A 54463-nucleotide genomic window follows, 5' to 3' on the forward strand; every position below is an offset into this window, starting at 1 on the left:
GGCTTCATCCCCTACGGCGGCACTTTCCTCACCTTCAGCGACTATTCGCGCAACGCCATCCGCATGGCCGCGCTGATGAAGCTGCGCGTGGTGCATGTGTTCACCCACGACTCGATTGGCCTGGGCGAAGACGGCCCGACGCACCAGTCGATCGAGCACGCCGCCAGCCTGCGCCTGATTCCCAACCTCGACGTCTGGCGTCCGGGCGACACCGCTGAAACGGCCGTGGCCTGGGCCGTGGCGCTGCAAAACAAGCACAAGCCAACGGCCTTGCTGCTGAGCCGCCAGAACCTGCCATATGCGCCCAAGGACGACCTGGGCCAGATCAGCAAAGGCGCTTACGTGCTGGCAGAACCGGTGGAGGTCGGTCTCAACAAAAAGATGCAGGCCGTCATCATTGCCACCGGCTCCGAGGTGCAGCTGGCGCTGAAGGCGCAAGAGCTGCTGGCGACCTACAAGATCGCGGTGCGCGTGGTTTCCATGCCCAGCACCACCACGTTTGACCAGCAAAAACCCGCTTACAAATCCGAAGTCCTGCCCGAAGGCATTCCGCGCATTGCCGTGGAAATGGGCGTGACCGATGGCTGGTGGAAATACGGCTGCGCTGCCGTGGTGGGCATCGATACCTTTGGCGAATCGGCACCGGCCGCCGTTTTGTTCAAGCACTTTGGCTTCACGCCCGAGAACGTGGCCGACACCGTGCGCAAGGTGCTGAGGAAATAGAGTTTCACGCGGCATCAATAGCGCCATGGCTTCTTCTTTGTTGTTAAATACCGCTACGCCAACATTTGGCGAGCTGTTCACCAATGGGCGAACCTTTGCTGTTCCACGATTCCAGCGGAGCTACAAATGGGATGAAGATCAATGGGAAGAACTCTGGCAGGACTTGATTGCTGCCGCTGAAAACGACAAAGAGCACTACATGGGCTCTATTGTTCTCAAGACGCATGAAACGCGAAAGCACTTTGAGGTAATCGATGGCCAGCAGCGTCTGGTTACTCTCACGCTGTTTGTGTTGGCCGCCGTGAAGTGTTTTGAGTTATGGGCAGAAGAAGGCCATGACGCCAACGCCAACAAAGAGCGGGCACAACTCTTTCGTGGTCGATTTTTACGTGCCAAAGATGCTGCTTCGCTTGTGGAAACCAGTCGGCTTGAGTTGAACCGCAACGACGGCGCTTTTTTCAGAAGCACGCTTTTGCAACTTCGCAAGCCGGTTTCCGTCAACCGGCTGCGTGAGTCAGAAAAGCTGATGTGGCGCGCTTTCAGTTATTTCTTGAATCAATTACAAGCCCGATTTGGGGCTGAACATGACGCAGCGGGCCTGAGTCATCTGCTTGATGCGGCGTCCGATAAATTGCTCTTCATCCAAATTCTGGTGAGCGATGAGATGGATGCTTACACGGTGTTTGAGACGCTCAATGCGCGAGGCACCCAGCTCACCGTGACTGATCTGCTGAAGAACTATTTGTTTTCCCGGTTTGGACATGACGAACACGCGATTGATGTGGCTGAAGATCAATGGATTCGGATCACCACCAACCGGGAAAAAGAATTTCCCAAGCTGTTACGGCATTACTGGAATTCCTACCATGGGGTGACGCGGCCCCCTCGGCTATTCAAAGAGATTCGCGAGTCGATCAAGAAGCATGACGATGCGCTGGTGCTTCTTGATGAGTTGGAAACCGTTTCCGTTCTCTATTCAGCGCTTCGTAATCCGGACGACGAGCTATGGCTCGAAGTCCCTGCTGCGCGAAAATTTGTTGGAGAGATCGACCTGTTTGGCGTAACGCAATGCTACCCCCTGCTTTTTGCCGCCTGGCAGCACATGCGGGATGAGTTTGTGGCGGTGCTCCGGATGTGCGCTGTGATTTCTTTTCGGTACATCGTGATTGGCAAGCTCAATACACAGCCCATGGAGCGCGAGTACGTTGAGGCGGCCCGCAAAGTGCGGAGCGGCACGATTACAACTCCAGCGCAACTGTTTGCAAGTCTGCGGTCTCTCTATGTTTCTGATGAACAGTTCGAGGCCGATTTTGCTTTGGCGAAAATCCCCACCCCCAACAATCGTGAACTGGTCCGCTACGTGTTATTTGCGATTGAAAACCAGCTGAGCGGAAATAGCCGCTCTTACCGCAGCGATGGTGCAACTGTTGAGCATATCCTTCCAGAAAATCCTGACGAAGCATGGCTGGCGGTTTTTCCGGAGCCAGGAGCCGATATTTACAGGCTGGGGAACTACACCCTGCTTGAGGCTGCGACTAATCGAAAAATTGAGCGCAAACAGATCATCGATAAGAAATCCGAATACTTGAAAAGTGGATACAAGCTCTCCAGCAATTTTGGCTGGCGAGAATGGACACGTACTCAGCTCAATGATCGGCAACGATGGATGGCGAAAACAGCAACTGCTGTTTGGCGATTGAATTATTAACTACTGGAGCAAAAGCAGATGACTATCAAACTAGGTATTAACGGCTTCGGCCGCATCGGACGCAACGTGTTGCGCGCCGCCGTGCAAAACTTCAGCGACATCGAGATCGTCGGCATCAACGACCTGCTCGAACCCGACTACCTCGCCTACATGCTGCAATACGACAGCGTGCACGGCCGCTTCAAGGGCGAAGTTTCGGTCGAGGGCAACACCCTGATCGTCAACGGCAAAAAAATCCGCCTGACGCAGGAGCGCGACCCCGCCAATCTCAAGTGGAGCGAGATCGGCGCCGACATCGTGCTGGAGGCCACCGGCCTGTTTCTCGACAAAGCCTCCGGCGAAAAGCACCTGGCAGCGGGCGCCAAAAAAGTCATCTTCTCGGCCCCCTCCAAAGACGACACCCCCATGTTCGTCTTTGGCGTGAACGACAAAACCTACGCCGGCCAGGCCATCATCAGCAACGCCAGCTGCACCACCAACTGCCTGGCACCCGTCGCCAAGGTGCTCAATGACAAATGGGGCATCAAGCGCGGCCTCATGACCACCGTGCACGCCGCCACCGCCACCCAGAAAACCGTCGACGGCCCCAGCAACAAGGACTGGCGCGGCGGCCGCGGCATTCTGGAAAACATCATTCCTTCCAGCACCGGCGCGGCCAAGGCGGTGGGCGTGGTGATTCCCGCGCTCAACAAAAAGCTCACCGGCATGTCGTTTCGCGTCCCCACGTCTGACGTGTCGGTGGTCGATTTGACGGTCGAGCTCAACAGCGAAGCCACCATGGCCGAGATCTGCGCCGAGATGAAGGCCCAGAGCGAAGGCGCACTCAAAGGCGTGCTCGGTTACACCGAAGACAAGGTGGTGGCCACCGACTTCCGCGGCGATGCCCGCACCTCGATCTTTGACGCCGAGGCCAGCATTGCGCTGGACAGCACCTTCGTGAAGATCGTGGCCTGGTACGACAACGAATGGGGTTATTCGAACAAGTGCCTGGAGATGGCGCGCGTGGTCGCGAAGTAATCGCTGCCGGTTCCGCTAAAAAACGCGCCTTCGGGCGCGTTTTGTTTTGGGGTCAGTACAAGCGCTTCGCGATGAAGTCCAGAAACGCGGTGATGCGCGAGGCTTGTGCAGCCGGGGCAGGTCGTCGGGCAGAGACGACAAAGCGTTGCCCGACAGATCCAGAATTTCCAGCGTATCGGCCAACTCAAAAATCTCGGGTGGAAAGGTCTGAAGGCCACACGACAAACGCAGCCGCTGGCATTCCGCCAGCTTGCCGGCGCGCAGTTGCTCAAGGGTGTTCATGGCGAACGGGCGGCGGCTCAGTTTCAGTAATGCGGCGGCAGGTCGTCGCCGGGCTGGCTCAAGGCGCGGGCGCCGCCTTCCGGCTGCTGCTGCCTGAGCGCGCCGACCTCGCGCACCAGCAGGTCGATTTGCCGCTGCTGGCGCACGATGATTTCGTTGAGCTGGTCCACCAGGTCTTCTGTAAAGCTGGCCTTGATTTCCAGATCGGTCAGGCGCTGGTCAGTGTTCGGGTGTTCCATGGCCCTATTGGACACGAATTCAGCGCCTGCCCGGATGCGGTCAGGACGCTGCGCCGTCCGCCGGCCGCTCTTCGCGCCCGCCGGGGTGCCGCGCAAAGCGCGCCGGGTCGCGCCCGTGCACCGGCGCGCTGTCGGGCCAGGGCCAGCCGCCAAACTGGGTACGCCGGTAGTCGTCCACGGCTTGCGCAATTTCGGCCCGGGTGTTCATCACGAACGGGCCGTGCTGCGCCACCGGCTCGCCAATCGGCCGGCCCTGCAGCAGCAGGAATTCGGCGGCTTCTTCACCGTTGAGCAGTGCCACATCAGCGCCTGCACGCAGCGTGATGGCGCTGCCCGCAGGCACCGCCTGGCCCGCCACCGTGATCGACGCGCCCTTGAAAAAATACAGCTGGCGCTGCGTGTCCGCGCCGGTGGCGGCGGGCAGCGTCCAGCGCGCGCCGGGCGCCATGCGAAGGGTCCAGATCGCCACATCGGCGTCTGTCTGCGCGGCCCAGGAATCGGGCGGCGGGGGCAGCGGCGCAGCCACGTCGGCGCGGTCCAGCCGGCCGGCAATCACGGCCACCTCGGTGCTGCGGCCCTGGTCGTCGGTCGCGCTCAGCCGCGGAATGTCGGGCGACCACAGCATGGTGAAGTGCGGCGCCGCCATCTTGTTGCGCGCGGGCAGGTTCAGCCAGATCTGGAACAGTTCCAGCGGATTCGGCCCGGCCGGGTCCAGCAGCGGAAACATCTCTGAATGCACCACGCCCTGGCCCGCCGTGAGCCACTGCACGTCGCCCCGGCCAAAGCGCGCCGTGGCGCCCAGTGAATCCGAATGGTCAATTAGGCCCTTGCGCACAATCGTCACGGTCTCAAAGCCCCGGTGCGGGTGGGCAGGAAAGCCCGGCACTTCTGCGCCGTGGTACATGCTCCAGCCGTCCTTGCGGCTGAAGTCCTGGCCGATGTCGCGGCCCGCCAGCGAAGCGTTCGGCCCCATCTGCGCGTTGCCCTGCGGGTAGGCGTCGTCGTGGTACACGCAAAACAAAAAGGGGTCCACGGTTTCCCACGGAAAGCCTAAAGGTTTGATCTGGACGATGGGGTGGGTGGGCATGGCGGCGCTTTCAAAAAATGCACCTGAGGCTGGCCAACGCCGCTTTCAAGTGTTCGCCACTCTACCCGCTTATCCGTACAGGCAGGCGTGGGGCCGTCCTACAGCGCGCCCGGCGCGCCCTTGGTATCTTTGTGCATCGTTCTGTTGAGCTTACCGAGAAATAATTTTCAGGCAGTTCATGACCGAGGCAGAGAAACTGCCTGCGCACAATTTCCGCGCACATGTCTTTCAATACCTCCAAGGATCATCATGAAATATTCAATACTCTTAGCCGCACTGATTGCTACCCTGGGCCTGACCGCCTGCGAACGAACCGTGGTCACGCCGGCCCCTGCTGTCGTCACGGTTCCCGGCCCTGCCGGTCCTGCAGGCGCCACCGGAGCCACCGGCTACGACGGCGCCAAGGGTGACACCGGTTCCAGCACGGGCGTTCCCGGCGCAACCGGTGCCACAGGCGCAACCGGCGCCACGGGTTACACCGGCGCTACCGGCGCAACGGGTTACACCGGCGCAACCGGTGACACGGGCACCAAAGGCGACACCGGTAAAACCGGCGATACCCTGGTGATCGTTCCCGCGAAGTAATGGACGCCCAGGCAAGGGCTGTGAAACATCACAGGCCGTTGCCGGTGGCCAGCCTTCATGCGCCTTTCCCTTTTTGAAGGAAAGGCGCATTTTTTATGGGCCAAATTGGCTTGTGGCCCAGGCACCCTGCGCCCAAACAGCTATTGATTCCGTAGCGCCCATTGGCCCGCACAAACCGGCGCCTTCCGGCCCCGGGCGCAGCGCTCCGGCAGCGCGCAAAGCCACTGCGCTACAGTGTCCCCACACCGACTCCCGAGCCCCCCATGCGCCGACTTGCCCTGCCTTCTTTGCTGGCCTTCACGCTGCTGTTGCCGGCCTGCTCCGTGTTGCCCAACGCGCCCTTGCCCCAGGTCATGGAAAACGCGCTGGGCATGAAGTTCGTGCTGATTCCCGGCGGCGAATTCCTGATGGGCAGCGACGAATCGCCTGACGCCCTGGCCAAGGATTACCCGCGCTACGAGCGCCAGCGCCTGGCGGAACTCGTTGACGAAGCGCCAGTGCACCGCGTGCGCATCACGCGGCCCTTTTTTCTGGGCCAGCATGAAGTCACCGTGGGCCAGTTCCGCAAGTTCCTCGAAGCCTCGGGCTACACGCCTGAATCGGTGGCCGATGGCACCGGCGGCTACGGCTATAACGCCGACTACGATCCGTCAAAAACACAAGGCGGCGATGCCTTTGAAGGCCGTGACCCCCGGTATTCATGGCGCAACCCCGGCTTTGCGCAGGACGACACGCACCCCGTGCTCAACGTGACCTGGAACGACGCCGTGGCCCTGACCCGCTGGCTGAGCCAGCACGAAGGAAAAACCTATCGCCTGCCGACCGAGGCCGAATGGGAATACGCCTGCCGCGCCGGCTCGCCCTCGCGCTATTCCAGTGGAAACGATCCCCAATCATTGCTGCAAACCGCCAACACCTTCGATGCCGACGCCGCCCAAAACTGGCCGGCCTGGCAGCCCTATGCGCTTGAAGGCCACGACGGCTACGCCTTCACCGCGCCGGTCGGCAGTTTCAAGGCCAACGCGTTCGGGCTGCACGACATGCTGGGCAACGCCTGGGAATGGGTGGCCGACTGGCACGACGAAGCCTATTACGCCCGCTCGCCCGTCAACGATCCGCCCGAGCCTGATGCCGGCAACGTGCGCGTGCGCCGTGGCGGCTCCTGGCACACCTGGTCGCTCTATGCGCGCTGCAGCTACCGCAACTGGAACTCCGCCCAGACCCGTTACACCCTGGTCGGCATGCGGCTGCTGCGCGAGGTGGACGGCGCGGCGCCCTGAGCCGTCATCAGCCGCAGCCGGCCGCTTTTACGCCCGCTGGGTTACGCCCGGGCTGGTCGGCCCATTCAAGGGCGAGCCCGTTTCGGGCAGGTGGTGAGGCGGGCTGGCGCCCTCAGCGCAGCGGCTTGGCCACAAAGCCGATCAGCAGCCCCTGGGGCGTGACCGTGATGCTGTCGGGCTGCAGCCCCAGGCCATCGGGCAGCGCCAGATCCTGCGGGCGCAGCCGGTGCAGCACGACTTCGTGCAAGGTCTGTTCGGCGAGCGCTGGCCCGTAGGCATCAAGCAGCGCCGACGGGCCCGGTGGCAGGTCGGCAAAGCGCAGGGAATTGACCCGCAGCTGGTGGGCGCGTATGGAGCGGTCGCTGGCTTCATAGCGCAGGCCAAAATCCAGATCAAACGCGCCGGTGTAGCTGCGCCCGAGCGCCGGGCCGGTGGCCTGCACCAGCATCTCGGTTCCCAGGCGGTTCAGCGCCGGCAGCAGGCGCAGGCGTGGCGCCTGCACATCGAGGGCAAGCAGCCCACCCAGCGGATACCGCAGCGGGAAACGCTCCGCCACCGCCCGCTGCAATTGATCGGCCGACACGGTGTAGCCGCCGGGCTGGCCGCGCGCGTCCGGCGAGGCTCGGGCGGCCCCGCCAAGCACCAGTGTGCCGGCCAGTGTCAACAACAGTCTGCGTTTCATCCATGTCCTCCATTGGCACTGCCATTGTGCGCCCCGTGTGGTGCCAGTGCGTCTGGCGTGCGCACAGCTGGTAACGTGCCGACACACCTCTTCCGCAGTGCGACACACCCGCGATACCTGCACCCTGTTTAATAATCAAGCCCGACAGTTGTATGGACGGGTGTCAGGAATGCTTTATGAAAACAATTTTTGTGCTGTTGGCCGTTGCCGGTTTGTCTGGCTGCGCGGTGTACCCGGTGCCCGTTTATGAGCCCTATGGCATGGGCCCGGTTTATGGGGCGCCGCCGCCAGTGGTCTTTTATGGCAGTGGTGTGTACCGGCAAGGCGGCTATCAAGGCGGCTATCCCGATGTCCATCCACCAGGCTACATCAGGCCCCGCCCCGGCGTCCTGGTGCAACCTGCGCCATGGCCCCTCGTCCAGGCGCCGCATCCCGGCCATCGCGCGCGCGACCGCGATGGGGACGGCATCCCCGACCGTCTGGACCGCCGGCCCAACGATCCGCGCTTCCGGTAGGCCGCCGGTGTTGGTGGTCAGGCGCTAAATAAGTGCCAAACAGGTCTCTGGTCGGCGTGTTTGCTGCGCCAGCGCTCAGCGCCTGATCCATCAACCACCCGCAGCAACAACTCAGCCCCGCTTGCCGGCGACCATGCGGTACAGAAACAGCAGAATGATCGCGCCCAGCACGGCGGCGATAAAGCCCGCTGATTCTCCGACCTGGTAGAAGCCCAGGGTTCTGCCCAGAAAAGTGGCAATGACAGAGCCCGCGATGCCAATGATGACCGTGATGATGAAGCCCGCAGGATCGCGCCCCGGCATCAAAAACTTGGCAACAATGCCGACGATGAGGCCAATAAGGATGGTCCAGAGAATGCCCATGGGTTGTGTCTTTCGTGAAGCGTAAAAAATGCTGAGTATGGCCGTAGGGTCAGGGTGACGACTGGTTTCGCCGCCATGGCGTTGCGGCCAGGCACCCCGAAAGGTTACCAAGCCGCCCGGCCGCGCCTATCGGATAAGCCATTGCCGCGCTGTAGGACCAGGTGGATATTGAACCTGGACGGGTAACGGCCAATTGCTTCGCGACACATTTTTGAATTCAAAGCAAAATCAGGCGCTAGCCAGCGTCCTGCCTGCCTGAGCAGCTATCAAATCAGGACCGCGCCGGAATTCCCAGCCCGCGCACCACCGCCGGCCGCGCCACAAACGCCGCCAGCGCCCGCGTCACATGCGGGAAGTCCTGCATGCCCACCAGTTCACCCGCCGCGTAAAACTCCACCAGGCCGCGCACCCACGGAAAAATGGCGATGTCGGCAATGCTGTAGGCCTCGCCCATGACCCAGTCGCGGCTGGCCAGGCGCTGGTTCAGCACGCCCAGCAGGCGCTTGGCTTCCGCCACATAGCGGTCGCGCGGCCGCTTGTCTTCATAGTCCTTGCCCGCGAACTTGTAGAAAAAGCCCAGCTGGCCAAACATCGGGCCCATGCCGCTTGAATGCCACATCAGCCACTGGATCGTCTCGTAGCGCTGCGCCGCATCCTGCGCAATGAACTGCCCGGTCTTGTCGGCCAGGTAAAGCAAAATCGCGCCCGACTCAAACAGCGCCAGCGGCTTGTTGCCCGGCCCGTGCGGGTCGAGGATGGCCGGAATCTTGTTGTTGGGGTTGAGCGACAGGAACGCCGGCGACAGCTGGTCCTGGGTTTCAAAGCTGACCAGATGCGCTTCATACGGCAGGCCGGTCTCTTCCAGCATGATCGGCACCTTCACGCCGTTGGGCGTGGGCCCCGAGTAAAGCTGCAGCAACTCGGGGTGCTGGGCCGGCCATTTATGGGTGACGGGAAAGGCAGAGAGATCGGTCATCGGGTTCCTTGAAATGGCGTCGGGCGGCCAGCGCCCTGATGCGGCCATTTTGACCCAAGGCCATTTGGCTGCACCGTACACCGGGATGACCGAGATCAAGCGCCCTCCGGGCCGGTTGAACGCGCCGCTGACGGTTGACTCAGGGCGCCAGGGGCTGACCGGCGTGCAGCGCGCCGGCCCTAAACGTCTTCGGGGCCTATGCTGATGACGGCGGGCTCCATGCACATGATTTCCCACAGGTGCCCGTCGAGGTCCTGAAAACCATGCTGGTACATCAAGCCATGGTCCTTGGGCCGGTTGGGTGTCTTTGCGCCCGCCGCCACCGCGTTGCGAACCATCTCGTCAACCGCTTCCCTGTTGTCGCTGGAGAGGCACACGATCACCTCGGTGCTTTTGGTCGCGTCGCAGACCGGGTTGGGCGTGAAGGTCTTGAAAAACGCTTCCACCAGCAGCATCACGTAAATGTTGTCGCCCACGACCATGCAGGTGGCGTTCTCGTCGGTGTACTGGGGGTCGAAGGTGAAGCCAAGCCGGGTGAAAAACCGCACCGACCTGTCAAGGTTTTTAACCGGAAGGTTCACGTAGATTTGGGAGGCCATGCGATTCCCCTTGAAGACTGGATTGCCGGTTGCTGTTGAAGCGCCAACAGATTTCGGGGGCCAAGGCGTTTTCACGTTCGGCGGTTTTTTATCCAAACCATAGGCTGGCATTTCAGGCCAGGCGGGCGTGTCAGACAAGGCGCCGTTCTCTGGTCGGCCAGCGTGCCCGCCGAGCCGGACACCAAACGGCCCGAGGAATAGAAAATTTAAGCCAAATCAGGCGTTAGCCCATGTCCTGCCTGCGGTAACAGCTATCAAATCAGGACTATGGAGCAGCCGACGAAACGCCCGCCTGAAACCGGTCGGGCCGCAAAACTGTGAGCGCCGTCTACCGCCCCACCACCGACCAGCCCGCATGGAGGTTGGGCTTGTCGTTCTCGTACTCCCACCGGGTGCCGCAGCGGTCGCAGCGGTACTTGGTGACGGTGGCAAGGTGGTTGCCGCGCTTTTCCTGGCGGTTGTCGCCCTGCACCAGCTCGGGGTGGCCGGGCGCCTTGCGCCAGTTGCGCTGGATGCCGGCGCACGATTCGCACAGCTCCATTTTTTTCAGTTCGTTCTTTCGGTTCAGGTCTTCGGTCATGGTGTTGCTTTTCAGGTGGGGCGAGCTTGCCTTGGGTGTGGGGGTCGATTGTCGCTCTTCGGTCATCCGCGTTGACGCCAGCTTCCCGTCAGGCGCCAGCGCCGCTGCCGCCAGGCCAACGCAGGCTGCGCAAACGCTGGTGCGCCGCGTCTTCCCCATCGACGGGCAACTGCTGCTTGGCCTTCAGGTAGTGGCTGGTGAACACATCCAGGTAAGCCTCCAGCGTCTGCGCCGCATGCGGCTCGCCGGCCAACTCCAGACACAAGGCGGCCACCTCCGAGGTGCAGAAATGGTCCGCGCGTTTGGACCGGCGCAGGCGGTAGCTGGAGAGTTGCTCGGTCTGCAGGCTGAGCACCGGCAGGTGGTCCAGGTAGGGGCTCTTGCGAAACATCTTGCGTGCCTCGGGCCAAGTGGCGTCGAGCAGCACAAACAGCGGCCGCTTGCCGTTTTGGGGATCGGTGGCTTGCACCCCTGCCACGACCCGCCCAGCCGCCACGAACTCACCCGGAAACACCAGATACGGCTGCCACTGCGGATCGGCCAGCAGGGCCAGCAGCGCAGGGTCCACCTCGGTGCGCGCCCAGCCAAAGGCAAACGTGTCCGCCACCACATCGGCAATCAGCCAGCCGGTGTTGCTGGGCTTGAGCGGCTCGATGTCGGCCATGATCAGGCACACCCCCGCACGCGTGGGCACGGCCGGGCGCAAGGCGCACAGGCAGTGGCTGGGAATCAGGCGGCAACCAGCGCAGCGCTCCCCACGCGGACCGCCCCGGGCCAGAAAGGGTTTGGAGCTGCGCGCCAGGCGGGCGGTGCGCAGGCGGGAGACGGCGTGGGTGAGCATGGGACGCACTGTAGCAGTGGGGCGCATGGCACGCACGGCAGACCAGGGTGCACTACCCGTGCTGGACGGCGGGGGTAGACGGATTGAGTACCGGGGATGCATCGTGTGCAAAATAAGGGTCGCGCAAAAATGTAGCACGAACGTGCTACTATTTCACCTCCTATGGAGACACCGCATGTCCACCACCACCATCCGAATTGAAGACGAGCTCAAGGCCCGCGTGGCCGTTGCCGCAAAGCGTGCCGGCAAAACGGCCCATGCCTTCATCCTTGACGCCATTTCCCAAACCGTGGAGCAGGTCGAGCTGGACAACGCCTTCAATGCCATTGCCGACCAGCGCTGGGCCAACCTTCAGTCCACCGGCAAGACGGTGCCCTGGGAGGACGCAAAAGCCTACCTTGCAGCCCGCGCGCGCAGTGAGCCCGCGCGCAAACCCGCAGCACGCAAGCGCACGGTGTGAGCGGGCGCATGACGCGCATCGAACTGGCGCCCGAAGTCTTTGATGACTTTGACCGATTCTTCGAGCACATCGCGCAGTTTGACGCGGGTTCCGCGCTCCAGCGCATCGGCGAAATTCTGGAGACCATCCAGATCCTGACCCACAGCCCCCTGATCGGGCGGCCCGTGAAAGACGGCAAGCGCGAACTCGTCATCGGCCGCGCCACGCGCGGCTATGTGGCGCTGTACCGCTACGTGCCGGCGATCGACACGGTATTTCTGCTGGCGGTGCGGGCCCAGCGCGAGGCGGGCCGGCAAGATTGACCGCAGCGCGCCTTATTTGGCAGGGCGGTGCAGCGCGCAGAGCTTGTTGCCGTCGGGGTCGCGCAGATACGCCAGGTAGAGCTTGCCCGCCGGGCCTTCGCGAAACCCCGGGGGCTCTTCACAAGTGGTGCCGCCGTTGCCGACGCCAGCCGCATGGAATGCGTCACCTTGTTCGGCGGACTGCACGGTAAACCCGATCGTGCTGCCATTGCCGTGCATAGCGGGCTCGCCATTGATGGGCGTGGTGATCGCGAACGTCCCGGTTGGGCTCCGGTAGAAATACCGGTTCTTGTTGGCAACCCCCGGGGCTATGCCCAGCGTGCCGAGCAGCGCGTCGTAAAACTTCCTTGAAACCTCGAGATCATTAACACCAAGCATCACATGACTGAACATTGCTTTCTCCGTTGGGGCCCGGTATCGGGCGAAGTTGAATCGGGGGAATGGTACTTGATGGTTGGTCAACGCCTGGTTGGTCAAACAAGCGTTGCACGGGTGTGCTGCAAGTGGGCGCGTTGCAGGCAGGTTTCTGCCGAACTGTTGATGCAAAATCGGCTTCTAGCCCCCGTGAAATGTGCGTCAGCACCTATCAAAAATAAAGCATGCGAGAAGCAATACTGCTTGTTGAATTCATTTTCGGAACAGTTCGTTCGCTACGCACATCAAGACTACCCAACTAAACAATGCGCATCCTCCACACATCCGACTGGCATCTGGGTCAGCATTTCATGGGAAAGAGCCGCCAGGCGGAGCACCAATCCTTGATCGACTGGCTGCTGATTCAAGTCGATGCGCACGCGGTGGATGCAGTGCTGATAGCAGGCGACATCTTCGACACGGGTTCACCCCCCAGCTATGCGCGCGAGCTGTACAGCCAGTTGGTGGTCCGGCTGCACGGTGCGGGTGTTGCACTGCTACTGCTCGGGGGCAACCATGATTCAGTCGCCACCCTGGGCGAGAGCCGCGCCATGCTGGCCTGCCTGAGCACAACCGTGGTCGCTGCGGTTGACGATGCTGCCAGCCAGGTCGTCGTGCTGCCTTTGCGGGGTAGCAAGGGCGAGGCGGGCTGCATCGTCTGCGCGGTGCCTTTCATCCGCCCCCGTGACGTGTTGCTGAGCCAGGCCGGGCAGAGCGCCGAGGAAAAGCAGCAGTCCATGCAAGCGGCCATTCAGGCCTATTACCAATCGGTCCATGAAGCAGGCCGCACGCGCCAGACGGCCCTGACCCAAGAGCTGGGTCGCGTCGTGCCGCTGATTGCCACCGGGCATCTCACCACGGTGGGTGCCAGCAGCAATGAATCCGTCCGCGAGATCTATGTGGGCTCACTCGATGCCTTTCCCACGTCTGCGTTTCCGCCGGTTGACTACATCGCGCTGGGGCACATCCACAAGCCACAAAAAGTGGGTGGGCTGGACCACATTCGCTACTGCGGCTCGCCCATCCCACTGGGGTTTGACGAAGCGCGGCAGCAAAAAGAGATGTTGCTGGTGGACTTGGGCGCGGACGGGCTGACTGCCATTACGCCCTTGTTGGTGCCCCGGTTTCAGCCATTGATCTCTGTCAGCGGCAACCTGGTGGCGCTGGCCATTGCCATCAGCGCCGCCGCCATGGAAGGGTCTGCCGAACAATCCGTGTGGATTGAAGTCACCGTGGTCGAGGACGACTACTTGTCCGACCTGCCAGCGCGCATCGAAGCCATGACGCAAGGCCTGCCAGTGGATGTTTTGCGGGTACGCCGCCAGCGCGGCAATGCAGCTGTCAGCATCGCTGGCGAGGTGAGTGAAACCCTGAATGAACTCAGCCCCGACGAAGTCTTTGCGCGCCGATTGGCGCAAGAAGAACTGGCGCCAGATCTGCAATTGGCCCTGGGCGAGCGCTACCGCGCAGTGGTCACCAGTCTCACGGAGGGCGCAGCATGAAAATTCTGAGCTTGCGCCTGAAAAACCTCAACTCACTAAAAGGTGAGTGGACCATCGACTTCACCAAAGCCCCCTTTGCCGACAACAGCCTGTTTGCCATCACGGGCCCAACAGGCGCGGGCAAATCCACATTGCTCGACGCGATCTGTCTTGCGCTGTACCACGAGACACCGCGTTTGAAAAGCATCTCGGCCTCGGCCAACGACATCATGACGCGCCACACCGTCGATTGCCTTGCTGAGGTGGAGTTTGAAGTGAAGGGCGCTGTGTACCGCGCCTTTTGGAGCCAGCGCCGCGCCCGCGACAAAGTGGACGGCGCGCTGCAGGCCCCCAAAGTGGAACTGGCCACAGGGGATGGCACGATTCTGAGCAGCCAAAGCAACGACAAACTCAAGCGCATTGCCGAGATCACCGGCCTCGACTTCCCTCGCTTCACCAAATCCATGCTGCTGGCCCAGGGCGGCTTTGCGGCTTTTCTGAACGCGAGCGCCAACGACCGGGCCGAGCTGCTGGAGGAACTGACGGGCACCGAGATCTACGGCGACATCTCGCGGAGCGTGTTTGAGCAGGCGCGCGAGGCCAAGCAGCAACTGGACCAACTCAAAGCCCGCGCCGAAGGCGTGGAACTATTGACTGCTGAAAGACACGATGCCATGCAAGGCGACGTTGACCGCTGGGGCAACGAACTGGTCGGCGTGCAAAGTGCCCATCAAACCACCTTGGCGCAACGCCAGTGGCAGCTGAATCTGGCGCAAAGCGGGCAAGAGGTCCAAGCCACGGAGGCCACACGCACTGAAGCGGCGGCCGCGCTTGAAGCCGCCGCGCCCGAACTTAGCCGCCTTGCCGACGGCGAGCCTGCGCAAGCGCTCAAGCCGCTGCATCAAACGTGGCAACAAGCGCAAACCATGTGCAAGGACAGTGAAGCCGTGCTGGCAACGCTGCACCGGGAGCGCCAGCGCGAGACAACCGCGCACTACCAGCACCACCACCTTGCCCACACCCTGGCCAGCCAGATTGCGGAGAACGCGCAGGGCCAACTGACGCTTACAGAAAAAGAACGACAACAACACGCCGCCTTTTGCGCCGCGCACCCACAACGCGCCGCCTTGGGCGAGCGCCTTGGCAGCTGGCGGCAGCAATTTGAACAACGCCACAAGCTGCAACACAACGTGGCCACCCAGCAATTGGCGTTGCGGGACCTGCAGGACGAGCAAGCCGCCCGCAGCGGCAAGCTCACAGCCCAGAGCGCCCAGGTTGACACCGCGGCGCTGGCAAAAACTGCATCCGAGTCCGCGCTGCAGTCTGCGCAGGCAGAACAAGACCAGCGCCTGGCCGGGCAGACGCCTGCGGCGTTGCGCACGCAGTGGCAGGCCGAACAAGGCCATCTCAATCGTTGGCAACAACTGGAGGCCAATGCCAAGCAGCGCCGTGAACTCGCCACCCAGCAAGCCACGCTGGCTGCAGGGGTGCAGCAGGGCGAGACCACCATCACCGAACAAAATGCCACGGTGTTGACGCTACGCGAGCAGCACAAGGCATTGAAAGAGCAAGTGGCAGACAAGCAAAAACTGCTCGACCAGGAACGCCGCATCCAAAGCCTGGACGCACACCGCCTGGCACTGCAGCCGGGCGAGGCCTGCCCCCTGTGTGGCGCAGTGGAGCACCCGGCCATTGATGCCTACCAGGCACTCGACGTTTCAGCCACTGCCGCCGCCTTGCAGCACAAGCAAGACGCGCTTGAAGAATTGGTGACGCAGGGCCAAACCGCCGCTGCCGCTTTGGCTGCCAGCAAAGCCAATCAAGCAGAGCGGCTGAGCCAACAAGAAAAAATCGCCCAGCAGATCAGCCAGTGGCAAACCGATTGGGCAGCGTCCATCAGCCAAGTCAACGCAGCCCCACCGCTGACCGGTGACGATTGGCAATGCGCCGAGACCTTGACCGCTGGGCACCAGGCTGCTGCGCAGGCCCTCGTCCAACGCACCAGCGACCTGCAAGCTGCGGAAACGGGCGAGCAAACGATTCAGCGCGCCCAAGCAGCCGCCAACCAAAACGCCCAAGCGCTGCAGGCAGCGCAAAGCCAGCTTGCACTGCTGCAACAGGCTGCCCAAGACGCGCAGGTGCGCCAGGCGGCACTGGTGCAAACCGGCCAAACCAACCAGGAAGACCTCACCGCCTTGGAGTCGACCCTGCAAGCAACTTTGGCTGAAGCTGGCTACGCCTTGCCAGCCGAGCCCAAGCCATGGCTACAAGAGCGAGACGGTGAATGGCAGCACTGGCAACAAACCCAACGCCAATTGCAAGAACTGGCGCAAGCGATTACCCGCCAGCAGGCACAGCGCGACGCCACACAGGCACAGGCAACCGCATGGGCACAACGGTGGACCGACCTGCAGGCGAGTGCCAGTGATGAAGCCCTTGCACTGCCCACGATTAAAGAGCTTGCCGCCGATGACTTGCCCGCAGCGCTTGCAGCTTGCACCCATGCAATAGCCAGCCTGACCGAGTCCATAGCCGCCCTGAACGGCCGGCACGCGCAAGCACAGGCTGCCCTCGTGCAGCAACGCACAGCCTTGCTGGACTCTGAGGCCGCGTGGCACGCCGCCCTGCACGCCAGCCCTTTCGCCGACGCAACAGCGTTTGAGGCCGCACTCTTGCCCGAGCCAGAACGTCAGCGCCTGACCGTGCTGAAAGAATCACTGCACGCCGCGCAACAGCGGGCAAGCGCACTGCTGCAGGCCGCAAGCGACAAGCAAACGCAATTGGCAGCACAAGCGCTCACGCCACTGGCGCCCGAAGAAATCGCCGCGCAACTGGCGGCGCTGGAGGCGCAGCGCAGCAGCCTCAGCGAGCAAATCGGCGCCCAGCGCGCCTTGCTGGCCAGCGACGCGCAACACCGAATAAATCAGCAAACACTGTTCGAGCAAATCAGCACGCAAACCGCAGAAGCCGATATTTGGCAGCGGCTGGACGGTTTGATCGGCTCCGCCAAAGGCGACAAGTTCCGCAAGTTTGCCCAAGGCCTCACGCTGGACCATTTGCTGCACCTTGCCAACCGGCACCTGGCACGCCTGCATGGCCGCTACCTGCTGCGCCGCAAGCCCACGGGGGAACTGGAGCTGGACATTGTGGACGCGTGGCAGGGCGATGCCACGCGCGACACGCGCACCCTGTCAGGCGGCGAAGGCTTCTTGGTCAGCCTGGCCCTGGCCTTGGCGCTATCGGATTTGGTGAGCAACAAAACGTCCATCGATTCGCTTTTCCTCGACGAAGGCTTTGGCTCACTGGACGGCGACACCCTGGAGATTGCGCTGACGGCATTGGACTCACTGAACGCCAGCGGCAAGATGATCGGCATCATCAGCCACGTGGAGGCGCTGAAAGAGCGCATCCCCGCGCAGATCCGGGTGGAGAAGGGCGGCGGCGTGGGGCATTCGCGGCTGGTGGTGTAGCAGCAGGGCGCGGGCGCGAGTCCAAGGGATGTGTTATCGCCGGATGCGGTGCAGGAACTGCGGGATCGGTATTTTGTTGCGCATTTAAGTGTCAAATTGACCGCTATCGCTCGTGGAATATGCACAGGCAGCTATTTAATATGTAGCAATGTTGATCCGGTTGAGGTGTTGTGAGCCGCATTGCGGCGTTATTCGCCGCACAAATTGCGGCGAATAAGCGCCATAATCGCCGCATGCGCCCCCATCGCCTCACCCGCAACCCTTGCTACATCTGGCAGTTGCCTGATTGGCCCAACCTCACCTATGACGTCGCCGCACTTTCCGCGCCCCTGGCCCAAGTGCACCGGGCGCAGGGCCTGCTCGTGGGGCGCATGGCAGAGCTGGGCATGGCCCAGCGCGAGCAAGCCACCTTGCAGGTGCTCACGCAAGAAGTCATCAAAACCAGCGAGATAGAAGGCGAGCGCCTCAGCCTGGACGCCGTTCGCTCATCCATCGCCCGCAGGCTGGGGCTGGACATTGGCGCCCTGGCCCCCAGCGACCGGCATGTGGACGGCGTGGTGGATGTGGTGCTGGACGCCACCCGCAACTTTGACCAACCCTTGACCGCAGAGCGCCTGTTTGGCTGGCACGCGGCGCTGTTTCCCACCGGCTACAGCGGGCGCGTACGCATCACCGTGGCGGCGTGGCGCACGGATGCCAGCGGCCCGATGGAAGTGGTGTCTGGCCCTGTGGGGCGGGAGAAAGTGCACTTCACCGCACCGCCTGCCAGCACATTGCCCGCGCAAACCGATGCGTTCTTGAAGTGGTTCGAGGCCGCCCCCTTGGGCGACGCCCTGATCAAAGCCGGGCTGGCGCACCTGTGGCTGGTGACCCTGCACCCGTTTGACGACGGCAATGGCCGCATCAGCCGCGCCGTGGGCGACATGGCGCTGGCCCGCGCTGAGGGCTTTAGCGCTGCCGGGCCGCCCCAAAGCGCGGACGGCCCCCGTGGGGGCAGCGACCCGCGTAGCGGCGGAGCGTGGGGGCAACATCCTGGTCAGCGCTTCTACAGCTTCAGCGCCCAGATACAGCGCGAGCGCAAAGACTACTACGACCAGCTGGAAGCCACCCAAAAAGGACCGCTGGACGTGACGCCCTGGCTCAACTGGTTCTTGGGCTGTCTGCTGCGCGCCGTGCAAGGCGCAGACGCCACGCTGGCCGGTGTGCTGGTCAAGGCCCAGTTCTGGCAACGCTGGGCCGGTACACCCATGAATGCGCGGCAAACCCAGGTGCTGAACCGCGTGCTGGACGGCTTTGAAGGCAAGCTCAGCAACGCTAGGTGGGCCGCGCTGGGCAAGTGTTCTGCCGACACGGCACTGCGCGACATCAACGACCTGCTGGCGCGTGGCGTGCTGCGCAAGCTGGAAGGTGGCGGGCGCAGTACGGGGTATGAGTTGTGCGCCAAATAGGCCGCTAGCCCGCGTAGATATTTCGAACACAGCTATCAAATGCGTAGCAATTGAGGCATCAAACATCTTGCGTCTCTACCACTTCAACCAGGCGAGAACTCTCGCGGTTGGTAACTTGATCCGCGTGGCCTACTGCGTGAGCTCGTTCGCAATCATCTCCGCCTGCTTTAGCACTGTTTCTGTCGCGAGCAATTCCATGTTGGGCGGATAGCCAAATTGCCGCAGGGTGCGTTTCACAATCACCTTAAGCTTGGCTCTGACGTTCTCTTTGATAGTCCAGTCTATGGATGCGTTTTCGCGCACCCGATGGGTTAACACCACTGCCAGTTCGCGTAACTTGTCTTGCTGCATCAACTCGCGGGCACTGTCGTTGTTGGCGACTGCGGTGTAGAACGCATATTCAAAGTCGGAAAGTCCCATGTGCTTGGCTTCATCATCGGCGGCGACGATCTCTTTGCTGACCTTGATCAGCTCGTCCATCACCTCGGCAGCAGTCAGAATTTTGTTGTGATATTTCTTGATAGCGGCCTCTAACATCTCCATCAGTGACCGGCTCTGCACCAGGTTGCGCTTGGCGCGTATTTTCAATTCGTCATTGAGGAGTTTCTTGAGCACCTCCAAGGCCACATTTTTATGCTCGTAGCCTTTCAGTTCGGCCAAGAATTCGTCAGACAAAATGGAAATGTCTGGTTTTTTTATGCCCGCCGCGTCAAACACATCAATCACTTTTTCCGACACCAACGCTTGGTCGATCACCTGGCGAATGGTGGTCTCGATTTCTTCGTTGCTGCGCCCGCCCTCGACACTGTCGTACTTCACCAGCCGCGCCTTCACGGCCTGGAAGAAGCCCACCTCGTCCTTCACGTCCATCGCTTGTTCATGCGGTATGGCAATGGCGAAGGCTTGCGAAAGCGCCGTGACCTCGTTGATATAACGTTTGCGGCCGTCATCCAAGCCGAGGATATGCTCTTCCGCCGCGAGAATCAGAGACAGTTTCTGGGCGGTATTCGCTCCGAAATAGTGTTCATAGGCAAAGCCGTGATACAGGGCCGAGATCACCTCAAGTTTCTCCAGCATCAGGCTCACGGCTTGCTCCTGCAACAGGGTTGGATCACCCTTGCCGCCCGCATCGGAATAGAACGAAAGCGCCTCTTTGAGGTCCGCCGCGATTCCCAGGTAATCCACCACCAAGCCGCCGGGCTTGTCTTTGTACACACGATTGACCCGGGCAATGGCTTGCATCAGGTTGTGCCCCTTCATGGGCTTGTCGATGTAGAGGGTGTGCATGCTCGGCGCATCGAAGCCGGTCAGCCACATGTCGCGCACGATCACCAACTTGAGCGGGTCATCTTCTGCCTTCATGCGCTCGGCCAGCAGCTTGCGCTGCTCCTTGGTAGTGTGGTGCTTGGCGAGCTTCGGCCCATCGCTCGATGCGGCAGTCATCACCACCTTGATAACGCCTTTGCTCAGTTCGTCGGCGTGCCAGTCGGGCCGCAGTTTGATGATTTCGTCATACAGATCGGCGGCAATGCGCCGCGACATGCTCACCACCATCGCCTTGCCTGCGAAGACCTCTTGCCGGACTTCAAAGTGACCAACGATGTCGCGGGCAATGTTTTTGATGCGCTGCTCGCTGCCAATCAGCGCCTCCATCTTGGTCCACTTGGCCTTGGCTTTTTGTGTCTCGGTCAGCTCGTCTTGCTCCAGCTCTTCATCCAGTTCGGCAATCAGCTTTTTACCTTCATCGCTCAGACTCACCTTGGCCAGGCGGCTCTCGTAATAAATACGCACCGTGGCACCATCCTCCACCGCTTGGGCAATGTCGTAGATGTCCACATAGTTGCCAAACACCGCCGGGGTGTTCACATCGGTCTTCTCAATCGGTGTACCGGTAAAACCCAGATAGGTGGCGCGGGGCAAAGCATCGCGCAGATACTTGGCAAAACCATAGACCACCTTCTTGCCGATCACCACGCCATCTGCGTTCTTTTCGTCTACCGTCTTGGCGGCAAAACCGTATTGGGTGCGGTGGGCTTCATCGACGATTACCACGATGTTTGGACGATTGGAAAGCTGGTCGTAAACATTGCCCTCATCGGGCTGGAACTTCTGGATGGTAGAGAAAACCACGCCGCCCGCTGCCACCTTCAGCAATGCCTTCAAGTGCTCGCGATCCTTGGCCTGCACTGGCTCCTGTCGCAACAGCTGTTTGGATGCGGCAAAGGTGTCAAAAAGCTGGTCGTCCAGATCATTGCGGTCGGTAATCACCAGTACCGTCGGGTTGTCCAGTGCCAGCACGATCTTGCCAGTATAAAAAACCATGGAGAGCGACTTGCCCGACCCTTGGGTGTGCCACACCACACCCGCCTTCATGTCACCCTTGGGCTGATCTGCAATACCCGGCAGGCCATAACTGGCCGGATTCTCGCGCACGGACAGCGGCCCGCCCATGTCCGCCGCCCGCAAGGTGGAGGCCACCGCCGCATTCACCGCGTAATACTGGTGATAGGCCGCCAGCTTCTTGATGGTGCTGATCGTGATCTGGCCCGTTTTCGGGTCTTCCTTGCTGCCCTTCTCGAAAACGATGAAGTGGCGCACCAAGTCCAGCAAGGTCCCCTGGTTCAACATGCCGATGATCAGCGTTTCCAACTGGCTGACCAGATGAGAAGCTTCTGCTTTGCCATCAGCGCTCTTCCAGGCCATGAAGCGCGACAAGCTTGCTGAAATGGAGCCAGCCTTGGCCTCCAGTCCATCAGAGATGACGACCAAAGCGTTGGCAGTGAACAGACTCGGTATGGCTTGTTTGTAGGTCTCAATCTGCTGATACGCTGCCTTGAGCGTGGCGTTTTCATCGGCTGCGTTCTTGAGTTCGATCACCACCAGCGGAATGCCATTGACAAACAGCACCAGGTCAGGCCGTTTTTTTTGATGGTTTTCGATGACGGTGAACTGGTTTGCCACCACGAACTCGTTGTTCTCAGGCCGGGCGAAGTCAATCAGCCACACCCGTTCGCCGCGTGTGTCACCATCCTTTTGCATGCTGACCGGCACCCCTTCGGTCAACAGGCGATGGAAAGCCTCATTGCTGGCCAGCAGGTCTGGCGAGTGGGCCCGTTGCACTTCCTTGAGTGCCATCTCAACCACATCCCGGGGCAGCCTGTGGTTAATGCGCCCGGCGGCTTGGGCCAGCCGACCGGGCAACAACACCTCTGCGTAACTGCTGCGCTCGGGGCTATCACTGTCGGGGGCAATGTCCGGGCCGTGCAAGTAGATGTACCCGAGCCTTTCAAACAGCTTGATGGCAAAGGTTTCGATGGCAGATTCGGTGAGCATGCTGGTTATCCCTGTTCACATTTTTTTCTTTAACTGATGGTATTCAAGAAGCCGTTATGAGAGCGCAACCTGTTGATTTATATCGGTTTTTAGTCTTAAAAACCCATCAACCTCTCATAAGCTCTCATTAATTTTTTGAACTTACGAGAGCCCAAGAGGGGCGAGTATCGCTACCGCGATTGATAATTTTCTTTTGTCGCCGTAGCTCGGCAACCAAGTTCCCTACCTTGATTTTCCGTTGCCGATCATCCATCCACTCCGGCAGCTTGTTCCACAGCAGTTCATCAATATCCTTGCGAGCCATTGAACCGTGTTCTTTCACAGCCTTGCAAATTAGGTCCAGGTAATACTGCTTGTCGAACGCAAGGTTTTTGCTGTAGCGCGCTTTCTGGCCTGTTTGCTGAGCCAACGACTTGGCGACAAAGAAGTTTGGCTTGCGGCCTTCAATCAAGGCTTTTGCCTTCAACAACTTTTCTTCATCACTACTTAGTTCTTGGCGCTTTTGCACTTTGTCCAGTGCAATGATGTCTTGCAGCGTTAAGCCGCCGTCCCGCGCCAGCAAACGAGCGTAATCAATGTCCAACACCTTGCCGGTTAGTGTCAGCATCACGCGGTTGCCTGAGAGGTCGTAGTCCGGCATTGGAAAAAACCGTTGCCGCTGGAACAAAAACAGCTTTCGAATGCCGCCGCCCGCCGTATCCACCATCTTTAGGTTGAACATGGCGGTAGCCAGAAAGCGGTTGCGGTAATGTTCCTCGGGTGCGTCCTCCATCACCACCCGGCTCACATCCCCTGGAACAAAGCTGCCCTTGTTGGTAAAGCTCAGACTCTCTTCCCGCTCCACCACATTGATGCGCCCCGCCAGCGTGTAGTCTTGGTGCGCAATGCAATTGTTCAGCGCCTCACGAATCGCATAGGGTTCATACTGATCAATTTCATCTGGGAACAGCGTACCTTCGCGGATGTAGCGGTATTTGAGGTTGCGAATCTTGGCGTACACCTTGTCCACCGCCAGCAGCAGCGGCATGCCAAACAGGGCGTAGTCCCGGTCGTTGCCTAGATGGTCTTTCAGCAGCCAACGAATCTTGGCCTCTGCTGGCAACCGGAACTGCTCGGCTTCCTCCCGGGCCAGCAGCAACAGCGCGGTGCGGGTGACGTGCCCTTTGATGGTTAGCTTGGCCTTATTCAAAAAGGTTGGCATGTCCCAGCCATCCACCTCGGCAGCCTTATCGGGAAACTTGCTCTTGAAGTTGCGCCGCGCCATCTCGAGGGCTTCTTCATCCAGATCAGTCAGGCTGGCAGCGGGCACGATCACTGCACTCCAGTCCTCCACCGTCGATTGCGCCCGGATGCGCTCAATCTCCTCCAGGTTTAGCGGCGACAGCGCTTCGCCATCGCGCCCATAGTAATGGCCGTCGAAGGCCACGGGCAAGCCCTTGGGTGCGGCCGGAATCTCAAACAACACCACGCGCCCGTTGGCGTGCGCCACCTCGTGAATCTCGATGAAGGTAATGCGATTGGTCGTCTTGTTCGCAATCTCTTCCTTCAGGCTGTCCAGATCCTTGCGCGTCAAACGAAAGTTGGAACCCACCACCTGCCGCTGGTCATTTACGCCAAAGACCAACCAAGCCGAGGCCTGGCGTTTCAGGTTGGCCTCGTTGCACAGCGCCGAAAAATACTTGCCCAGTTTGGTGAAGTCGTAGCCCTTCTTGGCTTCCTTGAACTCCACCACCTCGTTTTCGGCGGGCAAGGCCAGCAGTTGGGTTAGCTTGGTGATGTACGCGATCATTTCCGTTGCCCCCCTAAATTGGCAACAGCAGCCTGTAAAACCTGCCAACAAATTTTTGCCGTGTGTGAATCTGGCTTGAAGTTTTGAACTGCTTGTTGACGTGGATGAATGTAATTGCGAAAGTCCTTCAACGAATGGCTGTGTTTCTTGATATCCAGAGATAACAAGCCGACTTCGTGTGCTGTGTTTATCAGGCTATCGAGCGTCCACTCATGAAATGGCCGCACTTCCCCACTTCTGCCCTTCGGGGCGGAAGTGGCACGGTTAAAACTTTGGTTGTTTTTGGTTGCGGCATCCAGCAACAAACCCTCCAATGTGCTGCCACATAAAAAAATGACGGCTAGCGCTGCATCGGCATTTAGTGATTTATGTATTTCACTTATTCTTTGCTCAATCACACCCTGAAATGCAGCATCCATTTCCAGTCGTGCCAAGTCAATAGTTTGTGAATACTCCTGCGCCAGGAAATCCTGCTCGTTGGAAGCGCTTTTTGGTTCGCTGGTTCTCTGACCTGATAAACGATTGAGGATGGCGAGGGCTTTGTTTTTTTCAGATTCATCCACTGTTTCAGTTACGCAGGCGTATTCCAGTAATGCGTCCAATACCCCTGCAACGAGAGCATCCTGTTCGGTCTCCCAAAATGCCCTCAAACGTTTCATCTTTGATGACCCATTGAATCGATACTTTTCGTTATCGATATCAACCCCATGCTCCCTGAAAAACTCAGAGAACGTCTTGTCAGTAAAGCTCAAGACGAAACCACCTCTGTCAAAGAGCTTTTCAAAAACAACTTTTTCGTAGGTTTTCAATTGGGACATGCTAAACCTCCACCCGAGCCCAGACGGGGAACTGCGTCGTTTCCAGCTTGTAGTTTTTGGGCTGGCAGCTTTTACCATCGGCGGCAGTTGTTTCCAAAATGGAAATAACTGCCTTGTCCTGCAACTCCCCGGTATCGAATATGTTTTTCAGGTGTTTGTTGATGGCGGGCACCCCCACCGCAAAGAGATCAGCCATCGCCTTCTGGGTCAGCCAGACCGTCTCATCCCGCAGGGCCACGTTCAAGTTGATATCGCCATTGGCGGCCGTGTAGAGGATGAAGTTGGCGGCTTGCGGCAGGTTTTTGTCAGTCATGCTTGTTCACTTTGCAAATCAGCAGCTTCTGCAGGCAGTTGTTCGGATTCCATAAAGTCTTTGTATTCCGCTTGATAGGCCTGCAAGTCCACATTGAACAAGATCTCACTGGCGGGGTAGGAGTACTGACCCATGGTGAATTCGCCGAAAGATTCATCCCAATAGTTATTGAAATCTTCGTGATCGTCGTACTCAGGGGGGACATCGGCAGCCCCGGCACCAGCCGCTGGTGCGACGACATCGCCTTTTCTCTCCTCAAACGCCCGAATCAGGAACACCGCCACGACCAAGGTGCTGTCGATCAAAAAATCTCGGGTGAGCAAATCGACTTTGTCATTCCTGTCGCTCAATTCTTTCAGCGATTTGCCGTGCGACGTCGGGCTGATTTCGTTTCGCAGCGTGCCAATCAACTGGCCAATGTTGGCCAATGAAGTCGACACCTGGGTCACCAGTTGCTCGCCGTTGTAGCCCAATGCGCGAAAGGCTGTCTTCAACACGACGCTGATGGCGGGTGCATTCGCGAGCGCAATGCACTTCGCATCGCAAATTTCCTTGCCAATGCCTTCCAGCAGCGCCTTTGCATTTTCAACGGAGACACTGAAGTCCGATTCAAGATGACCCTCCATCCGGTCCACATAGACCCCATAGGGTTGCCAGCGGCTGTATTGGGCAAGCGTCGCCTTGAGCTTTTCCATCAGTAGGCTACCCGCACTTCACCACTCATCAACTTGGGCAGCAGGGTGTCACGCAGCTTTTCCAGCGTCTTGCGCTGCCGGGCACTCGCGATCTGCTTGTCCAGCAGTGGCTGCATCTGCTTTGACATGGTTGCAAGCACAGGTGGTGGCGGCACCAGCACCATCGCCGCGTCCAGGTCGCCGCGCTTGATGTGCCCCATGGTGGTGGCATGGCTGGCAGCGACGGCGATGAACTCGGCAAGATGGTGCTTGCACCACCGCAGATAAAACCACTTGGGGAACTCGTCCGACGTGACCTTGAACAGGTGCTGGTTCAGCACACACTTTTCGCCATCCCAGACCTTGACCATCAAGGACGCGGACCAAGCAAAGATTACATCGCCAGCTTCGACAATGTACCCGGGCTTGACGTGGCTCGTTGCCCAGTCCGCAGTGTCAGAGATGCCATTGCTTAGCTCGCGAATTTTCAGAACGGGCAGTTTTTCAACATCATCGGTTGGCGGATATTTCTGGCAGGCCAAACCATTCAAGAAATTGGCAATGCTGCTGAGCGGCCTTTCATGCCAGCCCTCTTGCGCGTCTTCCACAAACCATTGGCGAAATAGAGCTTCAGCCATGGCTTCGAGGGTTTTGTTCTGACGGTGCAGCAGGTCGATTTTGGCGTCGAGGCTGCTGAGTACAGCGGCGATGGCTTTTTGTTCGGCAAATGGGGGTAGCGAGAATTCAAAACTTCCTAATTGTTTTGCATTTGCTCCCGGTTGCGCAGACCCGCCTGCAATGGCATCCACATAGTCATACCATGCCGAAGATTGCAAAATATGACCAACAAAATCAGGTACGGCTTTAGTTGCGTCTATTTCGTACCTAATCAAGTACGACGCATACACAGCATCAAATGAAATATCTTTTATAAGCTTGTTGTATCCAGTTGTGGCACCCGTCCGCGCAATAACGATGTCGCCATTTTTCAGCTTATATTTATGAACGTCTTTTTTATCGGCAACGCAATATGGAACATCGGCCCAATTTATTCGATCAGGAGTAATGTCAGTGATTCGTAGAAATTTGGGGCCAACTGCGGTTTGCTTGGCACTAGTCGTATAGCCGTAAGAAATGTCCGAACATAGATCAGCAAGCGTTGTCGCCTCCCACCTGCTCATACATTTACCCTCGCCAGACTCTCGGCAATAGTCTGATTCAGCTTCGCTTCATCAAATAGCTGAGCCTCAAACTCCGCTTTTAGCGCAGCAAAGCGTTCCGCAAAATCGAAATCATCCTCCTCATCCGGCAGCCCCACATAACGCCCCGGCGTCAGTACGTAATCCAGCTCCGCCACCCGCGCCAGCGGCACCGAGGCGCAGAAGCCCTTTTCGTCCGCGTACTCGCTCTCGCCGGTGCGCCAGGCGTGGTAAACGTCGGCAACCTTCTGGATGTCCTCGTCGCTCAGTTCGCGCGTGCGGCGGTTGATCAGGTGGCCCAGGTTGCGGGCATCGATGAACAAAATTTCGCCCTTGCGCGGGTGGCCGTTGTTGCGGGCGCGGTTCATGAACCACAGGCCCGCCGGAATCTGCGTGTTCAGGAACAGCTTGGCGGGCAGATTGACAATGCAGTCGATCAGGTTGCCATCCGCCACCAGCGCCTTGCGGATGTCGCCCTCGCCGCTGCTCTTGCTGGTGAGCGCGCCCTTGGCCAGCACCACGCCCGCGCGGCCATTGGGGGCCAGGTGATGGTTGAAATGCTGCAGCCAGGCAAAGTTGGCATTGCCGGTGGGCGGCACGCCGTATTGCCAGCGGCCATCCTTGCGCAGCAGCTCGCCACTCCAGTCGCTGACATTGAAGGGCGGGTTGGCGATGATGAAGTCGGCCTTCACGTCTTTGTGCGCGTCGTTGAGGAAGGAGCCTTCGTTGTTCCATTTCACTTGGGATGCGTCAATGCCGCGAATGGCCAGGTTCATCTTGGCCAGCCGCCAGGTAGTCTGGTTGCTTTCCTGCCCGAAGATGGAGATATCGTTGATGCGGCCCTGGTGTTCGGTGACGAATTTCTCCGACTGCACAAACATACCGCCGGAGCCACAGCAGGGGTCAAACACCCGGCCCTTGTAGGGCTCCAGCATGACCACCAGCAGCTCGACGATGGAGCGCGGGGTGTAGAACTGCCCGCCCTGCTTGCCTTCGGCCAGCGCAAATTCGCCCAGGAAGTATTCAAAGACATGGCCCAGCACATCGGCGCTGCGGGCCTTGGCATCGCCCAGGGCGATGTTGCCCACCAGGTTGATTAGTCCGCCCAGGCTGGCGGGATCGAGGTTTTGTCGTGCAAAGACCTTGGGCAGAACGCCCTTGAGGGAGGGGTTCTCTTTCTCAATGGCGTCCATGGCGCCATCCACATAGCTGCCAATGTCTGGCTGCGTGGCTTTGCCCAGCAGGTGAGACCAGCGCGCATCAGGCGGCACGAAGAAGATGCTTTCTGCCTTGTATTCATCTTTGTCCTCCGGGTCAGCACCGGCAAAGTCACCTGCACCAGTCTGCAGCTTGATGAAGTGCTCCTCGAAGGAGTCGGAGATGTACTTGAGGAAAATAAGGCCAAGCACCACATGCTTGTATTCGGCCGCATCAATGTTCTTACGCAGCTTGTCGGCAGCCTTCCAGAGCTGTTTTTCCAGTGGCTCTTCTTTGTCGGGTTTTGCTGTGAGTGCACGGGCCATGGGAGTCGGTCTTTCAAATAACTAGTGGGGTACTGTACGACACGACACTCAGGTCAACCTCACCCCAAACCCCCCATCCCCACCCACCCCAATCACCAACCTCTGCGTCGCCCGCGTCGCCGCCACATAGAACACCCGCGCGGCCTCCTGCTCGTCTTCGCCCTTGGCAGGCATGTGCCCCACGCCGGGCAGGGCCACCACGGGGAACTCCAGGCCTTTGCTGACCTTCATGGTCATGATCTGTATGGCGTCGGCTGCGGGGTTGTATTCGCCGGTGCGCTTGCGCACGTTGAACGGCAGCTTGCGCTGGTGCAGGGCATCGGCGCACAGGTCCATGCTCTTCCAGTCCGCGCACAGGATGGCCATGTCGCCCCAGGCGTGACCTTCCTTGTGGGCGTGGCTCAGTTGGTCGGCAATGGCAAATGCCTCTTCGCGCAGGCTGGGCAGTTTGATGAGGATGGGCGCTTGGCCGTCGCGCCCGCAGCTGATGGGCTTGAGCAGCGGTATGCCGTCGTCGTCCTTGTCGTCGGCCGTCAGCAGGTCCGCCGCAATCAGGCTGGCGGTTTGCAGAATCTGCCGGGTGTTGCGGTAGTTGATTTTCAGAATCGTGGTGCGACCTTGCGCCTGAATGCCCACGCTTTTGAAGCTGAACTGTTTGCTGCGGCTGCGCTCGTAAATGCTTTGCGCATCGTCGTACAGCACCAGCAGGCTGTTCGTCGTGGGGTCCACCATTTGCGTGACCAGTCTGAGCCACTCGGGCGCAAAGTCGTGGCCTTCGTCGATCAGCACGGCCTGGTATTGGCCGCTGGGGATTTGCTTGCGGTCCACGCCCTGGATGACGCGTTGCACCATGTCGACCATCTTCATGTCCACCGGCATGTTTTGCGCAGGCAGTGTTTGCCCAAACGCCACCAGTTGGTCGCGGCACCATTTATGAAAATGCCGCGCATGCACCATGTCGCCCAGACCCTTGGCCTCCATCACGGAGGCCAGCTTGACGGCCAGCGGCTCGTTGTAGCAAAGAATCAGGATGGGTTTGCTTGCGGCGGTGTGGGCCTTGGCCAGGTACTCGGCGCGGTAGCCGAGGATCATGGTTTTGCCGGAACCGGCCACGCCGTGGATCACGCGGTGGCCGTCGCCCAGGCTACGGGCGAGTTGCTCTTGCTGCAGGTCCATCACGCGCATGATGCTGGGCAGTTCGGCCTCGGCATCGCTGTCGTCAAACAGCGCGCCCTGGGTTTGCACGCGCATCTCAGGAAACATGATCCAGCGCACGCGGTCCAGCTGCGGCAGCGACATGACGCCGCGCATCATGAACGGGAACATGCCCCACAGGCGGCTTTGCAGGTCTTCGGCGTCCACCTTGTCCAGCATTTCGTCGCTGCAAATCACCTGGTGCGGTTCAATGACCTGATCGAGTTGGCCTTCGGTGAACTGCTTGCGCGTCATGTTGGGAAACACCACGCCGTAGCTCCACGGAAAGCACAGTCCGCCCTGGTGCTGGCCATCGGCATGCACCAGCTGCGGGTCGCGCTTGAGGGCATCGGCAACTGCGTGCGCGTACTGCCTGGCCTGCTCGGCGGGGTTGGGCTGCGTCTTGAGCATGCCGTCCACAAAGACTTGCCAGCTTTGCTTGTCGGCCCGTTGAATGGTCTTGGGGCTCCAGTCTTTGACTTCCAGAATCAGCAGGCCGCGCCTCGGGTGCATCACGACAAAATCAGGGTGCAAATGCCTGGGGCCCACGGGCACGTCGTACCAGAGCAAATAGTCGTCGTCGAGTTTTTGCTCCAGCCGTTCGGCCAGCCGCCGTTCGCCGCTAGTCATGCGTGAAACGCACGTACCGATTGCAGGAATAAGAATCGCCATCCGGGAATCACCAACCTCTCAACACACACGTCAACTCTTTGTAACTGACCATCATGCCGGTGAATGAGGGGCGGGGCCAGCCCGCATTACTGAAAAAGTAAGCGTAAGGTATTCATTTGCGCGAATGAGTAGGGTAAATACTCGCCAAAAGCAATCTGGCGATGCTGCGGCTGGCTGAAGTGTGATTAAGCATAAAAACAGCCTTTAGCCCAGGTAAGACGGGCGCAATTAGCTATTAATAACATAGCAATCAAGGCCGGGCCGCATCAATGGCCGGATGCCCGCAAGGGTGCTTGTGCGGCGTGCTGACAGGCTTTGTGGGGGCTGACCTACAGACGGCTGCGCTGGCGACGGTAAGGTGGTGGCTGGTCAGCGCGCAACGACAAAACGCTGACCCGCGAGTGCTTTACAGGCACGCTGTTGTGTCGGGCCTGGCCTGGCGTTATCGAGTCGATTTCACAAGGAGTTTTGAGCATGAACAAGGACCAGATCAAAGGCGCTACCAAGGAAGTCGCTGGAAAAATTCAGGAAGCGGCCGGCAAACTGGTGGGCAGCAAAGAGCAGGAGGCCAAAGGCTTGGTCAAGCAGGTGGCGGGCAGTGCCCAAAAAGCCTTCGGTGACGCCAAGGAAATCGTCAAGGACGCGACCAAGTAAGCCTTCTGTCGCCGGGCCGGCCTTGCCCGCCACGCGCCACGGGGCGGTTTCGGGTATCGTCAATGCCCCCAACCCCCTGTGGACTTGCCTGTGACCAATGCCATTCACTTTTACGAACCGCGTGACGGCCACCGCCTGCCGCACGACCCTTTCAACGCGATCGTCGGGCCGCGCCCGATTGGCTGGATTTCGTCGCGCAATGAGGCGGGCGCGCTGAACCTGGCGCCCTACAGTTTTTTTAACGCCTTCAATTACACGCCGCCCATCGTCGGCTTTGCCAGCATTGGCTACAAGGACACGGTGCGCAACATCGAGCAGACCGGCGAGTTTGTCTGGAACCTGGCCACGCGCCCGCTGGCCGAGGCCATGAACCAGACTTGCGCGGCCGTGCCGCCCGAGGTCAGCGAGTTTGAGCTGGCGGGCTTGACCCCGGTGGCATCGCGCCTGGTTGCGGTGCCGCGCGTGCTGGAAAGCCCGGTGTCGTTTGAATGCCGCCGCACGCAGATCGTGCAGCTGGAGGGCGCCAACGGCGACAAGGTGCCGACCTGGCTGGTGCTGGGCGAGGTGGTGGCGGTGCACATCGACGAGGGGCTGCTGAAAAACGGGGTGTACGACACCGCTGCGGCCGGGCACATTTTGCGCGGTGGCGGGCCGGCCGACTATTTCACGGTGGGCCCGGAGCAGTTGTTTCGCATGCATCGACCCCGGTGAAGCGGCCTGGCAAGGCATCGATACACCCAGGAATACGGCCGTGCTGACGCGCGTCGATGATGCAATCTTGATCAACGCGGTTGCGGTGAGAGGGCAGGCTGGCTAATATGGTCGCTGCATTTGCGCATTCACCCCTGGGAGGCCCGCCATGAAATACGTTGCCAACATTCTGAAGTCAAAAGCGGACCCTGGCGTGTACGCCATCGCCCCCACCGCGTCGATGTTTGACGCGCTCCAGCTGATGGCTGAAAAAAACATTGGTTCACTGATAGTGAAGGACGGCGAGGCGATTGTCGGGATCGTGACCGAACGCGACTACGCCCGAAAAATCGTGCTGCTGGGACGCACCTCCCCGCAAACCCGGGTGCGCGAGGTCATGAGCAGCTCGGTGATGTTTGTCAGCCCGCACCACACCACCGAGCAGTGCATGGCGCTGATGACCGAAAACCGGCTGCGCCACCTGCCGGTCATGGAGGACGGCAAACTGCTCGGCATTGTCTCGATTGGCGACCTGGTCAAGGACATCATTTCCGAGCAGCAGTTCATCATCGAGCAGCTGGAGCACTACATCACGGGCGAGCGGCCTTGACGCATCCTGGTGTGGAGTTGCACGCTATCCGGCACATAAAACCGCGTCTTTTTGTCCATGGCGGCGTTGCAAATCCGCGCAATAGCGGGGCTATTGCTGTGGTTTGCGCCTTGCCCTGAACAAAAAGCCACCGGTTTTATTGGTACCGTCAAGCATGCAACACCACACTAGCGCGCCGGGTTCGGGGCCGGCCCCGGCAGCAGCACAAACGCCATCGCCCCGGCGGCCAGCAGCGCGGCAATGCTGGCCAGCACGGCCGTGAACGGGTCGGCGCCCTGGGCGCTGGCCACCGAGGCCACGATGCCGGTGAACCACTGCATGGCGGCCACGCCCAGAAACATCGCCATGGTGAACACCGCCATCGCGCGGCCGGTGATGGCGGCCGGGTAGGCGGCGCGCACGTCGGCGTACTGCAGCACCAAAAAGCCCGACAGCGCGCCAATCACGATCGGGCCCAGCACGTCGATCAGCGGGTTGTGCGTCAGCGCAAACGCGGCAAACAGGCCGGCCAGCAGCAGCGTAAAGCCCACAATCCAGCGGCGCCGGTGCAGTGGCCCGGGGTCAAGCCGGCCAAACAGTGGCGGACCGATCAGCGAGGCCAGCGACATCACCAGCGCCACGTTGCCGCTTTGCACCAGCGTGAAATCGTGGCGCTGCATCAGCAGCGGCCCCAGCCAGAGCCCGCGCAGCGAAATGAACGAGGCATAGCCGACGCTGGCCAGCAGCACAATGCCCAGCGTGTGCGGCAGCATGAAGATGGCGCCAAATTGGCCAATCGCCTGGCGCAGCGATTCCTTGCGGGGGGGCGCGCCAACCAGGCTGGCCGGCGGCGCTGGCTCATGCACCAGCGTCCAGATCAGGCCCCAGGCCAGCGCGGCACACGCGCCCAGCACCCAAAATCCCATGCGCCACGAGGTGGCCTCGATCAGCCAGGCCAGCGGCGTGCCGGTCAGCAGCATGCCGATGCCGCCCAGTCCCAGCGTGAGCCCGGAAATCGCGGCAAAGCGCTCGCTGGGCAGGTGCCGCGCAATGAACACCGTACAGACCAGAAAGGCCGGCGCGCAGCCCATGCCGATCAGCACCTGGCCCAGCACCAGCACGCTGTAGTTCGTTGCCAGCGCCGACAGCGCCGAGCCGGCAATCGCCACCGGAAACGCCACCAGCACGGTGCGCCGCACGCCGTGCAGGTCGATGCCGATGCCCATGAACAGCTGCATGGCGCCAAAGGCAAAGTGAAAGGCGCCCGCAAACAGGCCCAGCGCTTGCGCGCTGAGGTGAAAGTCGGCTTGCAGCGGCGCGGCCATGATGGCGGCCACCGTGCGGTAGGCCTGGCTGAGCGCAAACGCGGTGGTCAGCGCAAACAGCATGACCCACACCGAGCGGGCGGGCGCGGCACGGGCTGCGGGGGAGGTCGGAGAGGACGGAGAGGACGGAGAAGTGGATTTCATGGCGGGGTGCTGGGCGTTGAGGTTACATCGGCCGGGCTGCGCCCACTTGCCACTGTGGCGACACCGGGCGCTGCGGTCCCGGCGCTCAAGTGCAACGCCGTGTAATGGCGGTCAACAGGCTGCGCTTGCCTGCCGTTGAGCTCTTGGTCGTCACGAAATCATTCGGCAGACGAATCCAATTCACAGGAATACCATGAACAAATTACTCGCTACCTTGATCTCCGGTCTGTTTGTCAGCGCCGCATTTGCACAAGCGCCCGCACCGGTTATTGCGCCTGCGACACCTGCCGTGGTGAAAGCAGAAGTCAAGGCTGTCAACGCCGTAGCTGCTGCCAACAAATCCGAAGCCAAAGTGGATGCCACTGCCGATGCCAAAGTGCAAAAAGCCGAAGTGACCGCCACCGAAAAGAAATCCACTGCCAAGGCCAAGGCGGCAAAAGCCAAATCCAAAGCCCGCGCCAAAGTGGCCAAGGCCAAAGCTGCCGACAAGGTGACTGCCCAGGCCAAGGCCGATACGGTCAATGTCAAAGCCGATGCGAAAGCCGATACGGCGATTGTGAATGCAACCGCCAAAGTCGACAAAGTCAAGGTCGATGCAAAAGCCGACAAGGCCGCTGCCAATATCGAAACTTCTGCCGTGAAAGCTGAAGGCAAGGTTGACGTGAAAGCCGCTGGCGCCGTCAAGTAATCGTTTTTCGCGCGCTCAAAAAAGACAGGCTTGGCCTGTCTTTTTTATGTCCGCAGCACTTGCAGCCGTTGCGCATTCAGTCCGCCTGGGGCCTTCGCGCTGGCCGCATCAAGGCGTCAGTGCTGGTGCCCGTGTTCGCCATGCACATGCTGGTGCGCAATTTCTTCGGCAGACGCCTGGCGCACGTCCATGACCTTCAGGCTAAAGCGCAAGGCCTTGCCGGCCAGCGGGTGGTTGCCGTCGAGCAGGACGATGTCGCCCTTGATTTTCGAGACGTTGAAGATTTGCTCGCGGCCGTCGCTACCGCGGCCTTCGAGCTGGCCGCCGACTTTGACGCCGGCCGGAAACTGGCTGCGCGGAATGGTGCGCACCAGGCTTTCGTCGCGCAGGCCGAAGGCGTCTTCGGCCTGCAGCGCCAGCACGGTCTCGAAGCCGGGCTCCTGGCCTTGCAGCGCTTCTTCGATCTTGGGCAGGGTGTTGCCGTAGCCTCCGTGCAGGTAAACCATGGGCTCGGCGCTTTCCTCAATGCGCTTGCCCTGCGCGTCGGAGACTTTGAAACGCAGGGTGACGGCGGTGTCTTTTTCGATTTTCATGGGGTGTGCTTTCGGGTGCGTGGCTGGGAGGGCGGTAGCCGGCCGGGTGGCTCGTTCCGCGGTGGCACGATCTTAGCAATGATGGCTGGCTGCCGCCGACCCAATCGTCCCGCGCCATTGCGCAAGCATCAAGTATTCAGGCATGCAGGCGTTTGGCCATGCCCGCCGACAGCCACAGGCGCTGGTTAGACTCGACGAGCAATGCGTCCACGCCCTTGAGCGGCGCAAGCAGACGGCGGCCGGCTTCGGCGCCGGCCACCATGATGGCCGCGCCCAGGCCGTTGATGTCCTCCAGCTTGCGCGACACCAGGGCCACGCCATGCGGGCCGGCCGTGGGCTGGCCGGTCTTGGGATCCAGGATATGGTGGTAGCGTCGGCCATTGCGCATGAAGCCGCGCTCGTAGTCGCCCGAGGCCGCCACAAAGCCCTCGCTCAGATCCAGCACCCCCACGATGCGCTCCGGTGCGCGCGGATCGCGCAAGCCCACGCGCCAGTCGCGTCCCTGCAGCTGCCCGCTCACGAGCACATCGCCGCCGCCATTGATCATCGCGTCGGCCATGCCATGGCGCTTCAATACCTGCATGCCCGCTTGCAGTATCGGGAGCTTGGCAATCCCGCCCAAATCGACGCGCATGCCGCGGCGCCGCAAATAGGCCGTGGCGGATTTCTCGTCGAGTATCAAGTCCCGGTAGTTCACCAGCGGCAATTCACGCGCAATTTCCGCGGCATCCGGAATAATTGTTTGCGCCGGGTCAAAATTCCAACCCTGAAATGCCCCCACCGTAATGTCAAACGCGCCTTGGCTGCGCTCCGACATCTGCCTCGCCATTTTCAGCGCGTGCATCATCTCGGGTGCCACCGCGACGGGCTGCAGTCCCGCAGCCAGGTGCAGGGCGCTGACCACACTGGTGGCGCGATAGCGGCTCATCATGTCGCTCAGTCGCGCCATTTCGGCGAATGCGGCTGCCATCGCCGCCTCGGCTGCGTCGGCGTTCAGGGCCTGCACGGTGATGTCCACGCGCGTGCCCATCAGGCTGCGCGAGGCCTGCCGTACCCTCGGATCTGCCAGGGCCGGTTTGAGGAACAGCGCAGTGGCCAGCAAGGGCAGGCCGGCGAGCATGCGCCGGCGTCCGTTGTTCAGGCGAGGCGTGAGCGTCATCGCCTGGCCTTTAGCGTGATTGAGCCACCATGTAGTCCACGGCGGCCTTGACTTCATCATCCGGGAGCGTGGTGCCGCCGCCGCGCGCCGGCATCATGCCCTTGGCGCCGGTGAAGCCCTCCAGCGCATGCTTGTACAGAATGTCGGTGCCCTGGGCGATGCGCGGCGCCCAATCAGCCTTGTCACCGGGCTTGGGCGCGCCGGCCACACCGGCTGCATGGCACAAGGCGCAAGCCTTGCCAAACACGCTCTTGCCCAGTGCGTTCTCGGCGACCGGCGCCGTAACCGCAGCAGGTGCCGTCGCGGGCGCTGGCGCGGGGGCGCCGGTGGTGGCCTGGTTTTTATCGCCGCAAGCGGTCAGGAAAAAGGCCAGCGCGGCGATGGCCAGCGCATTCAGGGGTTTGTGCATGGAAGGACTCCGTTGGAATGTGATGCAAATTCTAGACACCTAAGCCGACGTATGCACCATGCTTTGCACGCCTTGGCGGACAAAAAGTTGCATTTGAAATGGATCATTGATCTCGCTCAATGTCGGTGAAGCATCTTGAAGCAATCATAAAGGCTGTCACCGAGCAAGCACCGTCCGCAAGGCAGCCAAGCGCCTTGTCTACTTAGGAACTCCACCATGAGCCAGAAACCAAACACTCCGTCCGAACAACCCAGCGGTCTCGGCCGCCGCAGGTTCATCAACACCGCCGCGCTGGCGGGCCTGACGGTCGGCGTGGCCGCCTGTACCGACAAGGCGACCACGGGCGCACCAGCGACGCCGGCGGCAAGCGGTGCATCCACGGGCGCTGCCCGGGGTGGCGACAATGCCACGCATCTGAAGCCGGGCGAGCTGGATACCTATTACGGCCTGTGGAGTGGCGGCCATACCGGCGACATGCGTGTGCTGGGCCTGCCCTCGGGCCGCGAGATCCACCGCATCCCCTGCTTTGTGCCCGATGCGCTGGTGGGCTGGGGCATTACCAATGAATCGAAGAAGGTGATGGGCACCAAGGCTGACGGCAGCCTCAGGTACACGGTGGGCGACTCCCACCACACCCATGCCTCCTACAAGGACGGCAACTACGACGGCCGCTACGCCTGGATCAACGACAAGATCAACAGCCGCATCGCGCGCATACGCCTGGACTATTTCGTCTGCGACAAGATCACGGACCTGCCCAATGTGCAGGGCTTTCACGGCATCTTCCCGGACAAGCGCGACCCGGTGGACGAGAAGATCAACTACACCACGCGCGTGTTCTGCGGCGGCGAGTTTTCCATCCCCCTGCCCAACACCGCCACCGAGGATGCATCCAAGTACCGCTCGCTGTTCAGCTGCGTGGACGCCGAAAGCATGGAAGTGCGCTGGCAGGTGCAGATCGACGGCAACTGTGATCTGGTCGCCACTTCCTATGACGGCAAGCTGGCCGCGGTCAACCAGTACAACACCGAGATGGGCGCGAAGTACGAGGACATGATGTCCGCCGAGCGCGACGCCTGCCTGTTCTTCAACGTGGCCCGCATCGAGGCCGCAGTCAAGGCCGGCAAGTTCAAGACCATTGCGGGCTCCAAGGTGCCGGTGGTGGACGGCACGCACGAGGCCAACAAGGACCCCAAGACCGCGCTCACGGCCTATGTGTCCGTGCCCAAGAACCCGCACGGCGTGAACGCCAGCCCCGATGGCAAATACTTCATTTGCGCCGGCAAGCTCTCGCCCACCGGCACCGTGATCGAACTCGCCAAGGTGCTCGACTGGTTCGAGGGCAAGCTCGAGAAGCTGGACTCGGTCATCGTCGCCGAGGTCGAACTGGGCCTGGGCCCGCTGCACACCGCCTTTGACGGCCGCGGCAACGCCTACACCACGCTGTTCCTGGACAGCCAGGTGGTGAAGTGGAATGTGGGAGCCGCGATCAAGTTCCACGCCGGCGACAAGAGCGCCAAGTACGTGGTCGATCGCCTGGATGTGCATTATCAGCCGGGCCACATCAACGCCTCGCAGTCGGAAACCATGTTTGCCGACGGCAAGTACCTGGCCGTGGGCTGCAAGTTCTCCAAGGACCGCTTCCTGCCGGTGGGCCCGCTGCACCCCGAGAACGAGCAGATCGTGGACATTTCTGGCGAGAAGATGGTGCTGCTGGCCGACCACCCGGTGCGCGGCGAGCCGCATGACTTCATCATCTTCAAGCGCGATCTGGTGCGCCCGAAGCAGGTGTATGCGCTCGACGACTTCCCGCTGGCCATCAAGGACCCCAAGGAATCCGGCGTGTTCCGCAATGGCAAGAAGGTCACGGTCAAGATGACCTCGCAGGCGCCGGCCTTCAGCCTGCGCGAGTTCAAGCTCAAGAAGGGCGACGAGGTCACGCTGATCCTGACCAACCTGGACAAGATCGAGGACCTGACGCACGGCTTCGCGATTCCCAACCACAACGTGAACTTCATCGTCAATCCGCTGGAAACCGCCTCGGTCACGTTCGTGGCCGACAAAGTCGGCGTGTTCTGGTGCTACTGCACCCACTTCTGTCATGCGCTGCACCTGGAAATGCGCACGCGTATGATCGTTGAAGCCTGATTTGACGGGTTGAACCTTGCAAGCGCCGCATCCGCGCGGCGCTTGTTCTTCAGGGAAGATATGTATTTGAGATGCCGACAGTTGGCAGCCAGGGGGGATGCCTGCCTGGCTGCGTTGTTTCTCGTGCTCGCCATGTCGGCGGGCAGTGTGCGCGCAGGCGCCTATGAGGCGGCGCTGCCGCCCGAACTCAATACCGCCAGGGACATGTGCGCCCTGGTGCCTTGCGCCGAGGTATTCCCCGGCGCCACGAACTTCTCCGAGCGCAAGGGCCAGCCGCCTTACGTGGAGGCCTACGATAACGCCAGCGCGCAAAAGAAACTGCTGGGCTATGTGATGCTGTCCACCGACATCACCGACACGCCGGCCTATTCGGGCAAGTCGGTGGTGACGCTGATCGGCATGGACAAGGCCGGCCGTTTCGTGGGCGTCAAGGTGCTCAAGCATTCCGAGCCGATTTTGCTGCTCGGCATTCCCGAGTCAACGCTGCTGCGCTTCAATGCGCAATACATCGGCAAGTCGGTGGCCGACAAGATAGAAGTGGGACAGTCGCGCCCCGATGAAGGCGTGCTGGGCCTGGACGCGATCTCCGGCGCCACCGTCACCGTGATCGCGCAGAATCAGGTGATGATGACCTCCGGCACGGTCGTGGCGCGCCAGGTCGGCATTCTGGCGCCCACCGTGCGCGAGCCCGCGCGCTACGTCGTCAACGGCAAGCGCTCCAGCTGGGACGAACTGGTCAAGCAGGGCGCTGTGCAGCGCTTGCGGGTCAACCCCGAACAGGTGGGCCTGGAGCGTGGGCCCGAGCCCTTTATCGAACTCTGGTTTGGCGACCTCAACCACCCCGACATCGGCAAGAGCCTGCTGGGTGACAACAGCTGGAACAACCTGCGCCTGCAGCTCAAGGAAGACGAGCACGCGATTTTTGTGATTCGCACGCGCGGCGCGGAATCGTTCAAGGGGTCGGGCTTTGTGCGCGGCGGCATTTACGACCGCGTGCAGGTGCGCCAGGGCGCCGATGCCTTCACTTTTCGTGATCTTGATGCGCTCAACCTTTACGGCATCGATGCTGCGGGCGCGCCGTCGTTCAACGAATCGGCCATCTTCATCATCCGCCCGACGTCGTTTTCAGCCGCGTACCCATGGAAGCTCAGTTTTCTGGGCAACCGCGTGGACCGCGCGACCGGCGCGCGCGTCTTCACGAGCTTTGATGCCCCCTACTGGCTGCCCGCCGCCGCTCTCGAAGGCGGGCGCCCGAAAATTGAAGAGCCCGACGCGCCGTGGGTGCGCATCTGGCAGTCGCGCGCTGTCGGGATCGCGCTGTTTGCGCTGCTGCTGGTGGCGGTGACCGTGGTCTATGCGCTGCGCGAAAAGCTCACGCGCCGGTCCACGCACAAGAACAAATGGCCCGTCAACGCGTTCAAGTACAGCGCCTGGGCCATCAGCATTGTGTTCGTCGGTTTTGGCGCCATGGCCCAGCCGTCCATCACGCAGGTGCTGACCTGGTTCCATGCGCTGCTGTTCCAGTGGACCTGGTCGCTGTTCCTTTCCGACCCGTTCATTTTCTTGTTCTGGATCTTCATCATCATCACCGTGTTCCTGTTCGGCCGCGGGCTGTTTTGCGGCTGGATGTGTCCGTTTGGCTCGCTCTCCGAGGCGATTTACAAGGTGGCGCGCGTGGTCGGCTTCAAGCGCTTTCAGACCCAGTTGCCACAGGTCTGGCATGACCGCCTCAAATGGCTGAAGTACGCGGTGTTCTTCGGCCTGATCACGGTGTCGATGTTCTCGATGGGGCTGGCCGAGAAACTCTCCGAGGTCGAGCCGTTCAAGACCACCTTCCTGGTCGGTATCAACAACCGTGCATGGCCCTATGGCCTGTTTGTGGCCGTGCTGCTGGGCTTGTCGATCTTTATTGAACGACCCTACTGCAAATACCTTTGCCCTCTGGGCGCCTCGCTGGCGATGCCCAGCACCTTCCGCTGGTTTGGTCTCAAGCGCAAGCAGGACTGCAACAGCTGCAAAGCCTGCGCCGTGGGCTGCGGCGCGCAGGCCATCGACGCCGACGGCCGCATCGACCACCGCGAATGCCTGCACTGCCTCGATTGCATGGTGCTCTACACGGATACCAGGGGCTGCCCGCCGCTGGCCAGGGAGCGCAAGCGCCGCGAGCGCGATGGGCTGGAGATCACGCCGGTTGACGTCAATGGCTATTTCATCCCGATCCACCCGGCCAGCAGCTTCACCGAACAGATCAGCGCCAAGGCGGCCCAGGGGCCGGATCCACGCATGCCCACAGATTCAGCGCTGCCGCCACACAAGGGGGGTCCGCGTGGGCTGCAGTGGCTATGGCTCGAACTGCGCGACCACCTGTGGCCATGGAGCAGCGAAGGCTGGCACTCGCAGCGGGCGCTGCAGGTAGCGGGCTTCTCGCTGGCCGTAGCGGCGAGCGTGGCCTGGGTGATGACGGCGATGGGAACCCTTTCCTCAGGGGCCATCATTGGATGGTGGTTTGGCTGGAGCGTCTACGAGGTGCTGATCCGCCTGTCGGGCAAGCGCTACGTGAAGGACGGCCCGTGGTGGCAGGACCATTACCGCCGTGCCAGCGTGATGGACATGCTGAGCTATGTCGGATTCAAGAATCTGCTGATCGGCGCGGCGCTGTTCCTCGCGCTCAAGGCGCTGGGCTTGTTGTCATTATGAAAACGCCGGTGCTGGCTCTGGCGCTAGCCCTGGCGGCCCTCATCGGCGCGGGCAGTGCGGTCGCCGCCACGCTGACGGTGCGGCCAGGCGACGACCTGGCCGCCGTGGTCAAGGCGGCGGCGCCGGGCGATGTGGTCGAGGTGGCGCGGGGCTTTTACCGTGTCAACCTGCTGATCGACAAGCCGCTGACTTTGCGCGGCATCAATCGCCCCACGCTCAGCGGCGGCCAGACCGGCGACACCATCCGCGTCACGGCGCCCGACGTGGTGATCGAGGGCCTGATAGTGCGCGACTCTGGCGACAGCCTCAAGGACCAGAACGCCGGCATTTACCTCTACCCGGGCGCGCACCGCGCCGTGGTGCAGAACTGCGACCTGACCTACAACCTGTTCGGCCTGTGGATCGAAAAGGCCAACGACGTGCGGGTGCAGGGCAACACGATTACCGGCAAGCGCGAGTACAACTCCTCGCAGCGCGGCAACGGCGTGCAGCTCTACAACACCACGGGCGCGCGCATCTTTGACAACAACATCAGCTTCATGCGCGACGCGCTGTACGTGGACGTGTCGCACCATGCGATTTTTCGCGGCAACAAGCTGCACCACAGCCGCTACGGCACCCACTACATGAATTCCTACCACAACCTGTGGGAAGACAACGACAGCTACTACAACCGGGGCGGCCTGGCGCTCATGGAGGTGCGCGACCAGGTCGTGCGCAACAACCGCGCCTGGGGCAACTCCGACCACGGCATCATGCTGCGCACCATCCAGGATTCGGTGATCGAGAACAACGTGGTGGCCGGCAACAATCGCGGGTTTTTCATCTACGACGTCGAGTACGCCACGCTCAGGGGCAATCTGGTGGTCGACAACGTGGTTGGCGTGCACCTGGCGGCGGGCTCGACGCGCAACGTGGTCGAGGGCAACGATTTCATCGCCAACCGCGAGCAGGTACGCTATGTCGGGGCGCGAGACGAGCGCTGGGGTGCCCAAAGCGGCAACCACTGGAGCAACTACCTCGGCTGGGACCGCGACGGCAATGGCATTGGCGATGTGCCCTACGAGGCCAACGACATGGTCGATCGCCTGACCTGGCAACATCCCAGCATGAAGCTGCTGCTGGCCAGCCCGGCCGTGCAGGCGCTGCGCCTGGTGGGCCAGCAGTTTCCGATTTTGCGCGTGCCTTCGGTGGTTGATCCCAAGCCGCGCATGCAACCGGGCAACCAACATTGGAGTCAATGGCGTGGCAAGCATTTTTCCGGTCAATAACGGCATCGCGGTTTCGCTGCGCGGCGTGACCAAGCATTACGGCCCGCTGCATGCGGTCGACGGTGTCGATCTGGACATTCAGCGCGGCGAAATCTTCGGCCTCATCGGGCACAACGGCGCGGGCAAAAGCACGCTGTTCAAGATGATGCTCGGACTGGTACCGGTTACGGCGGGCGAGATTCTGGTGGGCGGTGCGCAGGTAGCCGGGCGCGGCTTTCGCGCGGCGCGACGCCACCTGGGTTACCTGCCCGAAAACGTCGTGCTCTACGACAACCTGAGTGGCCTTGAAACCCTGCGTTTTTTTGCCCGCCTCAAGCACGCGCCGCTGGCCCAGTGCGCGCCAGCGCTCGAGCGCGTCGGCCTGGCGCATGCCGGGTCGCGCCCGGTGCGCGAGTATTCCAAGGGCATGCGCCAGCGCCTGGGTTTTGCGCAGGCGCTGCTGGGCTCGCCGCAGGTGCTGTTTCTTGACGAGCCCACCAACGGCCTGGACCCGCAGGCCATCCGCGACTTCTATGCCACGCTGCGCGGCCTGCAGAGCGAGGGTGTGACCATCATCATTACCTCGCACATCCTGGCCGAACTGCAGGAGCGGGTGGGGCGCCTGGCCATCATGTCGGCCGGCAAGCTGCAGGCCGTGGGTAGCGTGCAGGCCTTGCGCGAACAGACGCACATACCGCTGGTGTTTGAGTTGCGGCTGGACGCCGCTGATGCGCCGGCCGTGGCGCAAGCGCTGCTGCAATCAGTCGGCGTTGCGCCGGAACCCATGGCAACGGGCCTGCGCCTGCGCTGCCCGCGCGAATCGAAGATGGCCGTGCTCGCGGCGCTGGCGCCGTTTGGCACGCGCGTGCTCGACGTGAAGATGCAGGAACCGTCGCTCGAAGATGTGTTCTTCGGATTTTCCGATTGAAGGAGCACCCATGGAACTGACGCAAATTTTCACGATCGCCGCCAAGGAATTTCGCGACCGCATGCGCAACCGCTGGGTGCTGGCGGTGGCGCTGGTGTTCACCGTGTTTTCGCTGGTGATCGCTTATTTTGGCGGTGCGCAGCAGGGCACGGTCGGCTTTCGATCGATCGAATTCACCATCGCCAGTTTGGTCAGTCTGGTGATCTACCTGATTCCGCTGATCGCGCTGCTGCTGGGCTTTGACGCCATCGTCGGCGAGCGCGAACGCGGCTCGCTCGACTTGCTGCTGGCGCTGCCCATCACGCGGCTGGAGCTGCTGCTGGGCAAATACCTCGGTCTCGCGGCAGCGCTCACGCTGTCCACGCTGGCGGGCTTTGGCCTGGTGGCGGTGCTGCTTTACAGTCAGTTCAGCTGGGCCGGGCTGTACCACTATGTCGGCTTCATGATCAGCTCGGTGCTGCTGGGCCTGGCATTCCTGAGCCTCGCCGTGCTGGTGTCGGTGGTGGCGCGCGACCGCACGCGCGCTTCGGGGCTGGCGATTGCGATGTGGTTTTTCTTTGTGTTGGTGTTCGACCTGCTGCTGCTGGGCGCGCTGGTCGGCACGGGCGGCGCCTACGGCGGCGAGGCCTTCGCCTATATGCTGCTGCTCAACCCCGCGGATGTGTTTCGCATCCTCAATGTGTTTTCGCTCGAAGATGTTCGCACCCTGTATGGCCTGGCCAGCATCGTGCCGCCCGCCCTGGCCAAGCCCTGGCTGATGGGCGCGGTCATGCTGGCCTGGATTATTGTGCCGCTTGCGCTGGCACGCTGGAGATTCAAATCATGAGCTACACCTGTTCCTGCCGCCGCCGCCAACTGCTGGGCCTGGCCGCGCTCGCCTCGCTGGGGGCACTGGGCGGCCTGGCCGCTTGCGGTGACCGGCCCGGCGATGCCCGGGCGCTGGCGCCGGTGGAGATCGGCGCGGCCACCTCGTGCGAGCTCGACGGCATGCTGCTGGCCGACTACCCCGGCCCCAAGGCGCAGATCCACTACGCCGGCGCTGCCGCGCCGGTGTTCTTTTGCGACACGGTGGAATTGTTCAACATGCTGCTGCGGCCCGAGCAGGTGCGCAAGGTGCTGGCGGTGTACGTGCAGGACATGGGCCAGGCCGACTGGGAGCAGCCGCGCGGCCACTGGATCGACGCCAGGACCGCCGTCTATGTGCCGGGCAGCAAGCGCCACGGCTCGATGGGGCCCACCATTGCGAGCTTTGCGCAGGAAGCCGACGCCGCCAGGTTTGCCGTCGAGTACGGCGGCAAGGTGCGGCGCTTTGCAGACATCAGGCCCGACATGGTCGACCTGAGCGGCGGCGCACTGCACGACTCGCGGATGTAAGCGCGCCATGGAACTGCCCTGCCGGCACACCTCACCGCAGGTGCTGCGCGCGCTGGTGTTCGGCGCCATCGCCCTGGCGCTGTGGGTGGTGCCGACCGTGCAGCAAGCGCTGGCGCCCGCCGCATCTCCGGCTCTGGCGCCCGATGTCTGCGTGGTCGCGCCGCCGACGCCGTACGACCCGGCATTGGGTCAGCCGCTGGCCGCGCCGCGCGCCGTGCCTGCCGATGCGCGCTGCCCGGTCTGCGGCATGTATCCGGCGCGCTCGCCCGACTGGGCCGCGCAGGTGATCTTTGCCCATGGCGATGCCCAGTTTTTCGACTCGCCCCTGAGCCTGTTCATGTACTTGCAGGACGTGGGCCGCTACACCCGCGGCCATCGCGCGGACGAGATCGTCGCCAGCTATGTCACGGATGTCGACAGCGGACGCTGGATTTCTGCCAGCAGTGCCATTTATGTTCACGGCTCGTCGGCCATGGGACCCATGCGAGCGGGCAATCTACCCGCATTCGCCGAAGCCGTTGCGGCACAGCGCTTTGCGAGCGCGCGCGGCGGGGTGCTGCTGCGCGCCTCCGACATCGGCCCCGACTTGCTGCAGCGCCTCAGTGGTGGGATCTCTCACAGGCATTGAGCCGCACGGGTGCATGACCCGGCTGCAAGTGATGCCCGCGTCCCCGCCAAAGCATCCTCGCATCGACGCGCAGCCTGCGGGGCCGGGTCGTGCATCAGCGGCAGGCTTGCAGCGTCTTGTCTGCAAGCTGCGGTTTGAGCGCTTCGAGTTGGGCCTTCAGTGCGGCATCGACCGAGGGCAGTCTGAGCATCTGGCCGTTCACTTCGGGCAGCTCCAGCACCACCCTGGCGGTGCGCACGCCGCGCTGGGCGACTTTGGTCAACTCACTTTCAGCGTCGTCCCGGCTGCTAAAGTGGCCCAGTGACAGGCCGGGCCTGAGCGCCGGATTGATCAGCGGCCCGACCGACAGGCCCAGCTGGCGCAACTCGCTGCGTTTTTTGGCCAAAGATTCTTCGCTGCTGTATTTGCCCATATAGACAATCCAGCGCTCCGGCGCCTGGCTGCTTTCAAGCGCCCAGCTGCCTGCGGGCAGGCTGCTTTGCAGGCGGGGGCGCAGTGCCTCGGCCTGCTCATCGGTAAAAAGGCCGGCCTGCAGGCATTCGGTGGGGGCGGGGCGCACCGCTGCAGAAGGCGGGTTGCCCTGCGCTTGCCCGGCTTCGTTGGCACTCAGCAGGCGCATGGCTTCGGGCCGGATCTGCTGCGCCAGGCGCTGCGGCTCCGACAGGGTGGCCGGGGCAAAACCGTAGGCCGCCAGCAGGCCTTGCGTCCAGGCCCAGTAGCCGGCGTTGGCCAGCAGCAGCGCCAGCACCAGCAGCCTCAGCATGGAGGCGCTGCCGTGGTGGCTGAAACGGGCCGCACGCTGACTTCGGAGCTGGTGATTTCTTTCATGCCAGCCGCAGTATGCACCAGCAGGGCGCCGTTTTCGCCGACGCCATGGGCAGTGCCCTGGGTGCCGTCCGACAGCTGCACGGCCCGGCCTGCGAGCACATCGCGCGCGGCAAAGCGCGCCTGAAACGGGGCAAAACCAAAGTGCTCGAAGGCCTGCACGGCCTGCACCAGCGGCGGCAGCACGCGCAGCAGCGTGGCGGCCGCGTCAAGCTCGGGGTGCAAGTCCTGCAGGCAGCCCGGCGGGATGGCGGCCATGGCGGGCGTCGCTTCCGAAGGCGCGGGAAGCTCAAGCGCCCGGATGTTGATGCCGACACCGATCACCACATAGCGCAGGCCTTCCCAGCTGGCGGTTTCCACCAGAATGCCGGCCAGCTTGCGCTCGCCGCCCTCGCCGTCCTTGGCGCTGGCCGGCCCGCACAGCCACAGGTCGTTGGGCCATTTCAGGCCAATCCGGGTCGGGCCGGTGTTGAGGGGGGCCAGGCTTTCGGCCAGGCTGATGCCCACCACCAGCGACAGGCCCGCCCAGTCGGCGGGCTGCAGGCACAGGCCCAGCGAAAACGTCAGGCTGTCCCCGCGCCGGCTTTGCCAGCTGCGGCCCAGCCGGCCGCGCCCGGCGCTTTGCTGCTCGGCCACCAGCAGCAGCGGCTCGGGCTGGGGCTGCGCGCTGGCGCTGCCCCTGAAGCGCCGCATCAGCTCGCTGTTGCTGGAGTCGACCTCGGGCAGCACCTCGACCGTGAAACCGGGCAGGGCGGGCGCCAGGGCCTCCCAGACGGCTTCGGCGGGCCAGCGGATGGGGGATGTCAGGGAATTGGTCACGGGCGGGCGCTGGGTGTCGGGCTCAAGCCTTGGGGCTTTGTTTCTTGCCGGACTTCTTTTTGTCCTTGGGCGCCAGCAGCGTGCCCCGGCAGTTTGGGGCGCCGCACCAGCAGGGGTAGTCGGCCAGCAACTTGGGGGTGTATTTGGCGTCAATGATCAGGCCGTAGTCGTAAAACAGCTCTTCGCCCGCCTTGATGTTGCGCAGCGCCTTGATGAAAACGCGCCCGCCGTCCTCGTCGGCTTCGCAGTTGGGGGCGCAGCTGTGGTTGATCCAGCGCGATGAATTGCCGCCCACCTTGGCATCGATCACATGGTCTTCGTCGATGTGAAAGTAAAACGTGTGGTTGGGATTCGCCGGGTCGTGCGGGTGGCGGCGCAGCGCGTCTAGCCAGCTGATGACCTCGCCCACATATTCAATCAGCGTCTCGCCTTCGGCCAGGTCCTGCAGGGCAAACACGCCCTTGCCGTGCACGCCTGACAGGCGGGTTTGAATGCGCCGGCCATCGCTGCCCGGCGCGGTCGGTGAAGGGGCTGCAGAGGCCTTGATTTTTGACACGGCGTTTTTTTTGGTATGGTTAATTCATGCAGGTGCGCGTGGGCGGGCATGCGCACCCGCGAGCGCTTGCGCGCGAGAAGTTGTATTGTAGTGAGGCGCCCGGAGCGCCCCCGGTAGGGATTTATCAGCGTGCCCGATGAAAAAATCGTGGCTACGGAGAGCGGGGAAATTTTCCCCGCTGGTGTAGAAAAATTTGAAGAAGTACTTATGAAAACTCTGGTCATTGCAGAAAAGCCTTCGGTGGCACAAGACATTGTGCGTGCCATCACGCCCACGGCGGGCAAGTTTGAAAAGCACGACGAGTACTTTGAAAGCGACGACTGGATCGTCACCTCGGCGGTCGGCCACCTGGTCGAAATCCAGGCGCCCGAAGAGTTTGACGTGAAACGCGGCAAGTGGAGCTTTGCCAACCTGCCGGTGATTCCGCCTTACTTTGACCTCAAACCGATGGACAAAACCAAGACGCGGCTGAACGCCATCGTCAAGCTGACCAAGCGCAAGGACATTGGCGCCATCGTCAATGCCTGCGATGCGGGCCGCGAAGGCGAGCTGATTTTCCGGCTGATCCAGCAGTACGCCAAGAGCAAACACCCGGTCCAGCGGCTGTGGCTGCAGTCGATGACGCCGGCCGCGATTCGCGACGGCTTTGCCTCGCTGCGCAGCGACGCGCAGATGCAGCCGCTGGCCGACGCGGCGCGCTGCCGCTCGGAAGCCGACTGGCTGGTCGGCATCAACGGCACGCGGGCCATGACGGCCTTCAATTCGCGCGACGGCGGTTTCTTTCTGACGACCGTGGGCCGGGTGCAGACGCCCACGCTGTCGGTGGTGGTCGAGCGCGAAGAAAAAATCCGCAAGTTCGTCAGCCGCAACTACTGGGAAATCCACGCCACGTTTGCGGCCGAAGCCGGTGAATACAGCGCCAGGTGGTTTGACCCCAAATGGAAAAAGGCCGCGGCCAACGCCGACAATGCCGAGCCCGATGCCGAGCTCAGGGCCGACCGGGTCTGGACCGAGCCCGAGGCGCGGGCGATTGCCGATGCGGTGCGCGGCCAGAGCGCCACGGTCACCGAGGAATCCAAGCCCACCACGCAGGCCGCCGGGCTGCTGTTTGACCTGACCTCGCTGCAGCGCGAAGCCAACGGCAAGTTCGGCTTTTCGGCCAAGGCCACGCTGCAAATTGCGCAAAGCCTGTACGAGCGCCACAAGGCGCTGACCTACCCGCGTACCGATTCCCGCGCGCTGCCCGAGGACTATGTGCCGGTGGTCAAACAGACTTTTGAAATGCTGGCCGACAGCGGCATGCGGCATCTGGCGCCGCATGCGCTGACGGCGCTGCAGGGCAACTACATCAAGCCGACCAAGCGCATTTTTGACAACGCCAAGGTCAGCGACCACTTTGCCATCATCCCCACGCTGCAGGCGCCCAGCGGCTTGAGCGAGGCCGAGCAAAAGATTTATGACCTGGTGGTGCGCCGCTTCATGGCGGTGTTTTTCCCGAGCGCCGAGTACCTGGTCACGACCCGAATTTCACTGTCAGTCGGTCACAGCTTCAAGACCGAGGGCAAGGTGCTGGTCAAGCCGGGCTGGCTGGCGATTTACGGCAAGGAAGCGGCCGAAGAAGTGGCTGACGCCAAGGAAGGCGACAAGGGGCAAAGCCTGGTGCCCGTCAAGCCCGGCGAGCGCGTGCGCGCCGAAGCGGTGGACGCCAGGGGCCTGAAAACCCGGCCGCCGGCGCGCTACTCTGAAGCGACCTTGCTGGGCGCCATGGAAGGCGCCGGCAAAACCATTGACGACGATGAGCTGCGTGAAGCCATGCAGGAAAAAGGCCTGGGCACGCCAGCCACGCGCGCCGCCACCATCGAGGGCCTGATCGCCGAAAAATACATGCTGCGCGAAGGCCGCGAGCTGATCCCGACGGCCAAGGCCTTTCAGCTCATGACGCTGCTGCGCGGCCTGGGCGCCGAAGACCTGTCGCGCGCCGAGCTGACGGGCGAGTGGGAATACAAGCTGGCGCAGATGGAGCAGGGCAAGCTCAGCCGGGAAACCTTCATGGCCGAGATTGCGGCCATGACCGAGCGCCTCGTCAACAAGGCCAAGGGCTACGACAAGGACTCCATTCCCGGTGACTACGCCACGCTGCAAGCGCCCTGCCCCAATTGCGGCGGCGTCATCAAGGAAAACTACCGGCGCTACACCTGCACCGGCAAAGCAGGCGATCCCAACGACCACGGCTGCGGCTTTTCGTTTGGCAAAACCCCGGCAGGCCGGACCTTTGAAACCGCTGAAGTCGAGCAGTTTTTGCGCGACCGCAAAATCGGCCCGCTGGAGGGCTTTAGGTCCAAGGCGGGCTGGCCTTTCACCGCTGAAATGGTGATCAAGTTCGACGAGGAAACCAAGAACTACAAGCTCGAATTCGATTTTGGCGACGACAAAAATGCCGAGTCGGGCGAGATTGTGGACCTGGGCGACCAGCCATCGCTGGGCGCCTGCCCCAAGTGCGGCAGCGCCGTGGTTGAACTCGGCAAAAACTACATCTGCGAAAAGTCTGTGCCTACGCTGGCGCAGCCGACGCCGAGCTGCGACTTCAAGACCGGCCAGGTCATCCTGCAGCAGCCGATAGAGCGCGAGCAAATGGTCAGGCTGCTGGAAACCGGCAAGACCGATCTGCTCGACAAGTTCGTGTCCATGCGCACACGCCGCCCCTTCAAGGCCATGCTGGCCTGGGACAAGGCGGCGGGCAAGGTGAACTTCGAGTTTGCGCCGTCCAAGTTTCCGCCGCGCAAAACGGCGGCTGCCAAGTCGGGCACCATCAAGACGCCGTTCGGCAAAACCGTGGCCGTCAAAGCCGCCGGCGACAAGCCGGCGGCCCAAAAGGTGGCCGCCAAAAAAGCCGCGCCCAAAGCCGCAGCGGCCAAAACCGCCAAGCCCAGGGTGGCCCGCGTCAGCACCCCCGGCGCCGGTCTCAAGCCCAGCGATGCGCTGGCCGCAGTGATTGGCAGCGAGCCGGTGGCGCGCACCCAGGTGATCAAGAAACTGTGGGACTACATCAAGGCCGAGGGCCTGCAGGACGCCACCAACAAGCGCGCCATCAATGCCGATGCCAAACTGCTGGCGGTGTTTGGCAAACCGCAGGTGACGATGTTCGAGCTGGCCGGGATTGTGGGCAAGCACCTGAGTTGAGTTCAGGTGAGGGCGGCCCGCCTGCCGTCTGGGTCAATCACGGGCGAAAACAGCTATTGATAATGTAGCTGCCGGTGCCCGTACTGTATGCGCTAAAGGCGTTTTTTGTTCTTATTTTGCTAACTAATCAGCATCCCCGATTTTCTCCTTCCCCCTCTGGGGGAAGGTTGGGATGGGGGGCTCTTGGCAGCGCTCATAAAAGCCAGTAGCCCAAGGACTATTTCCAGAGTCCTCCACGAATCAAACAGCGGCTACCCGGCCACTTCCGCTAGCCCCCATCCCCGCCTTCCCCCAGAGGGGGAAGGTGCCATGCGGACTCGGGACCCGGTTCAGGATGCCAGCAGCGGCAGCGTTGGCTGGCGGCGGTTCTGGGTATCTTTGGCGGCGGCCACGGCCTGCAGAAAATCCTGCAGCACGGCGCCGTCGTCAATCGTGTCCGAGCCCGCCTGGTGGAACTCCGGGTGCCACTGCAGCGCGGCGATATAGCTTTTGGACCGGTCTTTGCGGCGTATCGCTTCCACAATGCCGTCCGTCACGCTATGGGCCTCGGCTTCGAACTCGGGCGACAGGTCCTTGATTCCCTGGTGGTGAATGCTGTTGACGCGCACCCGTTCCACGCCGGGGTAGAGCGCCGACAGCCGCGAGCCCTGCACGATGTCGACGCTGTGAAAATTCAGGTCGTAGGTGCTGGCGTCGCGGTGGATAAAAGAGTCGGGCACCTGCGTCTCGATGTCCTGGTAGAGCGTGCCGCCAAAGGCCACATTGAGCAGCTGCAGGCCGCGGCAGACGCCAAACACCGGTTTGCCGACGGCCTCGAACGCGGCGACCAGCGCCTTGTCATAGTCGTCGCGCAGGTGGTCGCCCGACCATTGTTCTTTCAACGGCGTTTCGCCGTAGCTGCCGGGCCAGACATCGGCCCCGCCATGCAGCACCAGGCCGTCCAGCCACTGCGCGTAGTGCGCGTAGGTCACGTCGCCGCGCTGCGTGCTGCCGGTCGGGCAGGGCACCATGACCACCATGGCGCCCGAGGACATGAGCCAGTGCGCAATCGACTGCTCGACGTACTGCAGCGTTTTTCCGGTGAACAGGGAACGCGCCGGGTCGGCGTGTGAAAAGCAGGCGGAAAGCCCGATCTTGAGGCGGCTGGCAGCTGGCATGGTGCTCCTTCGCGGCTGGCGTGTTCAGGTTTGATTACCGGCAAGGGTCTTGCAAAAGAGTGGGGGCGCCCATTCGGTCAAGCCCATCGCATCGCTGCAGCTTGCACAGAGTGTGCACCTGTGCGTGCGTGCCGGGTATAGGACGGCGCCGCCTTGTCGTGCCGCTTGTGGTGCAGACCGGCGGGCGCAACCATCAGGCATGACTCGGCGCCGTGCCGGTAAAGCGCACGGCGACGCGCGCGCCGGGCGTTTCCGGGTGACCGGGCAGTCTGGCGTCTTCTATCGAAATGGTGGCGCCGTGCTGCTGCGCAATTTCAAGAACAATCGCCAGCCCCAGCCCGGAGCCATCGACATTGGTGCCCAGCGTGCGGTAAAAGGGCTGGAACACCAGCTCGCGCTCGGACTCCAGAATGCCTGGCCCCGAGTCTTCCACCAGCAGCAGCAGCACGCCGCTGAAACGGTCGGTCAGCAGCCGCAGCGTGACCTGCCCTTTTTCCGGCGTGTAGTTGACGGCGTTGTCCAGCAGATTGCGCACCAGCTCCTTGAGCAACGTCGGGTTGCCTTCGAGCGCGGTGGCGGGCTTGCCGCCGGGCGGCCCGTCGTAGCCCAGGTCAATTTTCTTTTCAAGCGCCCGTGGCACCGTGTCGGCCATGACTTCCGAGACGATGTCGACCAGGTCAACGCGCTGCTTGGCCAGGCTGCGGCCGGTGGTTTCGGCACGGGCCATGGACAGCAGCTGGTTGACGGTGTGGGTCGCGCGTATGCTGGCGCGGCCAATGTGCTTGAGTGATTTTTTGAGCTCGTCGGCATCGGTTTCCCGCTGCGCCAGGTCGGCCTGCATGCGCAGGCCCGCCAGCGGCGTCTTGAGCTGGTGCGCGGCATCGGCCAGAAAGCGTTTTTGCGTGGTCAGCGACACCTTGAGCCGGCTCAGCAAATCGTTGATCGAAGACACCAGTGGCGCCACTTCCTCGGGCACGGTGGTGTCGTCGAGCGGGCTCATGTCGTCGGGTTTTCGGGCGCGTATGCGCTTTTCCAGCTGCGCCAGCGGCTTGATGCCGCGCACCAGCGCCAGCCACACCAGCAGCACGGCCAGCGGCAGCGTCACGAACTGCGGCACCATCGTGCCCTTGACGATCTCGGTGGCCAGCGTCTTGCGCTTTTCCAGCGTTTCCGCCACCTGCACCAGCACCGGGCGTGTTGCCGGTGTCGCGCCTTTCATATCCATCTTGATCCAGGTGTAGGCCACGCGCACCGCTTCGCCCTGGATCACATCCTCACGCAGCCGCACTTCCCCGTTGGTGGGTTTTTTCTCGTCGGGCGGCAAGGGCAAATCGTGTTCGCCGCCCAGATGCTCGCCCTGCGTTCCCACCACCTGGTAATAGACCAGGTCGGTGTCATCGGCGCGCAAAATCTCACGTGCCGGCGCCGTCAGATTGAAATGGACCTTGTTGTCTTTGACCACCAGCAGCTTGGACAGCGCCTGCACGTTGTATTCAAGCGCCCGGTCAAAGGGCTTGCCTGCAATGTTCTGCGCTACCAGCCAGGTCAGCGTCAAGCTGATCGGCCACAGCAGCAGCAGCGGCGTGAGCATCCAGTCGAGAATCTCGCCAAACAGGCTGCGCCGCTCGCGCTGAAAAAGTCTCAAGCCCACGATATTGGAGTGTCAGTTGAAGGCGAATCGCACGGTACGCATGTAGAAAAACATGAAAGTTATTTTTAGCCGCATCTTCTAAGTCTAAGCGTGGGGCCCAACTGTTCAGTTGGGAATTTTTTCCAGGCAATAACCAAGACCGCGCACCGTGGCAATCCGGATCGGGCCCTTTTCAATCTTCTTGCGCAGGCGATGGATGTAGACCTCAATCGCGTTGTTGCTGACTTCCTCGCCCCATTCACACAGGCGCTCGACCAGCTGGTCCTTGCTGACGAGCCGGCCGGCGCGCTGCAGCAGCACTTCAAGCAACCCCAGCTCGCGCGCCGACAGTTCCAGCATCTGGCCGTCTATGGTGGCCACGCGCCCGGCCTGGTCGTACACCAGCGGACCGTGCTTGATGGTGGAACTGGCCCCGCCCATGCCGCGGCGGGT

The 54463-nt window shown here is 61.7% G+C and carries 50 protein-coding genes and 1 pseudogene; 23 read left to right on the forward strand and 28 right to left on the reverse strand.

Translation table 11 applies throughout. The annotated features are described in order from the left end of the window. The 3 genes from Q8K05_RS06545 to gap form a co-directional block, all read left to right on the forward strand. Nucleotides 1-723 (forward strand): transketolase C-terminal domain-containing protein (locus tag Q8K05_RS06545; RefSeq protein ID WP_305245705.1); only part of this gene is annotated, 723 nt, incomplete at its 5' end. Between the two features lie 25 nt (nt 724-748). Next, nucleotides 749-2431 (forward strand): DUF262 domain-containing HNH endonuclease family protein, encoded by a 1683-nt coding sequence (locus Q8K05_RS06550; RefSeq protein WP_305245706.1) that lies wholly within the window; start codon nt 749-751, stop codon nt 2429-2431. A gap of 18 nt (nt 2432-2449) precedes the next feature. After that, on the forward strand, nt 2450-3448 hold the full coding sequence (gene gap / locus Q8K05_RS06555) for a type I glyceraldehyde-3-phosphate dehydrogenase (protein WP_305245707.1): 999 nt from the start codon (nt 2450-2452) through the stop codon (nt 3446-3448). 96 nt (nt 3449-3544) lie between these two features. Here gap and Q8K05_RS06560 read toward each other — a convergent pair. The 3 genes and pseudogenes from Q8K05_RS06560 to Q8K05_RS06570 form a co-directional block, all read right to left on the reverse strand. Beyond that, nucleotides 3545-3730, reverse strand: a pseudogene (locus tag Q8K05_RS06560) (protein kinase); the annotation flags it as partial. Between the two features lie 23 nt (nt 3731-3753). Continuing rightward, nucleotides 3754-3969, reverse strand: coding sequence for a SlyX family protein (locus Q8K05_RS06565; RefSeq protein WP_305245708.1), 216 nt, complete (start codon nt 3967-3969; stop codon nt 3754-3756). Between the two features lie 40 nt (nt 3970-4009). Continuing rightward, nucleotides 4010-5056, reverse strand: a complete 1047-nt coding sequence (locus Q8K05_RS06570; protein WP_305245709.1) for a pirin family protein — start codon at nt 5054-5056, stop codon at nt 4010-4012. A 249-nt stretch (nt 5057-5305) separates the two neighbouring features. Here Q8K05_RS06570 and Q8K05_RS06575 point away from each other — a divergent pair, with 249 nt between their 5' ends. Beyond that, a complete protein-coding gene (locus tag Q8K05_RS06575; RefSeq protein WP_305245710.1) occupies nt 5306-5641 on the forward strand; it encodes a collagen-like protein in 336 nt (111 codons plus the stop codon). 263 nt (nt 5642-5904) lie between these two features. Continuing rightward, nucleotides 5905-6921 carry a formylglycine-generating enzyme family protein gene (locus Q8K05_RS06580; protein WP_370868786.1) on the forward strand — a complete coding sequence of 339 codons (1017 nt, stop codon included), beginning with the start codon at nt 5905-5907 and terminating at the stop codon, nt 6919-6921. Nucleotides 6922-7033: 112 nt separating this feature from the next. Here the strand turns inward: Q8K05_RS06580 and Q8K05_RS06585 are convergent, their stop codons facing one another. Further along, nucleotides 7034-7603, reverse strand: a complete 570-nt coding sequence (locus tag Q8K05_RS06585) for a DUF1439 domain-containing protein (RefSeq protein WP_305245711.1) — start codon at nt 7601-7603, stop codon at nt 7034-7036. 176 nt (nt 7604-7779) lie between these two features. On the opposite strand from Q8K05_RS06585, the gene Q8K05_RS06590 reads away from it, so the two are divergent. Next, nucleotides 7780-8118: a hypothetical protein gene (locus Q8K05_RS06590; protein WP_305245712.1), complete on the forward strand. Its 339-nt coding sequence runs from the start codon at nt 7780-7782 to the stop codon at nt 8116-8118. Nucleotides 8119-8229: 111 nt separating this feature from the next. Here Q8K05_RS06590 and Q8K05_RS06595 read toward each other — a convergent pair whose 3' ends face one another. The 5 genes from Q8K05_RS06595 to Q8K05_RS06615 all read right to left on the reverse strand — a co-directional run bounded on the left by Q8K05_RS06595 (nt 8230) and on the right by Q8K05_RS06615 (nt 11504). Continuing rightward, nucleotides 8230-8481 carry a GlsB/YeaQ/YmgE family stress response membrane protein gene (locus Q8K05_RS06595; RefSeq protein ID WP_305245713.1) on the reverse strand — a complete coding sequence of 84 codons (252 nt, stop codon included), beginning with the start codon at nt 8479-8481 and terminating at the stop codon, nt 8230-8232. 271 nt (nt 8482-8752) lie between these two features. Next, complete coding sequence (locus Q8K05_RS06600; RefSeq protein WP_305245714.1) at nt 8753-9457, reverse strand: glutathione S-transferase N-terminal domain-containing protein; 705 nt, start codon at nt 9455-9457, stop codon at nt 8753-8755. Between the two features lie 179 nt (nt 9458-9636). Beyond that, the gene (locus tag Q8K05_RS06605; RefSeq protein ID WP_305245715.1) at nt 9637-10056 is read right to left on the reverse strand and encodes a VOC family protein; all 420 of its coding nucleotides are present in this window, start codon (nt 10054-10056) and stop codon (nt 9637-9639) included. A gap of 328 nt (nt 10057-10384) precedes the next feature. Continuing rightward, nucleotides 10385-10636 carry a hypothetical protein gene (locus Q8K05_RS06610; RefSeq protein WP_305245716.1) on the reverse strand — a complete coding sequence of 84 codons (252 nt, stop codon included), beginning with the start codon at nt 10634-10636 and terminating at the stop codon, nt 10385-10387. A gap of 88 nt (nt 10637-10724) precedes the next feature. Beyond that, entirely contained in the window at nt 10725-11504 is a 780-nt protein-coding gene (locus Q8K05_RS06615; RefSeq protein ID WP_370868787.1) for a tRNA-uridine aminocarboxypropyltransferase, read from the reverse strand. 148 nt (nt 11505-11652) lie between these two features. Between Q8K05_RS06615 and Q8K05_RS06620 the strand changes: the two genes are divergently transcribed. Further along, the gene (locus Q8K05_RS06620; protein WP_305245718.1) at nt 11653-11937 is read left to right on the forward strand and encodes a CopG family transcriptional regulator; all 285 of its coding nucleotides are present in this window, start codon (nt 11653-11655) and stop codon (nt 11935-11937) included. Between the two features lie 8 nt (nt 11938-11945). Then, a complete protein-coding gene (locus Q8K05_RS06625) occupies nt 11946-12239 on the forward strand; it encodes a type II toxin-antitoxin system RelE/ParE family toxin (RefSeq protein ID WP_305245719.1) in 294 nt (97 codons plus the stop codon). A gap of 12 nt (nt 12240-12251) precedes the next feature. On the opposite strand, the gene Q8K05_RS06630 is transcribed toward Q8K05_RS06625, so the two are convergent. Further along, nucleotides 12252-12632, reverse strand: a complete 381-nt coding sequence (locus Q8K05_RS06630) for a VOC family protein (protein WP_305245720.1) — start codon at nt 12630-12632, stop codon at nt 12252-12254. 287 nt (nt 12633-12919) lie between these two features. On the opposite strand from Q8K05_RS06630, the gene sbcD reads away from it, so the two are divergent. From sbcD to Q8K05_RS06645, 3 genes are all read left to right on the forward strand, one after another. Then, nucleotides 12920-14155 carry an exonuclease subunit SbcD gene (gene sbcD / locus Q8K05_RS06635; protein WP_305245721.1) on the forward strand — a complete coding sequence of 412 codons (1236 nt, stop codon included), beginning with the start codon at nt 12920-12922 and terminating at the stop codon, nt 14153-14155. Then, the gene (locus tag Q8K05_RS06640; protein WP_305245722.1) at nt 14152-17604 is read left to right on the forward strand and encodes an AAA family ATPase; all 3453 of its coding nucleotides are present in this window, start codon (nt 14152-14154) and stop codon (nt 17602-17604) included. Before sbcD ends, Q8K05_RS06640 begins: the two co-directional genes overlap by 4 nt. A gap of 233 nt (nt 17605-17837) precedes the next feature. Then, complete coding sequence (locus Q8K05_RS06645) at nt 17838-19052, forward strand: Fic family protein (RefSeq protein ID WP_305245723.1); 1215 nt, start codon at nt 17838-17840, stop codon at nt 19050-19052. Between the two features lie 129 nt (nt 19053-19181). Here Q8K05_RS06645 and Q8K05_RS06650 read toward each other — a convergent pair whose 3' ends face one another. From Q8K05_RS06650 to Q8K05_RS06685, 8 genes are all read right to left on the reverse strand, one after another. Continuing rightward, nucleotides 19182-22385 (reverse strand): type I restriction endonuclease subunit R, encoded by a 3204-nt coding sequence (locus Q8K05_RS06650; RefSeq protein WP_305245724.1) that lies wholly within the window; start codon nt 22383-22385, stop codon nt 19182-19184. Between the two features lie 127 nt (nt 22386-22512). Next, nucleotides 22513-24174 (reverse strand): RNA-binding domain-containing protein, encoded by a 1662-nt coding sequence (locus Q8K05_RS06655; RefSeq protein WP_305245725.1) that lies wholly within the window; start codon nt 24172-24174, stop codon nt 22513-22515. Continuing rightward, complete coding sequence (locus Q8K05_RS06660; protein ID WP_305245726.1) at nt 24171-24992, reverse strand: hypothetical protein; 822 nt, start codon at nt 24990-24992, stop codon at nt 24171-24173. Before Q8K05_RS06660 ends, Q8K05_RS06655 begins: the two co-directional genes overlap by 4 nt. 1 nt (nt 24993) lies before the next feature. Continuing rightward, a complete protein-coding gene (locus Q8K05_RS06665; RefSeq protein WP_305245727.1) occupies nt 24994-25305 on the reverse strand; it encodes a hypothetical protein in 312 nt (103 codons plus the stop codon). After that, complete coding sequence (locus Q8K05_RS06670; protein ID WP_305245728.1) at nt 25302-26000, reverse strand: abortive infection family protein; 699 nt, start codon at nt 25998-26000, stop codon at nt 25302-25304. The genes Q8K05_RS06665 and Q8K05_RS06670 overlap by 4 nt, the downstream gene beginning before the upstream one ends. Next, entirely contained in the window at nt 26000-27160 is a 1161-nt protein-coding gene (locus tag Q8K05_RS06675; protein ID WP_305245729.1) for a restriction endonuclease subunit S, read from the reverse strand. The genes Q8K05_RS06670 and Q8K05_RS06675 overlap by 1 nt, the downstream gene beginning before the upstream one ends. Next, the gene (locus Q8K05_RS06680) at nt 27157-28701 is read right to left on the reverse strand and encodes a class I SAM-dependent DNA methyltransferase (protein WP_305245730.1); all 1545 of its coding nucleotides are present in this window, start codon (nt 28699-28701) and stop codon (nt 27157-27159) included. Before Q8K05_RS06680 ends, Q8K05_RS06675 begins: the two co-directional genes overlap by 4 nt. A gap of 48 nt (nt 28702-28749) precedes the next feature. After that, nucleotides 28750-30567 carry a DEAD/DEAH box helicase gene (locus Q8K05_RS06685; RefSeq protein ID WP_305245731.1) on the reverse strand — a complete coding sequence of 606 codons (1818 nt, stop codon included), beginning with the start codon at nt 30565-30567 and terminating at the stop codon, nt 28750-28752. Nucleotides 30568-31041: 474 nt separating this feature from the next. Between Q8K05_RS06685 and Q8K05_RS06690 the strand changes: the two genes are divergently transcribed. The 3 genes from Q8K05_RS06690 (at nt 31042) to Q8K05_RS06700 (ending at nt 32521) form a co-directional block, all read left to right on the forward strand. After that, nucleotides 31042-31221, forward strand: coding sequence for a CsbD family protein (locus Q8K05_RS06690; protein ID WP_305245732.1), 180 nt, complete (start codon nt 31042-31044; stop codon nt 31219-31221). A gap of 90 nt (nt 31222-31311) precedes the next feature. Further along, nucleotides 31312-31932: a flavin reductase family protein gene (locus Q8K05_RS06695; RefSeq protein WP_305245733.1), complete on the forward strand. Its 621-nt coding sequence runs from the start codon at nt 31312-31314 to the stop codon at nt 31930-31932. A 148-nt stretch (nt 31933-32080) separates the two neighbouring features. Continuing rightward, nucleotides 32081-32521 (forward strand): CBS domain-containing protein, encoded by a 441-nt coding sequence (locus tag Q8K05_RS06700; protein WP_305245734.1) that lies wholly within the window; start codon nt 32081-32083, stop codon nt 32519-32521. A 167-nt stretch (nt 32522-32688) separates the two neighbouring features. Here the strand turns inward: Q8K05_RS06700 and Q8K05_RS06705 are convergent, their stop codons facing one another. Next, the gene (locus Q8K05_RS06705; RefSeq protein ID WP_305245735.1) at nt 32689-33969 is read right to left on the reverse strand and encodes an MFS transporter; all 1281 of its coding nucleotides are present in this window, start codon (nt 33967-33969) and stop codon (nt 32689-32691) included. 193 nt (nt 33970-34162) lie between these two features. Here Q8K05_RS06705 and Q8K05_RS06710 point away from each other — a divergent pair, with 193 nt between their 5' ends. Next, nucleotides 34163-34657, forward strand: coding sequence for a hypothetical protein (locus Q8K05_RS06710; protein ID WP_305245736.1), 495 nt, complete (start codon nt 34163-34165; stop codon nt 34655-34657). 116 nt (nt 34658-34773) lie between these two features. Here the strand turns inward: Q8K05_RS06710 and Q8K05_RS06715 are convergent, their stop codons facing one another. From Q8K05_RS06715 to Q8K05_RS06725, 3 genes are all read right to left on the reverse strand, one after another. Then, entirely contained in the window at nt 34774-35250 is a 477-nt protein-coding gene (locus Q8K05_RS06715; protein WP_305245737.1) for a peptidylprolyl isomerase, read from the reverse strand. Between the two features lie 136 nt (nt 35251-35386). After that, the gene (locus Q8K05_RS06720; protein WP_305245738.1) at nt 35387-36409 is read right to left on the reverse strand and encodes an FAD:protein FMN transferase; all 1023 of its coding nucleotides are present in this window, start codon (nt 36407-36409) and stop codon (nt 35387-35389) included. Nucleotides 36410-36419: 10 nt separating this feature from the next. Further along, nucleotides 36420-36818, reverse strand: coding sequence for a cytochrome c5 family protein (locus Q8K05_RS06725; protein ID WP_305245739.1), 399 nt, complete (start codon nt 36816-36818; stop codon nt 36420-36422). A 216-nt stretch (nt 36819-37034) separates the two neighbouring features. On the opposite strand from Q8K05_RS06725, the gene nosZ reads away from it, so the two are divergent. From nosZ to Q8K05_RS06760, 7 genes are all read left to right on the forward strand, one after another. Next, nucleotides 37035-38966: a TAT-dependent nitrous-oxide reductase gene (nosZ, locus tag Q8K05_RS06730; RefSeq protein ID WP_305245740.1), complete on the forward strand. Its 1932-nt coding sequence runs from the start codon at nt 37035-37037 to the stop codon at nt 38964-38966. A 132-nt stretch (nt 38967-39098) separates the two neighbouring features. Continuing rightward, on the forward strand, nt 39099-41663 hold the full coding sequence (locus tag Q8K05_RS06735) for a NosR/NirI family protein (RefSeq protein ID WP_305245753.1): 2565 nt from the start codon (nt 39099-39101) through the stop codon (nt 41661-41663). Next, a complete protein-coding gene (locus Q8K05_RS06740; RefSeq protein ID WP_305245741.1) occupies nt 41660-42934 on the forward strand; it encodes a nitrous oxide reductase family maturation protein NosD in 1275 nt (424 codons plus the stop codon). The genes Q8K05_RS06735 and Q8K05_RS06740 overlap by 4 nt, the downstream gene beginning before the upstream one ends. Continuing rightward, nucleotides 42909-43841 carry an ABC transporter ATP-binding protein gene (locus tag Q8K05_RS06745; RefSeq protein ID WP_305245742.1) on the forward strand — a complete coding sequence of 311 codons (933 nt, stop codon included), beginning with the start codon at nt 42909-42911 and terminating at the stop codon, nt 43839-43841. Before Q8K05_RS06740 ends, Q8K05_RS06745 begins: the two co-directional genes overlap by 26 nt. Before the next feature lie 10 nt (nt 43842-43851). After that, nucleotides 43852-44667 (forward strand): ABC transporter permease, encoded by an 816-nt coding sequence (locus Q8K05_RS06750; RefSeq protein ID WP_305245743.1) that lies wholly within the window; start codon nt 43852-43854, stop codon nt 44665-44667. Continuing rightward, nucleotides 44664-45215: a nitrous oxide reductase accessory protein NosL gene (locus Q8K05_RS06755; protein ID WP_305245744.1), complete on the forward strand. Its 552-nt coding sequence runs from the start codon at nt 44664-44666 to the stop codon at nt 45213-45215. Before Q8K05_RS06750 ends, Q8K05_RS06755 begins: the two co-directional genes overlap by 4 nt. 7 nt (nt 45216-45222) lie before the next feature. Then, complete coding sequence (locus Q8K05_RS06760) at nt 45223-45843, forward strand: nitrous oxide reductase accessory protein NosL (protein WP_305245745.1); 621 nt, start codon at nt 45223-45225, stop codon at nt 45841-45843. A 94-nt stretch (nt 45844-45937) separates the two neighbouring features. Here the strand turns inward: Q8K05_RS06760 and Q8K05_RS06765 are convergent, their stop codons facing one another. From Q8K05_RS06765 to Q8K05_RS06775, 3 genes are read right to left on the reverse strand one after another with little or no spacing between them, the layout of a single operon-like run. Then, entirely contained in the window at nt 45938-46606 is a 669-nt protein-coding gene (locus Q8K05_RS06765; protein WP_305245746.1) for an SPOR domain-containing protein, read from the reverse strand. Continuing rightward, the gene (locus Q8K05_RS06770; RefSeq protein WP_305245747.1) at nt 46600-47487 is read right to left on the reverse strand and encodes a biotin--[acetyl-CoA-carboxylase] ligase; all 888 of its coding nucleotides are present in this window, start codon (nt 47485-47487) and stop codon (nt 46600-46602) included. Before Q8K05_RS06770 ends, Q8K05_RS06765 begins: the two co-directional genes overlap by 7 nt. 22 nt (nt 47488-47509) lie before the next feature. Then, nucleotides 47510-48043, reverse strand: a complete 534-nt coding sequence (locus Q8K05_RS06775; RefSeq protein WP_305245748.1) for an SET domain-containing protein — start codon at nt 48041-48043, stop codon at nt 47510-47512. Nucleotides 48044-48250: 207 nt separating this feature from the next. On the opposite strand from Q8K05_RS06775, the gene Q8K05_RS06780 reads away from it, so the two are divergent. Continuing rightward, nucleotides 48251-51223 carry a DNA topoisomerase III gene (locus Q8K05_RS06780; RefSeq protein ID WP_305245749.1) on the forward strand — a complete coding sequence of 991 codons (2973 nt, stop codon included), beginning with the start codon at nt 48251-48253 and terminating at the stop codon, nt 51221-51223. A gap of 329 nt (nt 51224-51552) precedes the next feature. Here the strand turns inward: Q8K05_RS06780 and Q8K05_RS06785 are convergent, their stop codons facing one another. The 3 genes from Q8K05_RS06785 to Q8K05_RS06795 form a co-directional block, all read right to left on the reverse strand. Beyond that, entirely contained in the window at nt 51553-52380 is an 828-nt protein-coding gene (locus Q8K05_RS06785; protein WP_305245750.1) for a gamma-glutamyl-gamma-aminobutyrate hydrolase family protein, read from the reverse strand. Nucleotides 52381-52573: 193 nt separating this feature from the next. Continuing rightward, nucleotides 52574-54025, reverse strand: a complete 1452-nt coding sequence (locus Q8K05_RS06790; RefSeq protein ID WP_305245754.1) for a sensor histidine kinase — start codon at nt 54023-54025, stop codon at nt 52574-52576. 111 nt (nt 54026-54136) lie between these two features. After that, on the reverse strand, nt 54137-54463 hold a 327-nt coding region (locus Q8K05_RS06795), incomplete at its 5' end, for a response regulator transcription factor (RefSeq protein ID WP_305245751.1).

Source organism: Polaromonas sp. (genome assembly GCF_030682935.1).
In the GTDB taxonomy this organism is placed as follows: domain Bacteria; phylum Pseudomonadota; class Gammaproteobacteria; order Burkholderiales; family Burkholderiaceae_C; genus Polaromonas.

What these genes read in the sequence shown, in the direction of transcription:
- Q8K05_RS06675 (WP_305245729.1), bottom strand. Translation starts at nt 27,160, where the DNA reads ATGAGCAGGTGGGAGGCGACAACGCTTGCTGATCTATGTTCGGACATT.
- gap (WP_305245707.1), top strand. Translation starts at nt 2,450, where the DNA reads ATGACTATCAAACTAGGTATTAACGGCTTCGGCCGCATCGGACGCAAC.
- Q8K05_RS06670 (WP_305245728.1), bottom strand. Translation starts at nt 26,000, where the DNA reads ATGGAAAAGCTCAAGGCGACGCTTGCCCAATACAGCCGCTGGCAACCC.
- Q8K05_RS06750 (WP_305245743.1), top strand. Translation starts at nt 43,852, where the DNA reads ATGGAACTGACGCAAATTTTCACGATCGCCGCCAAGGAATTTCGCGAC.
- sbcD (WP_305245721.1), top strand. Translation starts at nt 12,920, where the DNA reads ATGCGCATCCTCCACACATCCGACTGGCATCTGGGTCAGCATTTCATG.
- Q8K05_RS06710 (WP_305245736.1), top strand. Translation starts at nt 34,163, where the DNA reads ATGAACAAATTACTCGCTACCTTGATCTCCGGTCTGTTTGTCAGCGCC.
- Q8K05_RS06605 (WP_305245715.1), bottom strand. Translation starts at nt 10,056, where the DNA reads ATGGCCTCCCAAATCTACGTGAACCTTCCGGTTAAAAACCTTGACAGG.
- Q8K05_RS06570 (WP_305245709.1), bottom strand. Translation starts at nt 5,056, where the DNA reads ATGCCCACCCACCCCATCGTCCAGATCAAACCTTTAGGCTTTCCGTGG.
- Q8K05_RS06650 (WP_305245724.1), bottom strand. Translation starts at nt 22,385, where the DNA reads ATGCTCACCGAATCTGCCATCGAAACCTTTGCCATCAAGCTGTTTGAA.
- Q8K05_RS06630 (WP_305245720.1), bottom strand. Translation starts at nt 12,632, where the DNA reads ATGTTCAGTCATGTGATGCTTGGTGTTAATGATCTCGAGGTTTCAAGG.
- Q8K05_RS06700 (WP_305245734.1), top strand. Translation starts at nt 32,081, where the DNA reads ATGAAATACGTTGCCAACATTCTGAAGTCAAAAGCGGACCCTGGCGTG.
- Q8K05_RS06655 (WP_305245725.1), bottom strand. Translation starts at nt 24,174, where the DNA reads ATGATCGCGTACATCACCAAGCTAACCCAACTGCTGGCCTTGCCCGCC.
- Q8K05_RS06785 (WP_305245750.1), bottom strand. Translation starts at nt 52,380, where the DNA reads ATGCCAGCTGCCAGCCGCCTCAAGATCGGGCTTTCCGCCTGCTTTTCA.
- Q8K05_RS06715 (WP_305245737.1), bottom strand. Translation starts at nt 35,250, where the DNA reads ATGAAAATCGAAAAAGACACCGCCGTCACCCTGCGTTTCAAAGTCTCC.
- Q8K05_RS06725 (WP_305245739.1), bottom strand. Translation starts at nt 36,818, where the DNA reads ATGCACAAACCCCTGAATGCGCTGGCCATCGCCGCGCTGGCCTTTTTC.
- Q8K05_RS06740 (WP_305245741.1), top strand. Translation starts at nt 41,660, where the DNA reads ATGAAAACGCCGGTGCTGGCTCTGGCGCTAGCCCTGGCGGCCCTCATC.
- Q8K05_RS06615 (WP_370868787.1), bottom strand. Translation starts at nt 11,504, where the DNA reads ATGCGCCCCACTGCTACAGTGCGTCCCATGCTCACCCACGCCGTCTCC.
- Q8K05_RS06665 (WP_305245727.1), bottom strand. Translation starts at nt 25,305, where the DNA reads ATGACTGACAAAAACCTGCCGCAAGCCGCCAACTTCATCCTCTACACG.
- Q8K05_RS06565 (WP_305245708.1), bottom strand. Translation starts at nt 3,969, where the DNA reads ATGGAACACCCGAACACTGACCAGCGCCTGACCGATCTGGAAATCAAG.
- Q8K05_RS06705 (WP_305245735.1), bottom strand. Translation starts at nt 33,969, where the DNA reads ATGAAATCCACTTCTCCGTCCTCTCCGTCCTCTCCGACCTCCCCCGCA.
- Q8K05_RS06610 (WP_305245716.1), bottom strand. Translation starts at nt 10,636, where the DNA reads ATGACCGAAGACCTGAACCGAAAGAACGAACTGAAAAAAATGGAGCTG.
- Q8K05_RS06680 (WP_305245730.1), bottom strand. Translation starts at nt 28,701, where the DNA reads ATGGCCCGTGCACTCACAGCAAAACCCGACAAAGAAGAGCCACTGGAA.
- Q8K05_RS06755 (WP_305245744.1), top strand. Translation starts at nt 44,664, where the DNA reads ATGAGCTACACCTGTTCCTGCCGCCGCCGCCAACTGCTGGGCCTGGCC.
- Q8K05_RS06625 (WP_305245719.1), top strand. Translation starts at nt 11,946, where the DNA reads ATGACGCGCATCGAACTGGCGCCCGAAGTCTTTGATGACTTTGACCGA.
- Q8K05_RS06590 (WP_305245712.1), top strand. Translation starts at nt 7,780, where the DNA reads ATGAAAACAATTTTTGTGCTGTTGGCCGTTGCCGGTTTGTCTGGCTGC.
- nosZ (WP_305245740.1), top strand. Translation starts at nt 37,035, where the DNA reads ATGAGCCAGAAACCAAACACTCCGTCCGAACAACCCAGCGGTCTCGGC.
- Q8K05_RS06645 (WP_305245723.1), top strand. Translation starts at nt 17,838, where the DNA reads ATGCGCCCCCATCGCCTCACCCGCAACCCTTGCTACATCTGGCAGTTG.
- Q8K05_RS06720 (WP_305245738.1), bottom strand. Translation starts at nt 36,409, where the DNA reads ATGACGCTCACGCCTCGCCTGAACAACGGACGCCGGCGCATGCTCGCC.
- Q8K05_RS06685 (WP_305245731.1), bottom strand. Translation starts at nt 30,567, where the DNA reads ATGGCGATTCTTATTCCTGCAATCGGTACGTGCGTTTCACGCATGACT.
- Q8K05_RS06620 (WP_305245718.1), top strand. Translation starts at nt 11,653, where the DNA reads ATGTCCACCACCACCATCCGAATTGAAGACGAGCTCAAGGCCCGCGTG.
- Q8K05_RS06780 (WP_305245749.1), top strand. Translation starts at nt 48,251, where the DNA reads ATGAAAACTCTGGTCATTGCAGAAAAGCCTTCGGTGGCACAAGACATT.
- Q8K05_RS06765 (WP_305245746.1), bottom strand. Translation starts at nt 46,606, where the DNA reads ATGCTGAGGCTGCTGGTGCTGGCGCTGCTGCTGGCCAACGCCGGCTAC.
- Q8K05_RS06595 (WP_305245713.1), bottom strand. Translation starts at nt 8,481, where the DNA reads ATGGGCATTCTCTGGACCATCCTTATTGGCCTCATCGTCGGCATTGTT.
- Q8K05_RS06575 (WP_305245710.1), top strand. Translation starts at nt 5,306, where the DNA reads ATGAAATATTCAATACTCTTAGCCGCACTGATTGCTACCCTGGGCCTG.
- Q8K05_RS06660 (WP_305245726.1), bottom strand. Translation starts at nt 24,992, where the DNA reads ATGTCCCAATTGAAAACCTACGAAAAAGTTGTTTTTGAAAAGCTCTTT.
- Q8K05_RS06600 (WP_305245714.1), bottom strand. Translation starts at nt 9,457, where the DNA reads ATGACCGATCTCTCTGCCTTTCCCGTCACCCATAAATGGCCGGCCCAG.
- Q8K05_RS06585 (WP_305245711.1), bottom strand. Translation starts at nt 7,603, where the DNA reads ATGAAACGCAGACTGTTGTTGACACTGGCCGGCACACTGGTGCTTGGC.
- Q8K05_RS06690 (WP_305245732.1), top strand. Translation starts at nt 31,042, where the DNA reads ATGAACAAGGACCAGATCAAAGGCGCTACCAAGGAAGTCGCTGGAAAA.
- Q8K05_RS06760 (WP_305245745.1), top strand. Translation starts at nt 45,223, where the DNA reads ATGGAACTGCCCTGCCGGCACACCTCACCGCAGGTGCTGCGCGCGCTG.
- Q8K05_RS06640 (WP_305245722.1), top strand. Translation starts at nt 14,152, where the DNA reads ATGAAAATTCTGAGCTTGCGCCTGAAAAACCTCAACTCACTAAAAGGT.
- Q8K05_RS06580 (WP_370868786.1), top strand. Translation starts at nt 5,905, where the DNA reads ATGCGCCGACTTGCCCTGCCTTCTTTGCTGGCCTTCACGCTGCTGTTG.
- Q8K05_RS06550 (WP_305245706.1), top strand. Translation starts at nt 749, where the DNA reads ATGGCTTCTTCTTTGTTGTTAAATACCGCTACGCCAACATTTGGCGAG.
- Q8K05_RS06735 (WP_305245753.1), top strand. Translation starts at nt 39,099, where the DNA reads ATGTCGGCGGGCAGTGTGCGCGCAGGCGCCTATGAGGCGGCGCTGCCG.